Below are 57,671 nucleotides of genomic sequence, written 5' to 3'. Positions count from 1 at the left end.
CGGCACCACTGCACAGGGCAGTGATCCTCGGCCGGCGCTGTCACCGCAGCGGAGCCTGCCGACCTGCGAGTGCGACGCGGGGCGTCGGACCGGATCGGGGCTGTCCGCTCGGGACCTGTGCCGCGGCGGGATGACGGCACTGCTGCTCACAGTAGCCGCAGGCGCCCCGCGGCGCGACGCTGCGCCGTGCGGGTGTGAGATACCACCGCGCGGCAGCGCCCTCCATGGCACTCCATGGTGACCACCTCCGGGCTGCCGCATGGCAGGAACCGCGCGAATGCGATGGAATGGGGGCATCCGATCGACGTCGATCCCGAGGTGAGGAGCAGCCCGTGCCCGCTCAGACCCCCGCCCAGCCCGCTCTGCCCGCTGCGCTCTCCGCCCTGGTCGCCCGGGCCGAGGAGCTCGCCGCCGTTCTGGACGCCCCGCCGTCGGCGGCCGTCGACGTCCCGCGCCCGGAGCACCCCCGTCCCCAGCTGCAGCGCCCCACCTGGCTGAGTCTGAACGGCACCTGGCAGTTCGAGATCGACCAGGGGGACTCCGGGCGGGAGCGCGGTCTGCTCGAGCGCGAGCTCGCGCGGACGATCACCGTCCCCTTCGCCCCGGAGACCGAGGCCTCCGGGATCGGGAACCGCGATTTCCTCCATGCCGTCTGGTACCGGCGCAGGGTGAGGATCCCTGCCGACTGGGAGGGCCTGCGCCCGCTGCTGCGCTTCGAGGCGGTCGACCACGACGCGACGGTGTGGGCGGACGGGGTGGAGGTGGCCCGCCATCGCGGCGGCTTCACCCCCTTCGCCGCCGATCTCTCCACCGTGCCGGGTGCGGTCCCCGGCCGCGAGATCGAGATCGTGGTCCGCGCCCGCGACCCGCATGACGTCCCCCAGGCCCGCGGCAAGCAGTCCACCTGGTTCCACGCCACCCATGCCAGCTACCACCGCACCACCGGCATCTGGCAGAGCGTCTGGCTCGAGGGCGTCCCTGCCGACGAGATCCGCTGCCTGCGCATCATCCCGTCCTTGGCCGGGCACTCCTTCTCGATCACCGCGCCGCTGGCCCGGTCCACCCGCGGCACCCGCCTCGAGATCATCGCCTCTGTCCCCGGCGGCGAGGAGGTCGCCCGCGCCGAGGTGCGGGCCGACCTCGACCTCGCCCCGCACCTCCCGCTGGTGATCCCCGAGGACCGGGTGCGGATCTGGGGGCCCGGCGCTCCCGAGCTCTACGCCCTCACCGCCCGTCTCCGGGATGCGGACGGCGCCGTGCTCGACGAGGTCCGCTCCTATGCGGGCCTGCGCGCCGTCACCCTGCGCGATCACGAGTTCCGCCTCAACGGCGAGAAGGTCTTCCAGCGCCTCGTGCTCGACCAGGGGTACTGGGAGGAGACGTTCATGACCTCCCCGAGCGATGAGGCGATGACCACCGACATCCGTCTCGCGCTCGAGGCCGGCTTCAACGGCGCGCGCCTGCACCAGAAGGTCTTCGAGCAGCGGATGCTGTTCTGGGCCGACCTGCACGGCTACCTCGTCTGGGGCGAGTTCGGCGACTGGGGGGCCTCCGGCTTCGGACCGATGGGGGAGAACCAGCAGCCCACCGCCTCCTTCATCGGCCAGTGGATCGAGGCCGTCCAGCGGGATCTCAGCCATCCCAGCATCATCGGCTGGTGCCCGCTGAACGAGACCCACCAGGTGCGCCACGACCGCCTCACCCAGCTCGACGATGTCACCCAGGCGATGTACGACGCGACCAAGCTCGCCGACCCCTCCCGCCCCGTGCTCGACGCCTCCGGCTACTCCCACCGGGTGCGCGGCGCCGACGTCTTCGACTCCCACTCCTACGAGCAGGACCCCGGGCGCTTCCGCGACGAGCAGTCGGGGCTCGCCCAGGGGGTCCCGTTCGCGAACCGCCGCGAGCTCGCCCCTGAGGAGATGCCCTTCGCCGATGGCAGCTTCTCCCTGCCCTTCGCGGGCCAGCCCTACTTCGTCTCCGAGTACGGCGGGATCTGGTGGAACGCGCAGGAGGCCCGCGAGGCCGAAGCCGCCGAGCGAGCCGGCAGCAATGCCGCCCAGTCCTGGGGCTACGGCGAGCGGGTGCGCAGCGAGGAGGAGCTCTACGAGCGCTTCGAGGGCCTCACCCGGGTGCTGCTCGAGGACCCGCTGATGTTCGGCTACTGCTATACCCAGCTGACCGACGTGTTCCAGGAGAAGAACGGCATCGTGGACTTCGCACGCGGGCGCAAGCTGGATCTGGCCCGGCTGCGTGCGGTGCAGGAGCGGGTTGCCGACTACGAGCGCGAGGCCTGAGGCGTCGCCTCCCTACACTTGTCCGGTGACCTCCACCGACACCTCTCTCGCCGACCGCCCGCTGACCCGCACCCCGCTGACCCTCGAGGACGCCCCCGCGCTCACCGCGCTGCTGAACCGCATCGACGCGGCCGACGATCTCGGGGAGCCCGCCGAAATCCCCAGCATCCGTGAGCTGCTCACCATGCCGGGGCTCGACCTGGAGCGCGACACCCTCGCCGTCCGCGACGAGGAGGCGCTGATCGGCTTCACCGTCGTCGACGTCCACACCTCCCTGGATCGCGACGAGCGGGTGCGCTGCCAGCTGATGGGCGGCGTCGATCCCTCCCGCCGTCGCCAGGGGCTGGGTGCCTCGCTCTTCGCCTGGGCCGAGGAGCGTGCCGCGCAGCTCGCCGCCGAGCGCCACTCCGCGGAGGCCGAGGCCGTCTTCCGCGCCGCCGGCGGCCGGGACCCCGACCTGGATGCCGGAGAGGATGCCCCGCTGACCGGGGGCGCGGGCGTGCGTCCGCTGCTGGAGAGCCGCGGCTACCGCCGCGCCCGCAGCTGGCTGGTCATGCTCCGTGAGCTGCCCGGCGCCGCGCTGCCGGAGATCGAGCGCGAGCAGGTGCGGGTGAGCGCCCCTGCGGACGAGGACTCCGAGGCCACCCGCCTCGCCCACCTCGCGGCCTTCGCCGATCACTGGGGCTCGGCGCCTGTCTCCGCGGAGCGCTGGAACCGCTGGTGGTTCTCGCACACCGCGCGGCGCGAGCTCGCCAGCATCGCGCTCGACGCCGACGGGACCGTGCTCGCCTACGTCATCGCCTCGGAGGACAAGCCCGGCGTGCTGCACATCGCCCTGGTGGGCACCCGCCCCGAGGCCCGCGGCCGAGGACTCGCGCGCGCCGTCCTCGCCCGCACCCTCGCCGCCGCGGCGGAGACGGGGTACGCGAGCGCCGAGCTCGAGGTCGACGCCGAGTCCCTCACCGGCGCGACGCGGCTGTACGACGCCCTCGGCTTCGCGCGGGACGCCGTGTACGCCACCTTCGAGAAGCCCGTCGGCCGGCTGGTCTGAGGAGCGGTCGATGAGAGCCGTGCGCTTCGACGCCTTCCGGACCGTGCCGGCCCTGGTCGAGGTGCTGGCCCCTGGCTGCCCGCCCCGCGGCGCGGTGATCTCGGTGCACGCTGCCGGCGTGTGCCGCAGCGACTGGCACGCCTGGCAGGGGCACGACGACTCGGTGCAGCTCCCGCACATCCCCGGCCACGAGTTCGCGGGCGTGGTCGCGGAGGTCGGCGAGGAGGTCACGGGCTTCGCCGTGGGCGACCGGGTCACCGCCCCCTTCATCCTCGCCTGCGGCCGCTGCGAGCAGTGCCTCGCCGGCGCCCCGCAGGTGTGCCCGCAGCAGCGCCAGCCCGGCTTCGACCTGCCCGGCGCCTGGGCGGAGCAGGTGGTGGCGGTCGAGGCGGACCACAACCTCGTCGCCCTCCCGGAGGGGATCGACATGACCCTCGCGGCCGGGCTCGGCTGCCGGGTGGGCACCGCCCATCACGCCGTGCGGGCACAGGCCGCGGTCCGGCCGGGCGAGCAGGTCGTGGTGTTCGGCTGCGGCGGGCTGGGCCTGGCCTGCGTGATGATCGCGCTCGCCGCCGGCGCCGAGGTGATCGCGGTCGATCTCTCCCGGGCCGCGCTCGCCGCCGCCGAGGCGCTCGGGGCGACCGCTCTGGCCACCTCGCCCGAGATCGCCGAACGCGTCCGGGAGGTGACGGGCGGCGGAGCCCACGTCAGCCTCGACGCGCTCGGCTCCGCCGCGACCGCGCGCGCCGCGATCGAGTCGCTGCGGCCCCGCGGCCGTCACGTGCAGGTGGGGCTGCTGCTGGGGGAGGACGTCGATCCGTCCCTGCCCATGGGGCGCGTGATCGCCCAGGAGCTGCAGATCCTGGGCAGCCACGGCCTCGCGGTCGAGGAGTACGGCGAGCTCCTGGCCGATATCGCGCAGGGCCGCCTGGACCTGTCCGGTACCGTCGGGCGCATCATCGACGCCGCCGAGCTGCCCGCCGCGATGGCCGCGATGGACCGGCCGCCCACCACCGCCGGGATGACCGTGGCCCGCTGGGCGTGAACCCCGGCATGGTCCGCCTGCTCCGTCCGCTGTGGAAGCATTGAGCCCATGAGCATCACTGCAGCCGCCGACGGCTCCGCCCTCGGCAACCCCGGCCCGGCGGGCTGGGCCTGGTACATCGACGAGAACACCTGGCGCGCGGGCGGCTGGCCCCACGGCACCAACAACATGGGTGAGCTCAAGGCCGTGCTCGACCTGCTCGAGGCCACCGCCGTCGACGCCGACCAGCACCTGCACATCCTGTGCGACAGCCAGTACGTCATCAATTCGGTCACGAAGTGGATGCCGGGCTGGAAGCGCAAGGGATGGCGCAAGAAGGACGGCAAGCCGGTGATGAACGTCGAGCTGCTGAAGGACATCGACCGCGCGCTCGCCGGGCGCAGCGTCGAGTTCGAATGGGTCAAGGGCCACTCCGGCCACGCCATGAACGAGGCCGCGGACCAGCGTGCCAACGCCGCCGCCACCGCTTTCTCCAGGCAGCAGGACCCGCAGGTGGGGCCCGGGTATCGCGGCGGCGGGGGAGCGGGAGCAAGCCCCGTCGTGCCGTCGGGTGCCGCCTCCGTGCCGGCCGCCGGCTCCGCCGATGAACCGGCCGACGACCTCTTCAGCCTCTTCGACCCGTCGCCCACTGCGCCCGCGGCGAGCTGCTCCACCGCGGTCGAGGAGACCGCACTGGTGGCCGATGCTCCGGGTGCCACCGATTTTGCACAGATCACCGTGCGGGAGCAGGCACTGCTCGGCGGGCGACTGCGCGCCGACCCGCCGAGCGCCGCCGAGCTGCTGCACCCCGCATTCAGCGAGGTCGGCGCGAGCGGACGCCGCTTCGACCGCGACGAGATCCTCGCTCACCTCGCCCCGCTCACGGATGTCGATGCCGAGGAGTTCGTCGCCGACGAGATCGCCCCCGGAGTGGTGCTGCTGCGCTACCTCACCACCGGGCCCGACGGCACCGCCGAACGCACCTCCGTGTGGGTGCGGGAGAACGGCCGATGGCTGCTGCGCCACCACCAGGGGACGCCGCTCGGCAGCTGATGCCGGGTGCTCGGCCGCAGCGCCGGTGAGATCTCGCAGTGCCTACCGAGCCGGTGAGGTCCCTGGGGGTCCAGGGTCGTCGTGATCGTCCTCCTCGGGCGGAGGATCAGGCCACGGGGTGATCAGGGGTGGAGTGGGCGAGGTGCCCACGGCCCCATGCGGGCTGCTCCAGATCCAGGCGCCCGGTGGCACCGACGGGTCGGGGTGCGCCGGCCCGGAGCGGCCCGCGCCCGTCCCCGTGCGCGGATCGGGCCCGTCACTGCCGGTCTGTGAGCGGCTCAACGGGCTCAGGACCCACAGGCCATGCTCCTTGAGCAGGTTGCAGCGCGCGCACAGCCCCTGACCGTTCGCGAAGCTGGTGGGTCCTCCCCGGTGGTGGGGGACCACGTGGTCACTGTGGCGGATCTTCGCATTGCACCAGGGGGTGCGACAGGTGGTGTCGCGCCAGCGAATCATCCGGGCGAGCCCGGCGGGGAACGCGCGGGCCCGGGATTCCATCGCGACCAGTTCGCTGGTGCGAGGGCTGCGATACAGCCGACGGTAGAAGGCCGAGACCACCTCGTCAGGGTGCTCGTCCTCGCAGGATCGCACATGCCCTGGAGACCGGCCGAGCAGGGTGTCCCGCACGATATGGGCGGGAATGGTGCCGTAGCCCTCGAGCTCGGCGATCTCGGCGTCGTCCTCCCGCCCCAGCAGTGCGGTGTCGGTGATGACGATGCCGACGTCCAGGCCGGGGCGGAGGCGGGGTCGTTCCGGGCGCGTCGTCCCGGCGTCGTCCGCGGTGCGGTCGGGCCCAGTGCTGTGCTCGTCGTGCTGGGCGGTGCGGAGGGCGTCCTCGACCAGCAGGTCCGCCTCCAAGGCAGAAAGAGAGTCCTTCGTTCCCGAGGCGCGGAGCGACTCGGCGCGCGTGCGCAGGGAGTGCATCAGCCCGACCGCATCGATCCCGCGCAGCACGGCGGTCACCCGAGCCATCCCGTCCTCCAGCGGTTCCATCCTCACGTGCCGGGCCCGGGCGGCGCGCTCCGCACGCTCGCGGGACGTCTCGGGCTCCAGCTTCCGGACCAGGTCCCGGATGTCGGACTGCAGACGCTTGAAGCCCTTGCCCTGCAGGAACTCGGGGTGCTCGCGGAGATGGTCGTCGATCCTGCGACAGGTGTCCGCTCCGACACCGTCGAGCGCACCGGAGATCGCCGAGGCCTGCTGATCCGTCATGGCACCTGACCAGAGGCGATCGACGGCGCCGGGCATGTTCTGCACCAGCCGGCGCGCCTTGGCCTGGGAGAACGAGGAGGCGACCGGGGAGATGCGGCGCGCGAGCGCGATCTCCTGCCCGGCCCCGCGACCCTGCTGGGAGGCGGGCACTCCCCGCGCGGCATCATCGCGCCGGATCCGCTCCTCGGCGGCGACCTGCCATGTCGCATCGACCGCGGCGAGGGAAGCGCGCAGGTGATCGATCCCGGCGAGGACGGCGAGAGCCTCCTCGGCGCTCCCAGGAGCGGTGTCCGGCAGCGGGTCTCGCACCGCGCGGGTCCGGGTGAACGACATCAGGGCCGCGGCGAGGATCTGGGCGACCAGGGCGCGGGCCGCAGGGCCGGCCTCGATCTCGCCGAAGCGCCCCAGCACGTCCTCGAGGACATCTCCCGACGGCGCGGCCACGCCCTGGCGAGGAGCGTCCTCGCCAGGGTGGTCCCCGCTGCGCATCGGTATCGAATCCATATCGTCATCGTATGCAGGTTCGAAACGTGCCGCCACCCCTGGGGGAAATCGGTGGATAACTCTACGAAGTGTGGACAAGATTGTGGATGAAGGGGCACTGTGGAGGAATGGTCAGAGACGGACGGGTCGGGTGGAGGGTGTCCGGAATCCGCCGATGTGGCGTCGACGCGGGGCGTGCGGACTGGGGGAGTCGGTCACTCCATGCAGCTGGTGGGGCGTGAGGTGGCGAGGTCGCGCGAGTTCAGGCGGGGCCTCTGGTGCGGGTGAGGGGCTATGGGATGGGGCGAGGGGAGGTGGTGGTGGAGAAGGGGGCCGGAAATCCGGTCGAGGGATTGTGCATATTGCGCAGATGAGTTCATTCCGACGCCCACACAGAATGTCAAGACGGCCCCAGGAATGTGGAGAGAGGTGTGTGCTGACCGACTGGCCGCCCGACGAGCGGCACTGGGCCAGCTTCGATGTCCGGGAGCGCTCCGGTGCCGCGCCGCATCCGATGGGCCCGGTGGACCATCTCGTGGACATCGGGCTGTGGTCCGGAGTGCTGCTGTGGACTCACGCGCTCGTCGGAGGCAGCGCCTTCCGTCTCGGTGAGCGCGCCTCGAAGCTCCGGGCGATCGCCGCGTTCCTCGGCGTCTGCATCCTGGCCGGCCTCGTCTTCTCCGCCTCCTCGTTGCTCGTGGGCTGGGCGTCGACGCCGGCCGGCCCGGAGACGACGACGGCTCTCGAGACCATCGGTGCTGCTCGGTTCGTCCTCACCGCTCGCAGCGGTCAGGCCATCGCCCTCCTCGTGACCCTCTGCGGAGGAGCGCTCGCCCTCGTCGTCGCGCGACGACGTTGGGTCCGCCGCGCGTGACCACGCCCTGTGGGACCATGACTGCATGAGGACCACCCCCGCCGCTGGTGCGCATCCCGCCCCGGGGCGTCGGATCCGGTGACGGCTTCCGTCCCGCTCGCCCGCCGCGCCGGCGGGCCCGACCTCGCCCGCGGGGTCTCGCTGTTGGGCATCGCGCTGGCCAATATGGTGGGCTGGCTGCACGGCCGGGAGTGGACGGTGCTGCTGAAGCAGCGCGAGGGCACCGGCCCGGATCGCGTCGTCGACGTGCTGATCGCCCTGCTGGCCGACAACCGCGGCTTCCCGCTGTTCGCGATGCTGTTCGGCTACGGCATCGGGGTGCTGTACCGCCGGTCGCGGGACCGTGGGCAGAGCGTGCGCGGGTTCCTCCTGCGGATGGGGCGGCGCCACCTGGTGCTGCTGGGCATCGGCCTGGCCCACGCGATCCTGCTGTTCTCCGGGGACATCCTCATCGGCTACGCGATCGTCGGCATGTTCGTGGTGCTGCTGATCTCCCGGCACCGGGTCGTGCTGCCGCTGGCCGGGGTGCTCGCGCTGCCGGCCCTCGGGGTGTGGGGATGGATCGACGGCACGATCGGCCTGACCGGTCAGAGCGGATACGCCGCGGCGTCGGCCCCCACCTACCTCGCCTCGCTGGAGATCCGCGCGGGCGGCGCCCTGCGCGAGGTCGCCCTCGCAGTGGTCTCCGACGTGGCCCTGCTCGCCCCGATGGCGCTGGGCGCGATCGCCGCCCGCATCCACCTTCTCGAGCAGGTCGAGGCCAACCGCGACCTGCTCAGGCCGATGATGCGCTGGGGGCTGCTGATCGGCCTGCTCGGCGCGATGCCGCTGACCGCGGTGCTGGTGCTGGACCCCGCGCACGCCCAGCTCGACAGCGCCGTGGTGCTGGGGGCACTGGGAGTGGTGCACCAGTACTCCGGCCTGGCCGGGGCACTCGGCCTCGCCGCCGCTGCGGCCCTGCTGGCCGAACGGGTGCGCCGCCGCGGCGCGCAGCAGGCCGGCGGCTCGGAGCGGGGGAGCAGCACGTCGCTGACCGGGGCCGCGGTGCGCGGCATCGAGGCGCTCGGCACCGTCTCGCTCAGCGTCTACATCGCCCAGTCGGTGCTGTATCTCGCGCTGTTCCCGCCGTACACGCTCGACCTCGGCGCGCGGCTAGGCAGCGCCGGGACCGCCGGGATCGCAGTGCTGGGATGGTTGGCGATGATCCCGCTCGCGGTCATGCTGCACCGCCACGGACGCCGCGGACCGCTCGAAGTGGTGCTGCGGCGCCTGGCCGGCTCCAGCACCGGCGGCTCCAGCACCGGCGGCGCCAGCACTGCCGGCGCCAGCACTGCCGGCGCCAGCACTGCTGGCTCTGCCACGGCTGCGCCGCAGCGTGTGCGACCGGAGGCGTCCCCCTCCGAGGGAGCCGGCTCATGACCGTCTTCGCCGACACTCCGCGCTGGCCCCGTCACGGGATGCTGTGGGGGCATCTGATCTCCGACACCTCGCTCGCGGAGCTGCACGAGACCGCCGCCCGCGCCGGTCTGCCGCCGCGCTCCTTCGACCTCGACCACTACGACTGGCCCTCCGCCGCCCGGGACGCGCTGGCGGAGGCGGGGGCGCACTTCGTCGGCGACGGGGAGCTGACCCGGATCCTCATCGCCTCCGGGCTGCGGATCACGCTGCGGAACCGCCCTGCCGCGCGCGCCCGACGCAGCGCGGAGCACGCCGCCGCGCTCGGCCTGGATCCGGTGCCGCAGGACCTCATCGTCGGGACGCTCGGCCACGTGGACCCGCTGCCCGAGCGCCCCGGCGCCTTCCGCCTCACCCGCGACACCCCGGAGGGGGCGGCCCGGATCGAGGCGCACGATGAGCTCGGCCGCCGCCGCGCCGAGCAGATGCTGGCACGGCTGGAGGACCTCTCCCGCGCCAGGACCGGGAGGGGGTTCGTGGGGCAGGTGGTCCAGGGACTGACGCCGTCCCCGTGACCGGGCCGTGAGGGGCCGACACCGCCGAACCGGTCGGGTTCGGTCCGTCGGGTTCAGCCCGTCCGGTTCAGCCCGTCGGGCCCGGCTCGGGATCCTCGGGCGACGGAGAGCCCTCTCCGCGGGGGCGGTGATCGAGCGCCCGGCGCTGATCGGGCTCGATCTGCTCCTCAGGGGCGATCTCGGTGCCCTGCAGCTCGACCCAGAAGGTGGCGCCGCCGCCCGGGGTCCCGGTGACCCCGATGTCGCCTCGGTGCTGCTGCACGATCGAGGCCGCGATCGAGAGGCCGAGCCCTGCGCCGCCGCCCTGGGACGCGGCCCGCACCCGGGAGGAGTCGGTGCGGTAGAAGCGTTCGAACACCTTCTCGCGCTGGTCGTCGTCGATGCCCTCGCCGTGGTCACGGATCTCGATGCGCACCCGATCCGGCGAGGTGAAGCCCACCGCGATCTCGACGGGGGAGCCCTTGGGGGTGTGGCGGTTCGCGTTGCCCACCAGGTTCAGGATCACCTGCCGCAGGGACGCCTCGTCGCCGAGCACCCCGATCGGCAGATGCGGCTGCACCGACAGTGGCGTCCCCGACAGCGAGGTCACCATCACCTGCCGGCCCGGATCCAGGGCGCGCAGGTCCTGGGCCGCATCGAAGAGGGCATCGGTGAAGTCCACCGGCTCGAGGTCGAGCGCCGGCTTCTCGTCCAGCCGGGCCAGGCGCAGCAGGTTCTCCACCAGCGAGCCCATCCGTCGGGCCTCGTCCTCGATGCGCCGCATCGCCGAGGCGACGTCCTCGTCCGCCGGCAGGGCGCCCATCCGGTACAGCTCGCCGAAACCGCGGATCGCCGCGAGCGGGGTCCGCAGCTCATGGGAGGCGTCGCCCACGAAGCGGCGCATCCTCGCCTCGGAGATCGTGGCCTTCTCCTCCGAGGCGGACTGCGCCGCGAAGGACTGCTCGATGCGCACCAGCATCTCGTTCAGCGACAGCGCCAGGGCGTGCACCTCGAGGCTGGTGTCGGTCACGGGGACGCGGCGCGAGAGATCGCCGCCGGCGATCTGGGAGGCGGTCGCCTCGACGTCCCGCAGCGGCTCCAGCGCGCGATGGGTCACGTAGCCGCCCAGTCCCATGCCCACCAGCACCACGAGCGTGCCGACCAGCACGATGATCAGCGCCATCTCGTGCATGGTGCGGTCCACGCCGGTCAGCGGCAGGGCCACGTAGACGCTGCCCCCCTGCGGTCCTGAGTTCAGCATGGCGACCACGCGCCAGCGGCTCTCCGAGGAGTCCAGCACCGTGAAGGGCCGGCCCCCGCGCTGGAGGATCTGCTCCCTGCTCAGGTCCGGGAAGGGGAGGGTGACGTTCCCCGGCCCGTAGTGGACCACCGTCTGCTCGATCGGCCGCCCCTGCCGGTCCCGGATCTCCACCGCGTACTCGACCGGGGTGTAGGTGCTCTTCTGGACCGCGTCGTCATCCCCGGCCAGCTCGTGCCGGGCCATGGTCAGCATCTCGCCCATCCCTGCCTGCAGGTTGCTGTCGACCGACTGGATCAGGGTGCGGTTGAGCAGGAACAGCGACAGGCTCCCGGTGACGACGGTGCCGAGCACCAGCAGCAGCGAGATCAGAGCGACGATCCGCGTCCACAGGGACACGGGCCGCTCTGCGCGCAGGCTCGGCAGGGCCAACCCTCAGGAACCTTCGGGGGCGCGCAGCACGTAGCCGATGCCGCGCTTGGTGTGGATCATCGGCTCGCCGATCACATCGATCTTGCGGCGCAGGTAGGAGATGTAGGACTCGACGATCCCCACCTCGCCGGACCAGTCGTAGTCCCAGACGTGATCCAGGATCTGCGTCTTGGAGACCACCCGGCCGGCATTGAGCATCAGGTAGCGCAGCAGCTTGAACTCGGTGGGGGACAGCTCGATGTTCACGTCGGCGCGGTGGACCTCGTGGGAGTCCTCGTCCAGGCGCAGATCGCCCACCACCAGGGAGCTGTCGACCGTGGCCTCGGTGCCGCCGTGGGTGCGGCGCAGCACCGCGCGGATGCGGGCCACGACCTCCTCGAGGCTGAAGGGCTTGGTGACGTAGTCGTCGCCGCCGACGGTGAGGCCGGCGACCTTGTCCTGCGTCTCGTCCTTGGCGGTGAGGAAGAGGATCGGGTACTTCTCGCCCCGGTCGCGCAGGCGGCGGGTCACGGTGAAGCCGTCCATGTCCGGAAGCATCACGTCGAGCACCACCAGATCGGGCTGGTTCTCGGTGGCCTCCCGGATCGCCTCGTTGCCGGTCGAGGCGGTGAACACCTCGAAGCCGGCGAAGCGGAGAGAGGTCGCGAGCAGGTCGCGGATGTTGGGTTCGTCGTCGACGACGAGGAGTCGTGCCTCGTAGTCCTGGTCCTCTTGCGATGTCATGGGGCCACCGTCCTCCTTGAGGGTGGGAATCGGCTGGACGTGAGCTGGGCGGGATCAGCGGGTGGCGCGGTGGATCTTCTCCTGCTGCTTGCGCAGCTTGCGGATCGTCCAGCTCATCTGGACCATCCGCACCGACCCCACCAGCGCCATCACCAGGGCGCCGGCGATCGCCGCGAGGAGCATCGCCACCCCCAGCGGCAGGTCGAACTCCGTGCCGAAGTACTGGAACCCGGCGGTGACGTTGTTCTGGATCACGAAGATCAGCAGCAGCACCAGGATGATCGCGCCGAGGATCAGCCCGATCCACATGCCGGCGGTCTTCCCGCCGCCGGCCTGCGGCTCCTCGACGGGGCCGGGTTCGCCGGCGGGCCGGTGCTGCTGGTCGGGGCGCTTCGCGGTGGTGTGCTGGTCCTGGGTGCCGCCGGGCTCCGCGGCGGCGCGCCGCCCGGTCGCGGGGGTGTCCGGCCGTGCCGCGTCGTGCCCGCCGGTGGATGCGGTGGGGCGGGTGGGATCGTCGGGGGCGGTCATGTCGATCTCCTGGGGGACGGCCGACGGTGCGGCGGCGAGCGGGATACGCGATCCACTCTAGTCAGCCGTCGCGCCCGGACCATCGCTCCGCGCCGACGGGAGAGGGGCCGGCGCCGATGGGGTCGGGGCTCAGCGCCCGTCGACAGGGCGCTCCGGCTGCTCCAGCTCCTCGGCGTCCACGATCGTGTAGGCGTACCCCTGCTCGGCGAGGAAGCGCTGGCGGTGGGCCGCGAAGTCCTGGTCCTGGGTGTCGCGCATGACCACGGTAAAGAAGTGCGCGCTGCGCCCGTCGGCCTTCGGTCGCAGCAGCCGTCCGAGCCGCTGCGCCTCCTCCTGGCGGGAGCCGAACGCGCCGCTGACCTGCACTGCGACCGAGGCCTCGGGGAGGTCGATCGAGAAGTTCGCGACCTTCGAGACGACCAGGCGGTCGATCCGGCCGGCACGGAAGGCGTCGAACAGCTCCTGGCGGCGGCGCACCGGGGTCCTCCCGGTGATCAGGTCCGCGCCCAGGCGCTCGGCGATCTCCTCCAGCTGGTCGATGAACTGCCCGATCACGAGCATCGGCTCGCCCTGGTGGCGCTGCGCGATCCTCTGGACCACGTCGATCTTCGCCGGATGGGCGGCGCCCAGGCGGGGCCGGTCCGTGGCCTCCGCCATCGCATAGGCCATGCGGTCCGAGGCCGGCATCGTGGCCCGCACCTCGGTGCAGATCGCGGGGGCGATGTAGCCCTGGGACTCGATGTCCTTCCACGGGGCGTCGTACCGCTTGGGGCCGATCAGGGAGAACACCTCGCCCTCGCGGCCGTCCTCCCGCACCAGGGTGGCGGTCAGCCCCAGTCGGCGCCGGGCCTGCAGATCCGCGGTCATCCGGAACACCGGCGCGGGCAGCAGATGCACCTCGTCGTAGATGATCAGGCCCCAGTCGCGGGCGCTCATCAGCTCCAGGTGCGGGTGGACGCCCTTCCGCTTCATGGTGAGCACCTGGTAGGTCGCGATGGTCACCGGGCGCACCTCCTTCGACGCCCCGGAGTACTCGCCGATCTCCTCCTCCGTGAGGGAGGTGCGGGCCAGCAGCTCGCTCTTCCACTGCCGGGCCGAGACCGTCGAGGTCACCAGGATCAAGGTGGTGCGGCCCATCGCCGCCATCGCCGCGGCACCGACCAGCGTCTTGCCCGCCCCGCAGGGCAGCACCACCACGCCGCTGCCCCCGTGGCGGAAACCGTCCACCGCCTCCGCCTGGTAGGGGCGCAGCTGCCAGCCGTCCTCGGCGAGCGTGATCGGATGCGCCTCGCCGTCGACGTAGCCGGCGTGGTCCTCGGCGGGCCAGCCCAGCTTCAGCAGCGCCTGCTTCAGCGCGCCGCGCTCCGAGGGGTGCACCGCCACCGTCGAGGCATCGATCCGGGCACCGAGCATGCCCTGGATGCGCTTGGCCCGCGCCACCTCCTCGAGCACCGGGCGGTCCAGGGCGTGCAGCACCAGGCCGTGGGTGGGGTCCGAGAGCAGCTGCAGGCGGCCGTAGCGGTCCATGGTGTCCGCGACGTCGATCAGCAGCGAGTGGGGCACCGGATAGCGGGAATGGTCCACCAGCGCCGCGACCACCGTTTCCGCGTCGTAGCCGGCGGCGCGCGCGTTCCACAGCCCCAGATCGGTGATGCGGTAGGTGTGCACGTGCTCCGGGGCGCGTTCGAGCTCCGCGAAGGCGGCGATCGCGATCCGGGCGGTCTGCGCGCTGGGGTGGTCGACCTCGAGCAGGAGGGACTTGTCGCTCTGGACGATGAGGGGGCCGTCGGTCATCCGTTCAGGCTACGCCGGGAGCGGGAGCGGGAGCGGGAGCGAGAGCGGGAGCGGGAGCGAGAGCGGGAGCGGGAGCGGGAGCGGGAGCGGGACGGGGGCGCCGGCCCCCGGGGTGTCCTCGCGGCAAGCCTCGGCACTGCGGAGCACCGACGGGCGGAGATCCCTAAGATGGACGCTGAAGGACCGGACCGCCCAGCCCGCCGACCCCCCGTCGGCTGCGGGGCCCGGCCCGGCTCGACGCTCACCCGACCTGAGGAGAACCCATGGCTAGTTTCGCTCCGTCCCCCGCCGATGCCGCGGACATCGGTGTCACCGGAATGGCGGTGATGGGCTCCAACCTGGCGCGCAACCTCGCCCGCAACGGCTTCAAGGTCGCGATCCACAACCGCAGCGTCGGCAAGACCGAGGCCGTCATCGCCGAGCACGGCACCGACGGCGAGTTCTTCCCCTCGGAATCGATGGAGGACTTCGTCGGCTCGCTGCAGAAGCCGCGCGTGGCGATCATCATGGTCAAGGCCGGAGGGCCCACCGACGCCGTGATCGACGAGCTGTCCTCCCTGATGGACGAGGGCGACATCATCGTCGACGCCGGCAACGCCCTGTTCACGGACACCCGTCGTCGCGAGGCCGCGCTGCGTGAGAAGGGCCAGCACTTCGTGGGCGCCGGCGTCTCCGGCGGCGAGGAGGGCGCGCTGAACGGCCCCTCGATCATGCCCGGCGGCACCAAGGAGTCCTACGATCGCCTCGGCCCCATGTTCGAGACGATCGCCGCCAAGGCCGAGGACGGCAAGCCCTGCTGCACCCATGTGGGCGCGGACGGCGCCGGCCACTTCGTGAAGATGGTCCACAACGGCATCGAGTACGCCGACATGCAGGTCATCTCCGAGGCCTACGACATGATGTCCAAGGCCCTGGGCATGGACGCCGATGCGATCGGCGACGTGTTCGAGGAGTGGAACAAGGGCGATCTGGAGTCCTTCCTCATCGAGATCACCGCCACGGTGCTGCACCACAAGGACGCCACCACCGGCGAGCCCTTCGTCGACGTGGTCCTGGACCAGGCCGCGCAGAAGGGCACCGGCGCCTGGACCGTGAAGACGGCGCTGGACCTGGGAGTCCCGGTCACCGGCATCGCCGAGGCCACCTTCGCCCGCTCCATCTCCGGCGGCACTCCGCAGCGCGAGGCCGCCCGTGGCGTGCTCGTCGGCGAGGAGCAGCAGCTCGAGATCGCCGATCCGAAGCAGTTCATCGACGACCTCCAGAAGGCGCTGTACGCCGCGAAGCTGGTCTCGTACTCGCAGGGCTTCGACGAGATCGCCAAGGGTGCCGACGAGTACGGCTGGGACATCACGCTCGGCGACATGGCCGCGATCTGGCGCGAGGGCTGCATCATCCGTGCCCGCTTCCTCGACCGCATCACCGAGGCCTACGACCGCAACCCGGGGCTCTCGCTGCTGCTGAGCGACGAGTACTTCAGCACCGAGATCGCCAAGTGCATCCCGGCCTGGCGTCGGATCGTGGCCTTCGCGGCCTCCACCGGCTGCCCGGTGCCGGTGTTCGCCTCGACCCTGTCCTACTACGACTCGGTGCGCGCCGAGCGCCTCCCGGCCGCCCTGGTCCAGGCGCAGCGCGACTACTTCGGTGCGCACACCTACCAGCGCGTCGACGCCGAGGGCACCTTCCACGTGGAGTGGACCGAGGACCGTCGCGAGACCAAGCAGGACTGATCGACGTGCTGTGAGCGTGCGAAACGGTAGGAGATCAGTCGGACTCACGCAGGACTGATCGACGTGCTCTGAGCACGACGCAGGCCCCGGATCAGCTGATCCGGGGCCTGCGTCGTGCTGCGGCGGGGCGACCCGCCGACGGTCAGTACGTGCTGCCGCTGTTGACCATGGCGACGATGAACACGACGTAGATCACGATGAAGATGATCGCGAGGACCCACATGATCGCGAAGGCGATCCACGCCCACTTGGTGAACTTCTTCGCGGTCTCCGGCTCCTGGTCCGCCTTGAGATAGCCGAGCAGCCCGAGGACGCCCGGGATGGCGCCGCCGCAGACGAAACCGACGATGGTCGCGATGAGAGCGTTCTTCTTGAGCTTCTCGACGTCGTGGCCCGAGATGGGTGCGGTCATGGGAATCCCCTTCTTCCTGATGATCGTTCTCCGGGCGCGGTGGTGCCCCGGTCCCAGGTCGGGTGTTCGCGTACGTCCGGTCCTGGCGTGCGAAATACTACGTGGGCCAGGGGGTCCCTGCTATGGGGAGGACTCCCCATGGCGTGTCTGTCACCTGAGGTGATGTGTCAGCCGAGCGTCACCCGGTGCACCAGCACCGTGAACTCCTCGTCGCGTCCGGCGTCGCGGGCCCGCAGCCTCCCTCCCTCGAGGGAGAGCGGCCGGGCGTGCTTCACCACCACTCCGCCGCGCCCGTCGACGATGCCGAGGGGGATCTCGTCGCTGCGGGCGATGGCGTCCAGCAGGCGATCGGTGACGGAGAGGTCGACGCCGCCCTCCTCCGCCGCGCGGAGGCGGGCGACCGCCTCGGCGGCGGGGACCCGCAGCTCGGGTCCCTCGATGGTGACCAGATCAGGTTCCACGGGACCACCGCGGAGGGAATGGGTCAGCTCCTCCGCCACAGGACGGCCGTCGGGCCCCACGGCCTGCGGGGACAGGCCCGCCTGACGGGACACCTGCAGCGCGAAACCGGGATCCGAGAGGGTGACGGCGACCGTGGGGGCGAGGCGGTGCAGCCCGAGGGCGGCGGCCTCGGGCGCGACCTGCAGCAGATCGAGCACCTCCGCCTCCGCGGTGAGCACGGTGGTGGCCCGGGAGACCTGGACCCGGCCGTGGCGCCGCTGCTCATCGCGCAGCAGGTAGGTCAGCGACTGCGGGACGGGGGAGCGGGAGACCTCCGCCAGCAGCGCCAGCAGCGCCTCGCCGTCGCGGCCGTCCGCGAGCGCACGACGGACGGAGGACGTGGTGAAGCGCAGGGTGAGCGCCCCGCCGCGCGAGACCATCTCCGTCCAGTCCAGCAGCGGCAGCAGGGACTCGGCGGGCCGGCCCGGGACCACGACGGTGAGATCGGCGTCCAGCAGCACCTCCGCCACCGGCGGCGGGGCGGCCTCCCGGAGCGCGGCCGCGAGCCGGTCATCGGCGCGGGTGATCTCCTCGTCCAGGGCGAGGACCAGCTCCTGACCGAGCACGGTGAGGGCTCCGCCGTCGAGCACGCCGAGCACCTCGCCCTCGGTCAGCAGGGCAGCGGTCTCCTCCCGGATCACCTCGGCGGGGACCAGCGGGAACGCCCAGGCGAGCGCGGCGGCGAGGGAGTCCTCGGTCGCGTCGACGGTGGGGGAGGTGCGCAGCACCTGCAGCAGGCTGCCGCGCCGGGTGCGCACCCCGTCGCGGCGGGTGAGATCGGAGAGCAGGGAGCGCCCGGTGCCGGAGGAGTCCGGGGTGCCGACCACCGCGGCCAGGTGGTGGCCGCGGGCCCAGGCCAGCACCAGCTCGGCCCAGCGCTGCTCGGCGGGCAGCTGCCGGTGGGCGTCCCAGTCCGTCGTGGGATGCCATTCCTGGCCGTCGTGCCCGATCAGCCCCGCCTGCCAGGCGGACTGCAGCACGGTCGCCAGAACCGGCACGGTGGTGCCGGCCCGTTCGGCGAGACGTCGCAGATCCCGCTGCGGCAGACCGCCGCGGCGCAGCACCCCGGGCGGGTCCTCGTCGAAGCCGCGCACGGTGCTCAGCAGACGCAGCGCCTCGAAGGCGTGCTCGACGGCCTGGGCGGTGCGGGAGCCGGGGATCCGCTCGGTGCGCTCGGGGCCGGTCGGGGCGGGGCGCCGGGCGGCATGCGTGCGGCGCACCCGCCCGTCGCGCAGGGCGAGGTGGATCGGGCGGGGGAGGTGCAGCTCCTCGCCCTCGCCGACCACGATGCCGGCGGTCCGCAGATCCCGAGCGAGCCGGCCGTGACCGGTGACGGCGGCAGGCCCCCAGGCGAGTGCCTCGAGCGCCTCGGGATGCTCCGTCCGGGCCCGCTCCACGCGCAGGCGCGCCTCCTCGGCCGAGGGATCCTCGGGCGCGGGCGGCGCGAGTCCCGCGGGGCTGCGCAGTCCGTCGCGCAGCGGCCGGATCAGGGACAGCTCGTCCTCGCCCCAGACCACGGCGAGGGTGAGCAGCCGTTCGAGGGCGGGCGCGATCGTCGCCGCATCCGAGGAGACGGCGGCGGCCAGCTGCGAGGGGGAGCTGCCGTCCTCCAGGACGGCGAGGGCCTCCACCAGGTGCAGCTCGGGCAGGGTCAGCGCCTCCAGGGCGCGACGGGCGGAGGTGGCGCCCCCGGCGCGGGCGGCGAGCGGGCCGATCCCGCGGGGAAGGGGCGAGGCGAGATCCGGTCGGGCGACGAGCAGGGCCTCGAGCCGGGCGTCGCCGAACCGTCGCAGGGAGTCCGCGAGGGACCGGATCACAGCGGTCATGATGCATTCCAGCATAGGCTGACCCGCTGTGAGAAGCTGCGGTGCGTCCGCTCCGCTGCTCGCCCCCATAGCCCAATCGGCAGAGGCGGCCGACTTAAAATCGGCGCAGTGTGGGTTCGAGTCCCACTGGGGGCACTGGGGACACCCGCGCCGGCGGCTCGTCGGATAGTGGCGCAGGAGCGACCTGTATGCCATATCTGCCGTAGTCCTCGCCAGGGCGCCCGTACTCGACCAGCCCGTGCTCGACCTTCGGGGCGCGCGAGGGACGCACAGGACCGGGCCCGGATCGGCCACAATGGTGGGCATGACCTCCCCTGCCGATGACACCGCCCTGCCGGACGAGCAGCGCCAGCAGCTCGCGGCCCGCCTCGACGAGGTGCTCGCGCGGATGGACGCCGCCGCTGCCCGGGTGGGCCGCGAGGGCCGCGAGATCACCGTGCTGCTGGCCACCAAGACCCGCGCCCCCGCGGAGATCGCCGCGGCGGTCGAGCTGCTGCGCGAACGGGAGCGCCCGGTCGCGGTGGGGGAGAACCGGGCCCAGGAGATCGCCAAGCACGCCGATGCGCTGCTGGCGGACAACGGCGTGCCGCGCCACTTCATCGGCCGGCTGCAGACCAACAAGGCCCGGGACGTGGTGGCCTTCGCGGAGACGATCCACAGCGTGGACCGGGAGGGGATCGCCGATGCGCTCGAGCGCCGCGCCGAGACGGCCGGACTGCGGCGGGACGTGCTGGTGCAGGTCAACACCTCCGGGGAGGACTCCAAGGGCGGGTTCGCGCCGACCGTGGAGGCGCTCGCGCCGATCGTGGAGCGGCTGCGGGCCAGCACCGTGCTGCGGCCCGTCGGCCTGATGACCATCGGGGCCAACACCAGCGACGCCGTGGCGGTCCGCGCCTCGCTGCACCTGCTGCGGGAGCTGCGGGACACCGTGCGGGAGCAGCTCGGCGCCGAGGAGCTCACCGAGCTGTCGATGGGCATGAGCGGGGACCTCGAGATCGCGGTCGAGGAGGGCGCGACCATCGTCCGGGTCGGTTCGGCGATCTTTGGCGCGCGTCCCGCCTGAGCACGCGCCCTGCCTGAGCACCGCCCCGGCCGAGCACCGCCCCGGCCGAGCACCGGGCCGGCCGAGCACCGGGCCGCCTGAGCGCTCAGCCCGTCTCGGGCCCCACCAGCGCGGTCGGCAGCCCGTACTCGTGCTCGAGCACCTGGCAGGCGGCGCCGGCGGCGATCAGGTCGATGCCGCGGGTGGACAGCAGCACCTCGACATGGAGCCTGGCCTCGGCGCGCAGCCCCTCGTCGAGCGCGGCGCGGACCGCCTCCATCGTCACCCGGTGGTGCGCGTAGACGGCGCGGCCGCCGAGCACCACCCGGTCCACATCCACCAGCCGCACCAGATCCAGCACCACGGTGGCGAGCACCCGGGCGGCGAGCTCCTGATCGCCGGCCTCGAGGGCGGCGAGGTACTCGGCCTGGGCGCAGCCGCGGCGCCCGCAGGGACAGGGCAGCCCGTCCATCCGCACCACCGTGTGCCCGACCTCCCCGGCCTGCGAGTGGGCACCGCGCACGATCGCACCGTCCAGGCGCAGGCTTGCCCCCAGCCCCTCCTCGGCGAGCACCAGGGCGGCGTTGTCCAGCAGGCCGGGCTGGGACCAGCTCTCACCGACCAGCGCCGCCCGTGAGTCGTGGTCGAGATGGACCGGCAGCGCGAGCTCCTCGAGCAGCAGGGCGCGGATCGGCGCGCCCCGCCAGCCGTCGGCGGAGGAGGCCGAGCCGCCGTAGACGCCCTCGACGGGATCGACCGGCCCCGGCATCCCGACCCCCACCCCGAGCAGCTCCCCGCGGCCGTGGCGGGCGAGCTCCCGGGCCATCTCGGCGAGGTCCGCGATCAGTGCGGGCACCGGCCGGGCGGGGTCGATCCCGACGCTGCGGCGGTCCAGCACCTGCCCGGTGAGGTCCGCCACCACCCCGTGCAGCCGGGACCTGGTCAGGTGCAGACCGATCGCCCGACGGGACTCGGCGACGATCCGGTACAGGGTGGTGGGCTTGCCCGGCCCGGAGGAGAAGGAGCCGCTCTCGGCCATCAGCCCACGATCGATCAGCCGGGTGAGGATCTTCGAGATCGCCTGCGGCGTGACCTGCAGGGCGTCGGCCAGACCGGCGCGGGCGACGGGTTCGCCGCGCCGCGCGACGGCGAGCACGGCGGCGTCATGGGCGCCTGCCACGCGGTCCAGCGGTCCGGTCGGTCTCACGGCGCTCATCCTCGCACGTCACCGGGTCCTGGGGCCGCGCGGCGGGTTCCGGGCGGCACGGCCCGGAGCCCGTGTGACGAGGAACTGCTCCCGCACCCCCTTGACGTAACGCAACAGCGTTGGCTTATTGTGGCACCTCGGTCGACGACGCCCTCCTGACCCTGCACCTCCGATCGTCGAGGACCTCCCATGACGCTCCATGCCGCTTCCCGCCCGGCCCCGCCGCCCGAGTCGACCCCGACCGCCGCCCGGACCGCGCAGCCCGCCCCGCACGAGCTCTCCGCTCGTCGCCGCACCCTCGCCCTGCTCGCCCTCGCCCTCGGCGGGGTGGGCATCGGGGCCTCCGAGTTCGCCACCATGGGCCTGCTGCCCGGGATCGCGGAGGGGCTGCTGAGCCCCCAGATGTCCACCGACCCCGAGGCGGGCATCGCCCGGGCCGGCGGGCTGATCACCGCCTACGCCCTCGGCGTGGTCGTGGGCGCGCCGGTGCTCGCGCTGCTGTCGGTGCGCTGGAGCCGGACCTCGATGATCACCGCGCTCGCCGTCGCGCTCGCCGCCGGGACCGTGCTGTCCGCACTGATGCCCACCTTCGAGCTCACGCTGGCCGCCCGCTTCCTCGCGGGACTGCCGCACGGCGCCTACTTCGGGGTCGCCTCGCTGCTGGCCGCCTCCCTGATGGGGCCCGGCAGCCAGGGCAAGGGGGTGGCCGTGGCACTGTCCGGGCTGACCGTCGCGAACCTCATCGGGGTCCCGCTGATGACCGCCCTGGGCCAGGTCGCCGGCTGGCGCACCGTCTACCTGGTGATCGCCGGGATCTTCCTGGCCACCGTGCTGGCTCTGCGCTGGGCCCTGCCGCCGCAGCCCGCCGTCCCGGGGCGTCGCGCGGTCGACGAGCTGCTCGCCCTGCGCCGCGTGCAGCTCTGGATCGTCATGGCCATCGCGGCGGTCGGCTTCGCCGGCGGCTTCGCCGTGTTCAGCTACGTCGCCGACATCGCCACCCAGGTCTCCGGCGCCTCGGCGAGCGTGGTGCCGTGGGTGCTCGCCGCGGCCGGGCTGGGCATGACGCTCGGCAACATCCTCGGCGGGATCACCACCGACCGCTCCCTGCGGGGCACCCTGCTGCTGGGCTTCCCGCTCTACATCGCCGCGCTGGTGGGGCTGTTCCTCGCGGCTCCCGGCTCGCTGCCCGGCCTGCTGATCGGCTTCTTCGCCGTCAACACGGCCAGCTCGGCGCTGAGCCCCGCGCTGCAGACCTGGCTGATCCGGGTGGCGCACCGCTCCGAGGTGCTCGGTGCCTCCCTGAACCATGCCGCCTTCAACGTCGCCAATGCGCTCGGTGCCGCCCTCGGCGGCGCGGTGATCGCCGGCGGCCTCGGCTTCCGGGCTCCGATGGTGGTCGCGATCGTGCTGGCGAGCACCGGCTTCGTCCTGGTCGGCGCGACCCTGGTGGCGCTGCAGCTGCGGTCCCGGCGCACCCTGGCCGTGCTGCGCGAGCACGAGGACACCTTCACCGACTCGATCCCGGTCCTCGCACCGGAGTCCAGGGACGAGCTCGAGCCCGCCCCCACCACCACCGGCATGCTCCCGGTGATGGCCACGTCCTGAGCCCCGCCGCACGGCCGCACCGTCGTCACAAACGGTCACGGACCCCCGGAGATCCGCGCCGGGGAGCCCTACTGTGGCGGGGAGAGGCCGAACCGAGGAACGAGGAGCCGCCGTGCACATCCAGACCGCCGCCGTGCATACCCTGAAGGACTTCGAGCACGGAGCCGTGGTCCCGCCGGTCCACCTCTCCTCGACCTTCGAGCTCGACCGGGCCAGCGAGGAGGGTGCCTTCGCCTACCAGCGCGGCGCCAACCCCACCCGGGCCCAGCTCGAGACGGTGCTGGCCGCCCTCGACGGCGCCGAGCACGGCTTCGCCTTCACCTCGGGGATGGCCGCGACCGCGGCGGCGCTGTCGACCCTGGTCGTCGGCGACGAGGTGCTGCTGCCCGCGAGCGTCTACGGCGGCACCTACCGCTTCGTGGACCTGGTGCTGCCCGGACGCGGCATCACCGGTCGCTTCGTCGATGACCTCGGCGCTCTCACCGCTGCGGACTTCACGCCCGCGACCCGGGCGATCTTCGTCGAGACCCCCGCCAACCCCACGCTGCGGATCACCGATCTGCGTCGCATCGTCGAGCTCGCGCATCGCCACGGGGCGCTGGTGATCGTCGACAACACCTTCATGTCGCCGGTGCTGCAGCGTCCCCTCGAGCTGGGGGCCGATGTGGTCGTGCAGTCCGCCACCAAGTACCTCGCCGGGCACTCGGACCTGCTGGCCGGTGCCCTCACCACGAACGACGCCGCGCTCGCCGAGGCCTTCGCGCTCGCGCAGAAGGCGCAGGGCGGGGTGCTCGCCCCGCAGGACTCCTTCCGACTGATCCAGTCGATCAAGACCCTCCCGCTGCGGATCGAGCGGCAGCAGGCCAATGCCGAGGCGATCGTCGCGCATCTGCGCGGCCGCGCCGACATCGCCCGAGTCTGGTATCCCGGCTCCCACAGCGAGGAGGAGGCCCGCATCCACGCCTCCCAGGCCTCCGGCACGGGCGCGGTGCTCTCCTTCGAGCTGGCAGCGGGACTGGACCGGATCGCCTTCCTCGAGGCGCTGCGCTATCCCGCCTATGCGGTGAGCCTCGGCGGGGTCGAGACCCTGATCTGCCGCCCCGCCACCATGACGCATGAGGCCATGACGGACCAGGCGCGGCAGGCCGCGGGGATCTCCGAGGAGCTGCTGCGGCTGAGCGTCGGGATCGAGGACATCGGGGACCTCCTGGGAGATCTCGACCAGGCCCTCGCCGCCGCTGCGCGCTGAGCTCCGCCCGCCGTGCGCCTCGCCCGCTGCGCGCTTCGCCCAGAGCGGAGCGCACACCCAGCGGGGTCTCGGGATCCGACGATAGGATGCCCGGGTCGGTCCGCGGTCGCCCCACGGCGTCCGTCCCGGGCCCCCGATCCCACGTGAGGAGCCACATGGCACGCCACAACATCGTGTTCGGCCGCGATCAGTCCGTGCGAGGCGGCGCGAACCACCACGCCCCCCAGTTCGGTCAGACCGCCCGGACCGCCCCCGCCCCGGACACCCAGTGGTCCTCGGGCTTCGCCGCGCAGGGGGCGCAGCAGGGCGACTCGCTCGAGGCGCTCTACGCCCGCCCCTCCGCGACGGGTCACGACACCGGCCGGATGACGATGCGCGATGCGCTGAACGCGATCACCGCGACCCTCGGCATCATCGTCGTGGTCGGCTTCGCGGTCGCCATCCTCCCCTACGCGCTGTCCCTCGTGGCCGGCGAGGCCGGTGCCCAGGCAGGCCTGGCGATCACCGGTGTCGCCACGGTGGTCGGTGTGATCGGCGGCCTGGTCGCCGCCCTGGTCAACATCTTCAAGAAGCAGCCCTCGCCGATCGCGGTGATCGCCTACGCCGTCTTCGAGGGCCTGTTCCTCGGCGGGATCAGCGGTTCCCTGGAGTACTTCTTCCCCGGGATCGCGCTGCAGGCCGTGGTGGGCACCCTCGCCGTCGCCGGCACCGTGCTGGTCCTGTTCCGCATGGGGGTGCTGCGCACCTCGCCGCGCCTGAACAAGATCTTCTTCGTCGCGATGATCGCGTACATGCTGTTCGGTCTGGTCAACATCGGGATGATGCTGATGACCGGCACGAACCTGCGTGACGGCATGCTGGGCCTGGCCATCGGCGGGCTCGCCGTCGTGATGGCCTCCTACTCGCTGGTGATGGACTTCGAGGACGTCCAGCACGCCGCCGAGGCCGGGGTCCCGCGCAAGTACGCCTGGCGCGTCGCCTTCGGGCTCGCGGTCACCATGGTGTGGATGTACATCGAGATCCTGCGGATCCTCGCGATCCTGCGCGGCGGCGACTGAGCAGGACACGGAGGGCGCGCTCCGCGCCCGTATGCTGAGCGGCGGGTCTCCTCGGGGGCCCGCCGTTCTGCTTCCCCGCGAGAGGATGACCGATGACCGACGCCTGGACGTGGGTGGTGGACCATGGGGCCCTCTGGCTCCCGTACGTCTACTTCGCCGTGGATATCGTGCTGCGCCTGGTGAGCCTGATCATCGTGCCGCGGAACCGTCGCCCCGGCTCGGCGATCGCCTGGCTGCTCGCGATCATGGTGCTGCCGCTGATCGGCTTTCCGCTGTACCTGCTGCTGGGCAAGGCCCGGCTGCCGCGCGCGCGTCGCGAGAAGCAGCAGGTCGTCAACCGGCTGATGCGGGTGCGGGCGCAGAACATCCCCGACAGCGAGCTCGACGAGGACGTGCCCAGCTGGATGCAGTCCGCGGTGCGGCTGAACCGGGAGCTGGGCGCCTTCCCGCTGACGGGCAACAACTCCGCGGATCTCGAGATCGACTACGAGACCTCGATCGCCGCGATGGCGGCCGACGTGCGCTCCGCGCGCGAGCACGTGCACGTGCTCTTCTACATCATGGGCCTCGACGAGACCACCGAGGACTTCTTCGCGGCGCTCGCGGAGCGGGCGGACGCCGGAGTCACGGTGCGGGTCCTGTACGACCACTGGGGTGCTCTCAGCCATGGCCCGCAGTACCGGGCGATGCGCCGCATGCTCGACGCCCACGGCATCGAGCACTTCCCGATGAACCCGATCCAGCCCATCCGCGACGGCGCCTTCCAACGCCCGGATCTGCGCAACCACCGCAAGATGGTGATCGTGGACGGCGAGATCGGCTGGATGGGCAGCCAGAACCTCATCGCCTCCCACTACGACAAGCCCGCGAACATCCGCCGGGGCCTGCACTGGCAGGAGACCATGGCCCGCTTCCGCGGCCCGATCGTCTCCGAGCTGAACCTGCTGTTCGCCACCGACTGGTACTACGAGTCCGAGCAGATGCTCCCGGAGGAGACGGTGGTGCGGCGCTCCCCGGACACCTCGGGCACCTACGAGTGCCAGCTGGTGCCCAGCGGACCCGGCTTCGTCTCCGAGAACAACCTGGCCCTGTTCAACCAGCTGTTCTATTCCGCCACGCGGCGGATCGTCGCGGTCTCCCCCTATTTCGTGCCCGACGAATCGATGCTCGCGGCCCTGGTCACCGCCGCGCGGCGCGGGGTGGAGGTCGAACTGTTCGTCTCCGAGATCGGGGACCAGTTCCTGGTCTTCCACGCCCAGCGCTCCTACTACTCGGTGCTGCTGGAGGCCGGGGTGAAGATCTGGCTCTACCGCGCCCCCACGATCCTCCACGCCAAGCACGTGACCATCGACGACTCCGTCGCGGTGATCGGCTCCTCGAACATGGACATCCGCTCGTTCCTGCTGCAGATGGAGTGCTCGCTGATGATCGGCGGCACCGACGCGATGGAGAAGATGCGGTCGGTGGAGGGGACCTACCGGTCCCGCAGCCGCGAGCTCACCCTCGAGGAGTGGACGCAGCGACCTCGCACCATGCAGGTGCTCGACAACCTCTGCCGCCTGGCCTCCGCCGTGGTCTGAGGAATGCTCAGGAGACCCCGGTGAGGGAGGCATAGGCCGCCTCGGCAGCCTCCTCGTGCTCGGTGACGCCGATCGACGTCTCGGTCCCGAAGACGCTGGGCCCCTCGTCCGTCTCCAGCACCACGACGTCCAGCGCGCTCGCGTCGGTCTTCTCCAGGGGATCGGAGGCGAAGTTCACGGTGGCGGTGGTCCGGTACCCGGGGATCCCGGCGATCGTCACCGGTTCGGTGATCTCGTCGTCCAGCGTGCGGCCCTGCGCCTCGCCCCAGATGTTCGCGTAGAAGAGGCAGTCGACGATGGTCTTCGAGGCGGCCTCCGCCCCCGGGTACTCGATGCCGGGCTGCCACTGGACCGCCCCGACGAAGGTGGTCGAGTACCAGGAGTCCTCGACCAGCGCCTGCGCTCCCTGGAGATCGTTCGCATAGGCGATCCCGCGCGGGGTGACGCGCTGTGCATAGACGGCCGGCGGGATGTACTGCAGGCCACCGCCGCGCAGCTTGCCCGAGGGGTTCTCGGAGCTCCGCTCGGGCTCCGGCGTCCAGCAGCGCTCCGCCACGACATCGGTCGGGGTGGGGGAGCCCGCCTCCGCCTCTGCGGTGGGCGCCGCCGCGGTCGCGGTCGAGGACCCCGTGACCGGTGGGCCGTCGGCCTCCTGACCACCGCCGGGACGGAGCACCAGATAGCTGACGGTGACCCCCACGACCAGCAGGAACACGACGGCGAAGGCGATCCCGCCGACGAGCAGCGCAGTGCCGCGGCCGCCGGGACCGGGCACCTGCTGCGGGGTCGTGGGGAACTGCGGTCCGGTGTGCACGGGGGCTCCTTCGACGGGGCGTCTCGGTCTCGAGCGGGGGTCTGGTCCGCCGGTCATTCGATGACGTCGAGGCTGGCGATGATGCTCTCGAGGTCCTGGACGTGCTCGGGCCGATCGGCGGCGACGTCGCTGGCCAGTGCGCTGGGCCCGTTCGGCGTCTCGACGACGATCGAGGTGACGATCGAGGCGCTCGAGGTCTCCAGCTTCTCGGGGTCCTCGAAATGGTAGGTGGCCTGGACGATCCAGGCGTGCTCGCCGTCCACGGTGAGGGCCTCGGAACGGTAGTCGGTCACCTCCGGGGTCTCGCCGAAGAACTCGATGACGCCCGAGGTGGTGGCGTAGCACTGGAAGATCGCGACGGCGGCGTTCTCGCGCCCCGGGTAGCCGCCCTCCTCCTCGCCGAAGGTGACGCGGCCCAGGTTGACCACGCTGTACCAGTTGCCCTCGACGTTCCTGGCGTCGGCGCCGATCTCCGTGAGATAGGGCAGAGTTCCCGTAGGCCAGCCGTGGCCCCAGGTCTGCGGGGAGGTGTACTCGAGATCGCCGCCGCGGACCTTCCCGGGAGCGGAGGGCGGGGCGGCCGGCTGGTGCTCCGGAACGGTGCATTCGGTGGTCGGCGCCTGGGTGAAGATGGGCGGGGGCGGCGCGATCTCCGGCTCCTGCGGGTCCGGCACGTACTCGGAGCGGCCTCCGGCCGAGCGCTCATCGGTCGGGAATGCCGTGGGATCGGGATCGTCCAGGGCCGAGCGGAAGACGGTCTGGGACAGGATCAGCGCGATCACGGCGAGCAGCACCACCGAGCCGCCGATGACGGCGAGCATGGTGGTGCGGGAGCGACGCAGCGCGCGTTCGCTCGGTGCGCCGAGGGTGGTCGGGCCGTGGTCGGGATCGACGCCGGGGAGGGCGTCGGAGGACGACCCGGAGAAATCGGGCAGCCCGGATCCCGGCGGTCGCTGCTCGCCACCTGGCTCCTGCCTCATCATCACCTCCCCGACCCCGAGGGCGCCGCTGACACCACCCGTGCCTGTGCCCCCGAGTGATTCTCGCACGCGGGCCCCTGCTGCAGGGATCAGGATAGTGCGAGGAGCGGGGTCGGCCGCCGCCAGGAGGGAAGAGCCAGGCGCGGTTGGTACTCTCCGCTCACGGAGCAGGCCCCGCGCCGCGCTCTGCCCGGCTCCGCATCCCCGTCGGAGTTCGGGACCCCGAGAGATGGAGACTGCATGCGCCCGCCCCTCGTCCTGACGATCGCCGCCTCGGAATCCGACGGGGCCGCGGGCCTCCAGGCGGACCTCAAGACGTTCACCGCCCTCGGTGCGTACGGGGCGAGCGCCGTCAGCATGGTCACCACGGTGACCGCTCACCAGGTCCACGACACCCACCCGCTGCCGGCGGACGTCGTGCGCGAGCAGATCGACGCGGTGGCCGAGGATCTCCGGATCGATGCGACCAAGATCGGGGCGCTCGGCAGCGCCGCAGTGGTGGAGGCCGTCGCCGGAGCGGTCCGGGAGCATCGGGCCCGACTGGGGCGGATCGTCCTGGATCCCGTGATGGTCAGCGCTCACGGCACACCGCTGATCTCCGCCGAAGGGGCGAGCGCGCTGGGACAGCAGCTGCTGCCGCTGGTGGACGTGCTCACCCCGAACATGGCGGAGGCGGCGCAGCTGCTGGGTCGGCCGCTGGCCACCTCGATCGAAGAGATCCGGGAGCAGGCGCTCGCGCTGCAGGCGCTGGGGCCGGGCGCCGTGCTGATCACCGGGGGCCGCCTGGAGGGTGAGGACGTGGTCGACGTGCTGGTCCACGCCGGCGGCACCGACCTGCTGCGCGCCCGACGGGATCCCCGCCGCCGGATCCGGGGAGCCGGCTCGACGCTGTCGGCCGCGATCGCGGCGCAGCTCGCCCGCATCGCCGGCTTCGACCGGGCCGGTCAGCTGGGGGAGATCGGGAAGGCCGGGGCGGACGACGACCTCGTCACCATCGTCGCCTCCGCCCGCGAGTTCGTCGCCAGCGCCACCGAGAACGCCCAGGACTGGACGCTCTCGCGCCGGGGCGGCGGCTACGGCCCGCTCAACCACCTGATCACCCTGGATACCTGAGCGCGGGAGCGACCGATCCCTCCGCGCCGCCGTAGGGTGGCCCCATGACCATCCCTCCGCAGGAGCACCCCCATGCCGCCCGGATCGGGGCCGCCACCGGGGTGCCGCTGGCCGAGTGGACCCAGCGGCTCGACGAGGCCGGTGGCCGCGACCTCGACCACGCCTCGATCGCCCGGATGCTGCCGCAGCAGTGGGAGATCAGCGACTGGTGGGCGCAGGGCGTGACCGTGGCCTACGAGCAGATCATCGGGCGCCGTGTGGTGGGTCAGAGCTGCGAGGGGGACTTCGCCGCCTCCGCCTCCCGCACCGTGCCCGGCGATCCGGATTCCGTGCGGGCCCGCTGGGTGGCATTCATGACACCGGGGCGCCGCGAGGAGCTCGGTCTCGCCGAGCCCGCCCTCACCGACACCGCGAGCTGGCGCTACTGGCGCGCAGCGGTGGATGACGGGACGCGACTCTCGGTGAACATCACCGCCAAGGACGAGGGACGCTGCACCCTGGGTCTCGAGCACAAGGGCATCGAGACCGCGGAGGGCCGGGAGGTCTGGAAGACCGCCTGGAAGCGCGTCCTTGCCGACTTCACCGCCTTCGACCAGGAGAACCGATGACAGAGCCAGCTCCGCACTCCGGCACCGCCCGGCAGACCCACCCGCAGCTTCCCGCCGCCGACGGCAGCACCGATCCCCATCAGTGGCTCGAGGAGGTCACCGGCGAGGACGCACTGGCCTGGGTCAAGGAGCGCAATGCCGGCGCCGAGACCGAGCTCGACGCGGTCGCCGATCCGCAGCACCCCTCCGGCGCGCCGCTGGCCGCGACGCTGCAGGACCAGATCCTGGAGATCCTCGACGCGAAGGACCGCATCCCCGGCGTCACCAAGCGCGGGGACCACCTCTACAACTTCTGGACCGATGCCGAGCACGAGCGGGGGCTGTGGCGCCGCACCACCCTGGACTCCTACCGCACGGACGATCCCGAATGGGACGTGCTGCTGGACGTCGATGCGCTGAACGAGGCCGAGGGCGAGGACTGGGTGTGGCACGGAGCCCGCCTGCTGCGCCCCGCCGGACAGGACCCCGCCGGACAGGACTCCGACGAGCCCTACCGCCATGCCCTGATCGACCTCTCCCACGGCGGGGCGGACGCCGACGTCACCCGCGAGTTCGACCTCGAGACCCGCCGGTTCGTGCCGGCCGCCGAGGGCGGCTTCGAGCGCCCCGAGGCCAAGGGCTCCCTGAGCTGGATCGACGCCGACACCGTGTGGGTCGCGACCGATTTCGGTGAGGGCACCATGACCAGCTCCGGCTACGCCCGGCAGGCCCGGATCTGGCATCGCGGCACCACGCTCCAGGAGGCGGAGCTGGTCCACGAGGTGCCCGAGTCGGACATGGCCGTCTTCGCCGCCCACGACTCGACCCCCGGCTGGGAGCGGGACTGGGTGATCGAGGCGCACGCCTTCTACGACATGACGGTGCACGTGGTGGACCGTTCGCAGCAGCCGCCCCTGCTGCAGCAGGTCGACGTCCCCGCCGACCTCGAGGCCAACGCCCACCGGGACCTGGGCATCTTCTGTCCGCGGAGCGACTGGGAGGTCGGGGAGTCGACCTATCCGGCCGGCTCCCTGGTGGTCGGTGACTTCGCCCGCTTCCAGGACGGCGAGCCCGAGCTGCACATGCTGTTCGAGCCCACCGCGACCACCTCGCTGGCGGACATGACGATCACCCGCACCACGGTGGTGCTCTCGATCCTCGAGGACGTCGTCCACCGCCTCGAGGTCCACACCCGTGACGAGCACGGCACCTGGGTGCAGCGGGACCTGTACCCCGAGCTGCGCGGCGCGCTCGGGGTCGCCGCGGTCGACGCCGACGAGAGCGACGAGGTGTGGGTGACGGTCACCGACTTCATCGAGCCCACCCGGCTGCTGCTGGGTGATCTCTCCGCGGTCCCCGGCGACGGCGAGGCCGGAGAGCTCGCCCTGATCAAGTCCGCCCCGGCACGCTTCGACGCCGAAGGCCTCGATGTCAGCCAGCATTTCGCGACCAGCGACGACGGCACCCGCATCCCCTACTTCGAGATCTCGCGGCTCGACGCCGCGGGGGAGGACGGCGAGGCAGCGGACGCCGACGCTCCGCGGCCCACGCTGCTGTACGGCTACGGCGGCTTCGAGATCTCCCTGACCCCGTCCTACCTCGGCGGGATCGGCAAGGCCTGGCTGGAACGGGGCGGCACCTACGTGCTGGCCAACATCCGCGGCGGCGGCGAGTACGGCCCCCGCTGGCACCAGGCCGCGCTCAAGGAGCACCGCCACCGCGCCTTCGAGGACTTCTCCTCGGTGGCGAAGGACCTGCTGGAGCGCGGGGTGACCGATCGCGATCACCTCGCCGTGCGCGGCGGCTCCAACGGCGGTCTGCTCACCGGCAACATGCTCACCCAGTACCCGGAGCTGTTCGGGGCGGTGATCATCCAGGTGCCGCTGCTGGACATGAAGCGTTACAGCCACCTGCTCGCCGGGGCCTCCTGGATGGCGGAGTACGGGGACCCGGACACCGAGGACTGGGAGTACCTGCGCACCGTCAGCCCGTACCACCTGCTCGCGGAGGACCGCGCAGAGGAGTACCCGCCCACCTTCGTGCTGACCTCCACCCGCGACGACCGCGTCCACCCCGGGCACGCCCGGAAGTTCACCGCCGCGATGGAGTCCCTCTCGGCCGATGTGCGCTACTGGGAGAACATCGAGGGCGGTCACGGGGGAGCGGCCACCAACGAGCAGGCTGCCAGGATGAACGCCCTGCTGTACACCTTCCTGTGGGCCACGATCGGAGCGGACTCGTGAGCGATCCCGCCTCGCTCCGCGGCGCGGTCGAGGACCTGGACACGCTCGTGGACCGGCTCGCCGCGGAGCAGGACGCCCCCGGGGCCCCGGGAGCGGAGCCCGTCGGCACCGATGCCACGGCCGACGGACGACCGGAGCCGCCGCTGCTGGCGGGGGAGCAGGAGACGCTGGAGGGCTTCCTGGACTTCCTGCGCGCCACGGTGCTGCGGAAGGCCGCCCCTCTGAGCGACGAGCAGGCCGCGCGGCACCTGGTCGGCTCCGACACCACCGTCACCGGGATGCTCCGTCATCTGGCGGACACCGAGCGGTACTGGTTCCGGGAGGTCCTCGGCGGGGTCCCGCTCGAGGACGTCGGCTACCGCTGGTCCGACGGCCACGACACCGAGAGCGAGTGGGTGCTTGCGGCCGGGGCCTCGCTGGAGGAGGCCCTCGGCGACTACCGCGGCGCGACCGAGCAGTCCCGGTCCCAGCTCAGCGGTCGAGAGCCCGCGGAGGAGCTCCATGGCGGGAACGAGGTGCGGACGGTGCGCTGGGTGCTGACCCATATGGTCGAGGAGACCGCGCGCCATGCCGGGCAGCTCGACATCCTGGTGGAGCTGCTGGACGGCCGGACCGGAGAGTGAGCGCCGCCCCCGTGTCACCCGCCTCCGCGCTGTCCCTGACGCCCGATTTCTTCGACCGGGCGGCACAGGACGACCTGCTGCAGCTGCGCAACGACCTGATGACCGTCTACCGGGAGTTCTCGGCCGACGATCCGCGGCTGTTCCCGCTGCGCTATGCCCGCACCGTCCCGCGTCGTACGCGCGCCGGGTCGTCGCGTCCGCTCGCGAGCGGGCCCGCCCGGGTGCGGCCGCCCTCGGGCATCGCCCGGCCGCAGGTGCCGGTGCTGCTGATCCCCGACGGGCCCGCGCGGGCCTCGGTGCTGCCCTACGACGTGCTGCGCCGCAGCCTGGCCGGCCGCGGACTGGACGTGCTGATGATGGAGCACCGCGGGGTGGGCCTGTCCCGGCTGGATGCGACCGGCGAGGACCTGCCGGCGCAGGTGATGACCCTGCGCGAGGTGATCGGGGATCTGCTCGCCGTGCTCGATCATGCGCGCATCGAGCAGGCCGCGGTGGTGGGCAGCGGCTACGGCGCCTACCTCGCCCAGATGCTCGCGATCCTCCACCCGCAGCGGGTGCACTCCCTGGTGCTCGACTCCCCGCTGACCAGTGCCGGGGACGAGGCCATCGCCCAGCAGGCCCTGCGGGACCGGTACTGGGTCGGGGCCGAGCCGGCCACCGCCACCACCGCCCGGACCCTGCGCCGGCTGGCGCAGGAGGGCACGATCGACGCCCAGCGGGCGGGCCCGGTGGTGCTGGCCGTCCACGAGCACGGGGGGCCGGAGGCGGTGCGCGAGCTGGTCGATCTGCTGGCCGTGGGCCGCGGGAGCCTGACCTGGACCAGCGTGCGCCAGGTGCTGAACCAGTCCTGGCTGCAGTCCACTCCCTACGTCGTCGAGCACGATCTGACCGCCCGGATCTCGCATACCGAGCTCGGTGGCGGCCACCACGCCGACGGCGGTCCGCTGGATCCGCTGCTGCTCGAGGCGGAGCAGGCCCGGGCCGTGCCGCCGTTCCGGGGAGAGCAGCTGGACCTCCATGAGCTGGCCCCGGCGATCACTGCTCCGACCCTGGTGCTCACCGGCACCCAGGACCTGGTCTCGCCGCCGCAGATCGCCCGTGACCTCGCAGCCAGGATCCCCTCGGCGCGACTGCTCGAGGTCCCCGGAGCCCGCCACTCGATCCTCGACACCCGCAGCCGGATCCTCCAGGTGGCTGCCCGCTGGAGCGCCTGCGGGACGGCGCAGCTGCTGCCCGAGCGTGCCGCGGAGCTGGCCGCACTGCCCGTCTCGGCCGCGGATCTGGCGCTGTCTCGCGGCCTGCAGATCGCACTGGCCGCGGAACGGCTCTCCCCCTGGCGGCTGCGCCTGGCCTCGGCCCGGGCCGAGCGTGAACGGAACCTGCGCGCGAAGGCCCAGATCGACCCCCGCTCGCACCTCGGTCGCCGGGGCGGCATCGACCGCGCGGACCCGGTGTGAGAACCGCCCCCGGGTATGGGGAAGTGGGCGCGGGAACAGTACGCTGACCTCTGACGACATGAAGCGGGGCAGAGGGGGCACAGATGCGGGGCAGCAGGGGACGACGCCGGGCCACCGGGATCCGCGCCGCGGTGCCGCTGACCTCGCAGCAGAGCCTGCTGCGGGCCCTGGCCGTCGCCAGCATCGTCGGGGTCGGCACGGTCACCGGCTTCGGCGCGGCCGGGCTGGGGCCTCTCGCCGCCCTCGCCGGTGATGCCCCCGAGCACCCGGCGGAGTCGGACCCGCTGACGCCCGCCCCCTCCGACGGCGGCGGGACCGCGGCGACGACCGGGACCCCGACCCCCGCGCACACCCCCGAGGAGGAACCGACGGAGGACGAGTCCCTCCCGACCGGGACGCCGTCGGAGACCGAGGGCGCAGCGACCGCGGAACCGTCGGCGCCCGCCACCGACCCGGCCCCCACCGAGGCCGACCAGGAGCGTCGGAGCGACCGTCACCGCGGCTCCTCCGACAGCGGACGCCGCGGAGGAGGCTCCGGCACCTCCGGGCACGGGAACGGCCGCGGCGATGCGCCGACCGGGAACGGGTCCGGTGGGCAGACCACTCCCACGGCGCCGGAGTCCGCGCCCGTGGAGCAGCCGTCGAGCACGCCCGATGCGACGGGCACGCCGACCGCGGAGGAGAGTGAGACACCGACCGAGGAGTCGACCGAGGAACCGACCGTGACGCCGCCTGCGGAGCCGACCGACGAGACCGGACCGGAGGAGCCGACCGGGCAGACCGACCCCGTGGATCCCGGCACGACGAGCCCCTCGGAGGGCTCGGAGGAGAGCTCGGGCGAGGGGGCCGGCGAGACCGGTGACGGGGCAGCCGGGGGAACCGTCGACTCGTCGACGACCCCGTAGCCGCGCCCGGCCGCCATGGCCGGCGGCTTCCGCCGCTATCTCCGGCACACCACCGTGAACCCGCCGTCCGCATACACCTGCTGATAGGCGACGCCCCACTCCTGCTCCGCCCAGACCGCGGTATCCGCCGGCGGGGTGCCTGACCAGGAGAAGGCGTAGTCGTCGCTGAGCACGCAGTCGGGAACGCGCTGATTGGGGCCGTGCAACCACTGCACGTCATGGTCCGGGACGGCGTGGGCCATGAGCGTGATGTCCACGGCGAGCACCGCGCCGTCGGGCACCGCCTCCAGCGCCTCGGCCGCGCTCGGTGCCCGCCAGGTCGGCTCCCACGTCGAGGGCCGCAGCACCTCCAGCACCGGCATCGCCGGACCCAGCGCGAGGGTCACCGCCGCGGAGGCCGTGACCGCGGTGACGCGGACCCACCGCACCGGCCGCGGTGCATCCCGACGCCACCCGGCCGTGGCGCGTCCCGTGCGCCGGTCCCCGAGCGCGTCGAGCAGCGCGGCCAGCGCGATCGGCATCAGCACGGCGTTGTAGTGCCAGTACCAGTCCCAGTAGAACTCGACCGTCCCGGTGAAGCGCCATGCGAGGGTGGGGAGCATCAGCGCGATCAGCGGAGAACGACCCCCGATCAGTCCCGCCACCAGCAGCAGCATCAGCACCGTCAGCCACTTCATCGGCGGCCAGAACACCTCCAGCGCCGAGCCCAGGTTGTCGGTGTAGTCGTACTGCCCGGCGGTGTTCAGCCACGGCAGGATCACGAAGGTCGACAGCACGAACCAGCCGGTGCCCCAGCAGGCCAGCGCGATGCCCTCCGCGCGGTGGGGGCGGTGCCGCAGCGCGATGAGCCCTCCGAGCAGCGCGACGGTCAGGCCCAGATCCTCCTTGACGAAGACCAGCGGCGCCGCCCAGAGCACGGCTGCGGAGACCCTCCCGCGCAGCAGCGCCGTCAGCGACAGCGCCAGCAGCGGGACCGCGAAGGCGATCTCGTGGAACTGCACCGAGACCGCGGACTGCAGCCCGAAGGAGAACACATAGGCACCGCCGGCGAGGGTGCCGAGACCGGGCCCCAGCCGGTCGATCGCCAGGCGCGTCAGCGGGATCGCGGAGAGTCCGAACAGCAGCGCCTGCGTCCACAGCAGCGCTTCCCCCGAGGGCCACACCCACCACACGGGCGCCAGCAGCACCAGCAGCGGGTGGAAATGATCGCCCAGCAGGTTCACGCCGTCGCCCTTGATCGGCACGATCGGGGCGCGCAGCTCGCCGTAGGCCCGGGCGAGCTGGGTGAAGATCCCCAGGTCCCAGGACCGGGCGACCAGGTGGCGGTACTGCAGGGAGCCCAGCAGGCCGTAGGCGAGGGTCGCCACCAGCGCGAGCGCGACCGGCGCGAGGCGACGGGTCCGCTGCACCGCGCGCTCTGCGGCGTGCACCGGGGGCTGCTGTGCGGCGGGCGCCGCGACCGCCCCGGCACCGGGCACGGCGCCACCGGCCGGCTCGCCGGCCGATGGGGCTGAGGGGTCGTTCGGGCGGTCCACCCCGCGAGCGTATACGGGAGGATCCGGTGCCGCTCCGAGGACGGTGCCGGGATCGGCGCCGGCGATCCCTCGGTACCGATTTCGCCGTTCGCCCGCACGATCGGGTGCTCCATGATGGAATGCTGGGCGGTGGTGCGACCGGGATCTCCGGGCGCGAGGACGCGCAGCACCCCCACTCCCATCCCATCCCCGGAGGAATGCGACGATGCACTTCACCCGCCCAGATCTGCCCAGACCCCGCGGTGCGCTCGCGGCCGGCGCCGGCGCCGCCCTCGTGGCCGGCCTGCTGGTGGCCCCGCCCGCCCTGGCCGAGGGGGACTCTCCCGAGCTCCTCGGCACCGCCTCCGAACTCGGCGTCGACGTCCCCACGCCCGATGACGTCCTGGATGCGGCCGAGACCGCGATCCCGGGCCGCTGGCTCGTCGAGGTCTCGGGCGATCCCGTGCTCCGCGGCGGCAAGGCCTCGGTGAACTCGCGCGCACAGGAGAAGGTCCACGAGCGGGCCGAGGCCGCCGAGATCCCGATGGACGTCCAGGAGACCTTCGTCTCCGGCTGGAACGGCATGTCCGTCGCGATGGACGACACGGACGTCGCCGAGCTCCGCACGGTGCCCGGCGTGACGGCGGTCTATCCCGTGCTCGAGGTCGAGATGCCCGAGCCGGTCGACGCCGCTCCGGAGGACGTCTACGGCAACGCCATGACCGGCGTGGATCAGGTCCAGCAGGTCGACGGCCTGAGCGGTGAGGGCGTGACGGTCGCCGTCATCGACTCCGGCATCGACTACAACCACCCCGATCTCGGCGGCTCCGGCGTCGAGGACCAGGCGGAGGACTTCCCGAACGACCGGGTGATCGGCGGCTTCGACTTCGTGGGCGATGCCTACGACTCCGCCGAGGGGACCCCCGTCTCCCCGGACGAGTATCCCGATGACTGCGGCGGTCACGGCTCCCACGTCGCCGGCATCATCGGCGCCGGCGGCGACCCCTCCACCGGCGGCGTGCTCGGCGTGGCCCCCGGCGCCGATCTGCTCTCCTACCGGGTGTTCGGCTGCGAAGGCTCCAGCAGCACCGAGGTGATCCTCGAGGCGATGGAGCAGGCGATGGAGGACGGCGCCGACGTGGTCAACATGTCCCTCGGCGCGAGCTTCGTGACCTGGCAGGACTACCCCACCGCGCAGATGTCCGACGTGATGACCGACAACGGGATCACCATGGTGATCTCCGCGGGCAACGAAGGAAGGGCCGGGACCTTCTCGAGCGGCGCCCCCGGCGTCGCCTCCGACGCGATCACGGTCGCCTCGGTGGACAACACCGACCGCCGCGCGCCCTACGCCGTCGCAGCGGGCCAGGAGATCGCCTACGGCCCGGCGACCGGCAGCACGGCCGCCGTCCCGACCGCCGGAGAGCTCGCGCTGGTCTCGGCCGGCGCCCCGGGCACCGAGGCCGCGCAGGCCTGCGACGCCTCCGTGGTCCCACCGGCCACCGGTGCGGGCCAGGCCCTGCTCATCGAGCGCGGCGTCTGCTCCTTCCACCTCAAGGCGCTCGCGGGCCAGGAGGCCGGATACGACGCCGTGATCCTCTACAACAACGCCCCCGGTGTCGTGAACCCGACCGTCGAGGGCGACCCGGCGATCACGATCCCCGTGGTCATGATCGGCCAGGACGACGGCCTCGCCCTGCAGGAGCAGCTCACCTCCGGCGATGTGACCTGGGCCTGGCAGCAGGGGGCGGCGGTCTTCGAGAACCCCACCGGGGGCCTCGTCTCGGACTTCTCGTCCTACGGCCTGACCGCTGAGCTGCAGCTCAAGCCCGACGTCTCCGCCCCGGGCGGTTCGATCTGGTCCACGATCCCGCTCGAGCAGGGCGGGCACGGCTCCATGTCCGGCACCTCGATGGCGGCACCGCACGTCGCCGGCGCGGCGGCCCTGCTGCTGGAGTCGGCGCCGGATCTCGCACCCGCCGGGGTCAAGACCGCGATGATGAACACCGCGGACCCGCTGACCTGGTCGCTGATGCCGGATGTGGGCTACCTCGAGCCGGTCCACCGCCAGGGCGCGGGCCTGCTCGACATGGTCGGCGCAGTGCACACCGCGACCCGGGTCCAGGAGGCCTCGGTGTCCCTCGGCGAGGGCGAGGACGGTCCGCAGACCGTCACGCTCACCGTCAGCAACGACTCAGAGGCAGAGCAGACCTACACCGTCGGCGTCCAGCACGGCATCGCCACCAGCCACCCGACCTTCGACCCCGGCTTCTATGACGCTGCGGCCACCGTCGAGCCAGGCTCGGACGCTGTCACGGTCGCCGCGCACAGCAGCACCGAGCTCACCGTCACCCTCGGCGAGGACTTCGGCGAGGACGGCATCATCTTCGGCGGCTGGATCACCCTGACCGGCGCGGAGGACGACCTCGTCGTCCCCTTCGCCGGACTCTCCGGTGACTACCAGGCGCTGCCGGTGCTGGACGACCAGGGGATGGGCCTGCCCGTCCTCGGGGTGAGCGACGGGGCCGGCAGCGTGCTGCTGGATCCCGACGGCGGCCACACCTACACGATGCAGGACGGGGACATCCCCTACATCGCGTACTACTTCGGCTACCCCGTCGAGCGCCTGGAGATCCAGGCGTACAGGATCAACGGGGGCGGGAAGGCCAAGCCGGTCAACCCCTCCGTCGGCCTGATCGATGCCGCCGACCACCTGGGCCGCTCCGCGGCACCCGAGGTCTACGGCTGGGACGGCAGCTACGCGCTGAAGAACCAGAAGACCAAGACCGTGAAGAACGGGACGTACCTCCTCGAGATGCGGGTGCTGAAGCCCCTCGGTGACCCGGACAACCCGTACCACTGGGAGACCTTCACCTCCCCGCAGTTCACGATCGACAACCCGAAGCCGGGCAAGCCCGGGGCGCGCTGAGCTGAGCAGCGGCCCGGGGACCCGCTGTGCTGACCCGCAGTCGGCGGACTCCCGGGAGCGGACCTCTCACGAGGGCGGGGACGGCATCCGATGGATGCCGCCCCCGCCCTCTGCTGTGGCCTGCGATGAGCGTGCAGAGGTCAGCCGGTGGGCAGATCCTCCGCCTCGATCCGGGCGAAGCGGATCTCCCGCGCCTCGACCTCCCAGAGGATGCCGAGCGCTCCGTCGTCCAGGGCCTGGACCACGGAGTAGTCCAGCGGTCCGGGCTCGAACACGAGCGCCTCCCGCCAGGTCTCCCCGTCGTCGTGCGAGGTGCTCACTGTGCCGCGGACCCGTGCGAAACGGTCGTGGGCGCCCGTGAACAGCAGCTCCCGCGCCCGCGGATCCTCGCTGCCGAGCTCTGGGAACCGTCCGGCCAGCTGGGCGTTGTTGCCGGGATCGACGAACTGCGGATCGATCCCGCGGTCCTCCCAGCTCACGCCGCCATCGGCGGAGACGGCGACGCGCCGATGCCCGCCGCGGGCGTGGTCGCGCGAGTTCAGCAGCACCCGGCCGTCGGAGAGCTCCACGATCGTGGTCTCGTCCATGTCCTCGCCCACGGGGGCGCAGCGGTGCCAGGTCTCGCCGTGGTCGTCGGAGTAGAGCACGTAGGAGCGCACCACCTCGCCGTCGGTCGGCCCCTCACCCGCGCGGCCGCCGTCGCGGAACCACCCGCAGTACGGCTGCAGCAGCCGTCCCGCATTCGGACCGCGTCGCAGCACGATGCCCGCCCCGGAGGTGGGGAAGGCGGTGCGGATCAGCGCCGGGGGAGCGGCGACCTCGGTCACCGACCGGAACTCCCAGCTGCGGCCCTGGTCCTCGGAGATGCCGACGGCGGAGCCCATCACGTCCCGGTCCGCGTCATCGGTGCCGGCGACCGCGTCCCACACCCCGCGATCCTTCGCATGGGTGTGGAAGACCAGCACCCGCCCCGAGGCGGGGTCGTGGAGATAGCTGGGGTCGCAGTACCAGTGCCGGCCGGTGCGGTCCGCATCCCGGAGGCTCTCGAAGGGGCCCCAGGTGCGGCCGCCGTCCAGTGATCGCCGCTGCACCAGACCCGTCGGGTCGGGGACGTCCTGGCCGGTCTCCCGGCCGTCGAAGCCCGCGAGCAGGTGCCCGTCCCCGAGGTGGACGAGACCCACGATGCGGTACCGGGGCCAGGGCCCCTGGCCGGCGCGGGCGAGCACGGTGTGGGGCACGGGGGCGTCGGGCACCGGTGCCGGGGACGCGCCGAGGGAGATCATCGGGACAGGATCCACGCCATGTCCAGACGCGCGATCATGATGGTCTCCTGGTCACCCTCGTAGGCGAGGAGGAACTCGTCACGGCCCACGGGGATGATCACAGAATACTGGCAGGCGCCCGGTGCGAACACCCGCTTGCGCGCCCAGCCGGCACCGTCGTCGGTCGAGATCTCGATCGTGCCGTTCAGGCGCGCATCGGGGACGTGGTCCGCGTGGGAGAACAGCAGCACCTTCGCCTTCGCGGAGCCCTGCGGCGCCTCGGGGTAGGCGCGGGTGAGCTGTGCGTTGTTGCCCGGATCGACCAGGCTCGGATCCCGGTGCAGATCCTGGTAGGTCTCGCCGCCGTCGTGGCTGAGCGCCACCCAGCGGTGCCCGGTGCGCACGTGCTCGCGGGAGTTCAGCATGACCGTGCCGTCGGAGAGCTCGGCGACCTTGTTCTCGTCCATCTGGGTGCCCACGGGCGTGCCCATGGTCCAGGTCTCCCCGTGGTCGTCGGAGTAGACCGAGTACGCCGAGACGTCCTCGCCGCCGGCATCGTTGCGGAACCAGCCCGCGTACTGCTGGATCAGGCGGCCCTGATGCTTCCCGTAGCGCAGCTGGATGCCGGCGCCGGAGGAGGCGAACATGGCCCGGCAGTTCTCGGGCTTGACGACCTCGGTGACCGAGCGGTGCTCCCAGGTCTCGCCCGAGTCGTGGCTGACGCTGAGGTTCGCGCTCATCACGCGACGATCCGCGTCGTCGTTGCCGTACTCGCTGTTCCACACACCGGTGTCCTTGGAGAACACGCAGAACAGGAAGATCGTCCCGGTCTCGGTGTCCACCACATAGGAGGGATCGGAGTAGCCGAGCTTCTCCCCGGGGACCTCGGACTCCAGGCCAGCACGCACCACCGTGGGCTCCTCCCAGGTGAGCCCACCATCGCGCGAGCGACGCTGCCAGATCGAGTTCGGGGCGGGGGAGTCGCCGTGCACGGGACGCTTGTCGAAGGCGGCCAGCAGGTCGCCGTTCGGGGCCACGGCCAGGGCCGGGATGCGGAAGTTCAGCACTCCCCAGTCGCCGGGCGCGGCGAGCACCTGCTCCTGGTAGGTGCCCTGACGGCGGCCGTGGTCCTTCACGGGAGGCAGGGCGGCGGATCCGGCAGGAGAGCGGGTGCCATCGGCGGTCGCGGCGGTGGCACCGGTGCCCAGAGCGGTCACAGCGGCGGCCGTGCCGAGCAGGCCGCGGCGGGTCATACGTGCATCCATCGGGGATTCTCCTTCATCGGGGGTTTCCTTCTGGGGCTCGCTCCCCGCGATCAGGGCGCGAGAGCGTCGGGCACGCCGTCGAGGCCTCAGGCGTCCGCGACGGCGGTGCGGAACCAGCGGGTGATGCTGGTCGGGTGGGTGATCGCGGTGCCGACCACGACCGCGAATGCTCCGGTGGCGCGGGCGTCGGCCGCCTGCAGGGGGGTGTGCACCCGGCCCTCGGCGACCAGCACCGAGGTCGGGGGCAGCTGCCGGGCGAGCTCGCCGAGCAGTTCGAGGTCGGGACCCTCGGTCCGCGGACGGGCCGGGGTGTAGCCGGCCAGGGTGGTGCCGATGATCTCGATCCCGAGCTCCGCGGCGGCCAGGGCGGAGTCGAGGCTGTCGCAGTCCGCCATCAGCGGTCCGTCGAAGTGCTCCCGCACCGCGGAGACGGTCTGGGCGAGGGTCCGGCCATCGGGTCGGGGACGGGTGGTGCCGTCCAGGGCGAGGATGTCGGCGCCCGCCTCGATCACCGCCAGGCAGTGCTCGAGGGTGGGGGTGATGAAGACCCCGTCCACGCCGTCCTTCCAGATCCCGATCACCGGGACGTCCACGGCGGACGTCACCTGAGCGATCTCCTCGAGCCCCTGGGCGCGCACCGCGGAGGCCCCGCCCTGCTGCACCGCGGAGGCGACCTGCGCCATGGTGCGCGGATCCTGCATCGGCTCACCGGGATAGGCCTGGCAGGAGACGATCAGGGAGCCCTCGAGGGCGGAGACCAGAGGATGCATGGGAGTGAGTCCTTCAGCAGTCGGGGAGGAGCGTGATGTGGGGAGCGGGATGTGGGGAGCCGGGATCTCAGGCGGGCATCTCGTCGAGGGCGCGGGCGGCGGCGCCGAGCAGCGCGGCATGGCTGCCGGCGGTCGCGGAGAGCACGGGGGTGTCGGCGACGACGTCCATCGCCTCCTGCGCGATGCCGCACCTCACGGCCTCGTGCCAGGCTCCTCCGACCTCGGCGACACCGCCGGTGAGGGCCACGACCTCGGGATCCAGCACGTTCAGCAGACCACCGATCACCCGGCCCGTGGCGAGACCGGCGGTACGGTACGCCGTCAGCGCCGGGCTCGCACCGGCCGCGGCCGCGGCGGCGAGGGAGTGCCCGTCGTGCACGGAGGCGTCGGCCCCGAGCCGACGAGCGAGCCGCACGATCCCGGGACCCGAGGCGAGCCCCTCGAGGTGCCCGGTCCGTCCGCAGGGGCAGGGGACGCCCTCGGCCTCCGGCACCGGGACGTGGCCGACGTGACCGGCGGCGCCGTGGGCGCCGAGCACGGCCCGACCCGCGATCACCTGAGCGCCGCCGATCCCGGTGCCCACCGCGATCAGCAGCATCGAGGCGCGGTCGCGGCCGGTGCCGAAACGGGCCTCGCCCAGCCCGTGGGCGTGGACGTCGTTGAGCACGCTGACCGGTACCCCGAAGCGATCCTCCAGCGGGGTGCGCACATCGGTGCCGGCCCAGCCGGCGAGGGAGGCGGTGGCGTGGGTGACGCGCCCGCGACCGCTGTCGATGACCCCGGCGGAGGACAGCCCCACCGCGCTCACGCGGGCCCCGGAGCAGATCTGCTCGGCCAGCTGCGTGGCGGCCCCGAGGATCGCCTCCGGACCGGCGGTCGCGGGAGTGGCCACCTCGGCCACCCGCTCGAGGTGCGGTGCCGCGCCGGGGCCCGGCGTCCCTGCGCCGTGCACCAGCGCGCCGCGGATCTTGGTGCCCCCGAGGTCGAGGGCGAGGACCGGATCAGGCACCCGCGACCCCGGCCGCCGTCCCGCTGCCGCCCTCGGCGCCGCTGAGCAGACCCGTCTGCTCGAGGATCGCGCGGATACGGCCCACGGCATCCCCCTCGATCGGGGACATGGGCCGGGCCATCGTGTTGGTGGAGAAGATCCCCAGCTCCCGCAGCGCGGTCTTGAAGGCGCCGACGCCGGCCGCGGGACCGACCTTGCCGGTGGGCTGGAAGACGATCTCGAACAGCTGCGCGAGCCGGTCCTGCTCGGCGCGCACCTGCTCCCAGTCGCCGGCCTGAGCGGCCCTGTGCATGCGCGCGTACCCGGCCGGATCCACGTTGCCCAGTCCCGGCACGGAGCCGTCGGCCCCCGAGAGGTAGGCGCCGTCCACGACCACCTCGTGGCCGGACAGCAGCTTCAGCGGCGAGCCGGCGGCCCGGTTCGCCCCGGCCAGCAGGCGGAAGGCGACGTCGTCCCCGCTGGAGTCCTTGACCCCGGCGATCACGCCGTCGGTCCCCAGGCGCAGCAGCTGGGCGGGGGCCAGCTTCGTGTGCACGCACACCGGGAGGTCGTAGGCCCACAGCGGGCGGTCGGTCGCAGCGGCGATGGCGCGGAAGTGGGTGTCGATCTCCTCCGGACCGGTGATCGCGTAGAACGGTGCGGTCGCGACGTAGCCGGCCAGGTCGAAGCGCTCGGCCGCGCGCACGTGCTGGATGACGCGGTCGGTCTGCATGTCGATCACGCCGGCGATCACCGGCACCTGCCCGGCGACGGTCCCGGTGACCGCCTCCAGCACGTCGGCGCGGCGCTGGTCGTCCCAGAAGGCGATCTCACCGCTGGAGCCGAGGGCGAAGATGCCGTCGACGCCGCCCTCGAGGAGGTGGCCCACCAGACGCTCGAGCGAGGGCAGATCGATGTCCCCCTCAGCGGTCAGCGGGGTCAGCAGCGGGGGGACGACGCCGGTCAGCGGGGCGGAGGTGGTGGTCATGGCGGTGGTGCTCCTTCGGGAAGACGGTGAGGGGGGTGCGGCGCTCACAGCAGTGACGGCGCCGCGGCCAGCAGGCTGCGGGTGTACTCGTCCTTCGCCTCGGTGAAGATCTGCGCGGCCGAGTCGTGCTCGATCACCTTCCCGTGGTTCATGACGATGATCGAGTCGGAGATGAAGCGGACGGTGCTCATGTCGTGGGAGATGAACACCAGACCCAGCCCCAGCTCCTGCTTGAGATCGGTGAGCAGGTTCAGCACCTGAGCGCGGACGGAGACGTCCAGGGCGCTGGTGGGTTCGTCGGCGACGATTATCTGCGGCTCCAGGGCCAGGGCGCGGGCGATCGCCACGCGCTGGCGCTGCCCGCCGGAGATCTGCCGCGGCAGCACCTCGATCGCGGACTGGGGCAGCCCGACCAGGTGCAGCAGATCCTTGACCCGGGACAGCCGCTCCCGCTCGGTGCCGATGCCGTGCACGCGCAGCGGGTCCATGAGCGTCTCCCGCACCGGCAGGCGCGGGTTCAGAGCGGTGGACGGGTCCTGGAACACCACCGAGACGGTGCGTCCCAGCTCCTTGCGATGCGAGCGGTGCTGTCCCATCGGCGTGCCGTTGAACAGGACCGCGCCGCTGGTGACGGGCTGCAGACCGGTCATCACCCGGGCCAGGGTCGACTTCCCGGACCCGGACTCGCCGACGATGCCGAGCACCTCGCCGCGGCGCACGGCGACGCTCACGCCGTCCACCGCCCGGATGGTGTCCGGACGCAGCAGCCCGCCGGTGCGGAGCTTGTGCACCACGTGCACGTCCTGCAGCTCGAGAGTGGGGGCGGTGGTCTCCGCGGCCGGCGCGGGGCTCGAGGCGGGGGTGGTCATCGCGGGTCTCCTTCCAGTGCGGCCGGGACGTCCCCGGTGGTGGCGACCCGGTGATCGCCCTCGCCGACGACGACCAGCCTGGGGCGGGCGGTGGGATCGGCCGAGGGGTCCAGCGAGCGCGGGGCGAAGCGGTCACCGGTGGCGAAGTCGCGCGGGGAGGGGACGGTGCCGGCCACCTGGTGGAGCCGGTCGGCGCCCGCCTCGATCGACAGCACCGAGCCCAGCAGGCCGCGGGTGTACTCGTGACGCGGATCGATCAGCAGCTCATGGGTGCTGGCCTGCTCCATCACCTGACCGGCGTACATCACGGTGATGCGGTCGGCCAGCTGGGAGATCAGCGCCAGGTCGTGGCTGACGAAGATCATCGCGAAGCCCAGCTCCTCGCGCAGCTCGTTGAGCAGGTCCACGACCTGCTTCTGCACGGTGACGTCCAGCGCGGTGGTGGGCTCGTCGGCGATCACCAGCTTCGGATCGCGGGTCAGGGCCATCGCGATCAGCACGCGCTGGCGCTGGCCGCCGGAGAGCTCGTGCGGATACGCGGACAGGGTGCGCTGCGCATCCAGGCCCACCAGGTCCAGCAGCTCCTCGGCGCTGCGGGTGCCGCCGCGCCGGGTCAGCTGCGCCATCTGGGAACGGATCAGCATCGAGGGGTTCAGCGAGCTCAGCGCGTCCTGGTAGATCATCGCGATCTCGTGGCCGCGCAGGGCGTTGAGCTGCTTCGGCGCGAGCGTGAGCAGATCGGTCCCGTTCATCTCCACGCTGCCGCTGATCCGCGCGGTGGCCGGCAGCAGCCCCATGACGGCCAGGCTCGCCACCGACTTGCCGGAGCCGGACTCGCCGACCAGACCCATGGTCTCGCCGGGGCGGACCTCGAAGGAGACGCCGTCGAGGATGTCGACCTCGCCGTGCGCGTCCGGGAAGGAGACGCGCAGATCGGTGACCTTCAGCAGCGGGGGACGGGTGCCGTCCAGGCCCGGACGCTCGGGACGCTCCAGCTCGGCCCGGCGCAGCGCGGCCAGCGAGCGGCTCAGCTGCTGCTGCGAGGTCTCCGCATCGATCATGCCGAAGGTGCGGTGCTGCTCCGTCGTCGCGGACGGGTCGGTCCCGGCCGTCGGGTGCTCGGCCCCGCCGATGTGGGCGGAGCCCTCGGCCTCGAGCAGCGCCTGCTCATCGGCCTCGACGTCGACGGTGGCGCGCACCCGCGGGCTGGCCATCGCGTCCGTCAGTCCCTCGGACAGGACGTTCAGCGACAGCACCGTCAGCAGGATCGAAAGGCCCGGGAAGAAGGTGGGCCACCAGTAGCCGGACAGCAGCAGCTGCTTGCCGTCGGCCAGGATGTTGCCCCAGGAGGGATTCGGCGGCTGGACGCCCGCGTTGATGAAGGACAGCGAGGCCTCCAGCACGATCGCGTCGGCGACCAGCACGGTCGCGAACACCATGATGGGGGCGATGCAGTTGCGGGCCACGTGCTTGGCGAGGATCCACGGGGTGGAGGCGCCCATCACCCGGGATGCGGCGACGTAGTCCTCGCCGAACTGGGAGAGCACGTTGGCGCGCACCACGCGGGCCAGCTGCGGCACGTACAGGAAGCCGATCGCGAAGATCAGCACCGGCAGCGAGGTGCCGAACACGGCGACGAACACCGCGGCCAGGGCGATGCCGGGGAAGGACATCACCACGTCCAGGGCGCGCATCAGGATCTCGGAGGGCAGCTTCGCGGCGGTGGCGGCGAAGGAGCCCAGCACCATCGCGGCGATCAGCGCCGCGCCGGTCGCGCACAGGCCGATCAGCAGCGAGGCGCGCGAGCCGTGCAGGACGCGGGAGAGGATGTCGCGCCCGATGGCGTCCGTGCCCAGCCAGTGCTCGGCGCTGGGCGGCAGCACGGGAGTGCCGGTGGCCAGCGGGTCGTAGGGGGCCACGAACGGGGCGAACAGCGAGACCAGCGCCAGCAGCGACAGGAAGGCCAGGGCGATGCGGCTGGTCCAGGGCAGGGCGGTCAGGGGCGCCAGCGGGCTGCCGCTGACGGACTGGAGACGGGATCCGAGCTTCGGTCGCATGTCAGACGCTCCTGATGCGGGGATTGATGAGGACATACAGCACGTCCACGGCGATGTTCACGACGATGAAGGCGATGGCCACCACGAGCGTGACGCCCTGGACCAGGAACACGTCGTTGCGGGTCACGCCGTCGAGGATCAGCTGGCCCATGGCCTGGATGTTGAAGATGATCTCGATGATCACCGCGCCGCCCATCAGGTAGCCGACCCGCAGGCCCAGCACGGTCACCGGGGTGATCAGGGCGTTGCGCAGCACGTTGCGGCTGACCACGATCGGGTAGGGGACGCCGGCGCCCAGGGCGGTGCGCACGTAGTCGCGGTCCAGCTCCTCGACCATCGCGGTGCGGACCACGCGGATCAGCGAGCCGGCCACCGGGACGCCCAGCGCCAGCGCCGGCAGTGCGACGTTGCGCAGATAGGTCGCGGGATCCTCGGCCAGCGGTACCCAGCGGGTCACCAGGGCGGGGAACATGCCCCAGCCGCCCGGGACCTCGCCCAGCCACTGGATCATCAGGATCGCGAGCCAGAAGGACGGGGTGGCCAGCGCCGCGATGGACAGCACGCGGATGACCTGGTCGACCCAGCCGTCGCGGAACAGGGCGGCGAGGACACCGAGCACGGCGGAGATCACGATCGCGACCAGCAGGCCCAGGAAGGTGAGCTGCAGGGTGATGGGGAAGGCCTGCGTGACCACGTCGAGGACCGGCACGTTGCCGCTGGTGGTGCCCAGGTCACCGCGGACCAGTCCGGCGACGAAGGTGAAGTAGCGCAGCCATAGGGGGTCGTTGAGGCCGTTGGCCTCGCGGTAGTTCTCCAGCGCCTCCAGGGAGGCGGCGTTGCCCAGGGCCAGCCGTGCGGGGTCCGAGGGCGAGAACGACATGATGACGAACACCAGCAGTGCGACGCCGAGGATCATGACGGGCAGCGCGACAAGACGCCGTCCGATCAGTCGGACGAGGTGGGACACGAGGTTCTCCGAAGGGTGGGGTGCTGCGGATCAGTGGGGCGGGACGCCCCCGAGGACCGGGGCCGAAGGGCACCGGGGCGCCGGGGCCGGCGCAGGGCCGGCCCCGGTGCGGCGGGACTCAGGCGGACTTCGTGGTGCCGACGCCGACGAAGCTCAGCCCCGTCAGCGAGATCGGCTCGAAGTCGACCAGTGTGGAGCCGTCCCAGGCGGTGGGGGACTTGCGATGGAACAGCGGGTACAGCGGGACGTCCTCGGAGAGCAGATCGAACAGCTGCCCCCAGAGCTCCTCCTGCTTGGCGGTGTCCGCGGTCGACAGCGCCTCGTCGAGCATCTGCTGGACCTCGTCGTAGCTGCCGGTGCCCTTCCAGTGCATGCGGACATCGGTCCAGAGGTCGCCGCCGTACCACCAGCGCATCAGCAGGTCGGGATCATTGCCGAACACCGAGGGATCGCCGGGGGCGATCATCACGTCGTAGGCGTCGGGGTTCGTGTCGATCGTGTTGTACACGTCGGCCGACTGCTTCTGCTCGAAGGAGACGTCCAGGCCCAGGGCCGTCAGCGACTCCAGGATGATCGGGGTGCACTGCTGGACCCAGCCGTGATCGGTCACCAGCATCCGGAAGGAGGTCAGGCCGGTCTCGGCGAACAGCGCCTTGGCCTTCTCCGTGTCCAGGGAGTAGACCGTCGAGGCCTCCTTGTAGTTCGGGTGCTCGGGCTGGACGAAGCAGCTCGCCGCGGTGGCCTGGCCGCTGAGACCGGTGGAGATGACCTTCTCCATGTCGATCGCGTACAGGAACGCCTGGCGATTGCGGACGTCGTTGAAAGGGTTGTCGGGAGCGTTGTTGAACATGGCGAACAGCAGCCCGAAGCCACCCACCGATTCGACGTCGCTGGTGGCCTTCATCTGATCGATCGACAGGTAGGGCACGGAGTCCATCGCCTGGACCGATCCCGACTGCAGCGCATTGGTGCGGGTCGCCGCATCGGGGATGATCTGCCAGGCCATGGTGGCGGCCTGTGCGGGCATCTCGCCGGTGTAGTCCTCGAAGCGCTCGAACTCGACGATCTTGGAGGCCGCGCCGTTGTCGGTCATCTTCCAGGGGCCGGTGCCGATGGGGTGGGAGTCGAAGGCCTTCGGATCCGCCTCGACGGCCGCCCGGGGCACGATCTTCACCGTCGACAGGCGCTCGCCGAACACGCCGGTGGGGTAGGCGAGGGTGAAGGTGACGGTGGTGTCGTCCTTCGCCTCGACCTTCTCGATGAAGGGGATGAACTGCGAGTACAGCGAGGCGTTGTCCGGGTTCAGCACGCGCTCGAAGGAGAAGACGACGTCCTCGGTGGTCACCGGGGAGCCGTCGTGGAAGACGGCGCCGTCGCGCAGGGTCACGTCGACGCTGGTGCCGTCCGCGCTGGGGACCTCCGTGGCCAGGGCCGCGTAGGCCTCGCGGGTGACCGGGTGCAGCTCGGTCAGACCCTCGAGGGTGTGCCAGTTGACCGCGATCGTCAGGGCGGCCGTCGTGGTCATTGGGTCGTAGCCGTTGGTCCCCAGCTCGTAGCTGATGGCGGCGGCGATGTGGCCGTCGGGGTCCGCCGCGCCGGCGGGCTCGCTGCCGCCGCCGTCGGAGCCGCCGGAGCCGGCGCCGCCGTCGCTGGGGGCGCAGGCGCCGATGCCGGCGACGACGCCGGCTGCGCCTGCGATGGCGGCGGTGCCGCGGAGGAAGCCGCGCCGTCCGAGCCGATCTGTGGATGTGGTGATCACCGTTGATCCGTCCCTTCTCTGGGTGGTCCCGGCAGGTGTGGTGCCGGGGTCGTGGGGAGTCCGTCCTCGTGAGTCAGCGGACCATCGCCGCCATGCGAAGATAAGACGTATGATGTCTGATGACTAGGCAGAGTACATCATGGATCGTGCGGCCGTCGCCACCGACGAGCGGAGGTCGTGACCGATCGGTGACCTGGCCGCAGACGGCCGCGCCGGAGGCGCAGGACCGTCCCCGCGGCTCGCAGTCGGGACGCGGGCACGGCAGGGCAGGGCAGGGCACGGCAGGACAGGGCACGGCAGAACAGGACTGGTCGCAGGTCGCGGCTCGGGTCCGGGAGGAGGGGCGTGATGCGCAGCAAGGGGACCGGGAGCGGAGCAGTCGACCGCATCCAGGAGCTGATCCTGGTGGAAGGGCTGCGGCCGGGCGAGCCGATGCCCACCGAGAGCGCGCTGTGCGAGCGGCTCCGGATCTCCCGCTCGTCGGTCCGCGAGGCGATGCGCACGCTCGCCTCGCTGGACATCGTCGAGGTGCGGCACGGCCACGGCACCTTCGTGGGGCAGCTCTCGCTCTCCCCGCTGGTGGAGGGGCTGCTGTTCCGCGCCCGCCTGGACGACGGCAATGATCTGCGAGCCCTGCGCGAGGTGGTGGAGCTGAGGATCGCGATCGACCTGTCCGTCGCCGAGCAGCTGGCGGAGATCTATCGTGATTCCGCCAACCCCGATCTCGAGCGTCTGGTCGAGCAGATGCGGGAGCTGGCCTCCACCGGCCGGCCCTTCCCCGAGGCCGATGCCGCCTTCCACACCGCACTGTTCTCACGACTGGACAATCGGCTGCTGCGCCAGCTCGCGCAGGCCTTCTGGGAGATCCACACCGCCGCGCTGCCGCTCCTCGAGCTGCCCCCGGCCGAGGACATCCTGGACACCGTCGATGCGCACCAGGCCATGCTGAGTGCGCTGGAGGCCGGGGACGTGATCGCCTACCGCCGGGCCGTCCTCGAGCACTACCGCCCGCTGGGCCGGGTGCTGGATGCTGCGGCGTCGGCGGAGCTGCCTGCCGGGTGAAGGCCGAGCGCCCCGGGGCGCTACCGTGGTGTGCATGACCGACGCCGACGCCGACGAGACCGCGACGCTCGCAGGACTGGACATCTTCCTGCCCTCCCCGCCGCCCGATCACGAGCAGCAGGAGGCGTTCCTCGACGAGGCCGCCGCGCTCGCCCTGGACGGTCAGCCGATCACCGTCTACCTGCAGGACGAGGACGCCTGGGCCTTCCAGGAGTGCGAGCCGGTGCGGGCGCTGCTCGACTCCGCGGGGGAGGGCGCGCTGCCGATCACGCTGCTGGGCCTGGACATCGTCGTCACCGCGGTCTATCCGAGCACGGAGCAGATGATCCGGTTCGCCAGGGAGGGCGGCGCGCCCCGCACCCGGACGTCGGCCGCGGCGGCGGCCTGCGGGCCGAGCGGCATGCCGACCGGCGGGGCGCCGCTGCCGCGCGAGGCGGGCGGCTTCGCGGCGCAGCTGATGGGCGGGGCTCCGGCACCGGCGCGACCGGCCGGCGGCCCGGACATGGGCGGCCGACGCAACCTCATGGGCGGTGACCACGGCGACGGACTGCCCGGGGCCGGGACCGCGAGGCGCTGAGGCCCGCCCGGCGCGGGCGACGGCGAGCGCCTCAGAGCGAGCAGGCCACCCCGTTGAACCCGTGGTTGCAGTAGCCGGCGGGGTTCCGCGCCAGGAACTGCTGCTGCTCGGCCTCGGCCGTGTAGTACACGCCGTCTCCGGCCTCGGCCAGCGGGAGCAGCTCGGTGCTGATGGTGCCGCGGCCGGCCTCGTCCAGTGCCTGCTGGTAGCGCTGCGCGGAGTCGCGCACCACCTCACCCTGGGCGGGGGTGGTCCAGTACACGGCGCTGCGGTACTCGGTGCCCACGTCGTTGCCCTGCCGGTTCGCGGTGGTGGGATCGTGCTGCTCCCAGAACTGGGTGAGCAGGCGGCGCAGGGTCCTCTCGCCGCCGGAGTAGATGACGCGCACGGCCTCGGTGTGGCCGGTGCGGGCGGAGAACACCTCCTCGTAGGTGGGGTGCGGCGTGAATCCGCCGGCATAGCCCGAGGAGGTGGTGTGCACGCCCGGGACCTGCCAGGCGATCCGTTCGATGCCCCAGAAGCATCCTCCGGCCAGGATGATCTCCTCGCTGCCGGCGGGCCAGGGCCGCGGGTCGACGGGGGCGTCGGGGCCGAGCATGTCGGTGCCCAGCACGAGGTGCTCGCGCGCGAGCGGGTACGGGCAGCGGTCCCGGCCGGGGAGCGCGTCCGCGGGCGCGACCCTCTCCTTCTTGTGCCCGTACAGGAGATCCATCAGCTGCCACATGGGACCCACGGTAGTCCTGTGGGGGACCTCGGCGGCAGGGGCGGGGCGGCGAGGCTCGTCACGGCGCTCGCCGCACGGCCCGGCTCACGCCTGCTCGTGGCGCAGCAGCTGTCCGGTCGGAGCATCGAACTCCACCCGCTGCCCGCGCAGGTAGGTCGCGCGGACCCGGCCCTGGAGCGTCTTGCCCTGGTACGGGGTGATCGGGTGGCGATGGTGCAGCTGCCCGGCGTCCACCACGAAGGTCTCCTCGGCGGCGAACACGGCGAGGTCGGCATCGAACCCGATCGCGAGCTGTCCCTTCGAGGTCAGCCCCACCCGCTCTGCGGGGGCGCTGGACATCCAGCGGACCACGCGCTCCAGCTCGATCCCGCGGCGGCGCGCCTCGGTCCAGATCAGCGACAGACCGAGCTGCAGGGAGGAGACCCCGCCCCAGGCGACGGCGAAATCACCGTCGCTGGGGTTCTTGAGCTCGAGCGTGGAGGGGGAGTGGTCCGAGACGATGAAGTCGATCGTCCCCTCGAGCAGGCCCTGCCAGAGCTGCTCGCGGTTGTCCTCCTCGCGCACGGGCGGGCAGCACTTGAAGGCCGTCGCCCCGTCCGGGATCTCCTCAGCGCTCAGGGTGAGGTAGTGGGGGCAGGTCTCGACGGTGAGGTCGAGCCCCTCGCGCTTCGCGCCGGCGATCATGTCCAGGGCGTCCGAGCTGGACAGGTGCAGGATGTGGGTGCGGCCACCGGTGGCGCGGGTGCGCTCGATGACCGAGGAGATCGCCAGGTTCTCGGCATCGCGGGGACGGGACTGCAGGAAGCTTCCGTACGTGTTCCCCGCGGCCTGCGGGGCGCTGTCGATCGTCTCGGCGTCCTCGGCGTGCACGATCATCAGCGAACCGAAGGAGGAGGTCTCCGTCAGGGCCTCGCCGAGCTCCTCGGCGGTCAGCGGCGGGAACTCGTCGACCCCGGAGTGCAGCAGGAAGCACTTGAACCCGAAGACGCCGGCGTCATGCAGCGGCCGCAGCTGCGGGAGGTTGCCGGGGATCGCCCCGCCCCAGAACCCGATGTCCACGAAGGCGCCCTGCTGCGCGAAGAGCTGCTTGTACTCGAGCGCCGGGGGGTTGACCGTCGAGGGGATGGAGTTCAGCGGCATGTCCAGCACGGTGGTCACCCCGCCGGCGGCCGCGGCGCGCGTGGCGGTGGCGAAGCCCTCCCACTCGGTGCGCCCGGGCTCGTTGATGTGCACATGGGTGTCCACGAGACCCGGCAGCAGCGTCTCGTCGTCGGCCAGCTCGACGACCTCGCGGGCCTGCAGAGCGGCGCCGAGCGGCTCGATCGCGGCGATCCTGCCGTCGCGGATGCCGATCTCGCGCGCGGCGAAGCCGCCCTCGCCCGCCACCCGTCGTCCCTTCACCACCAGGTCGAACGGCGTCCCCTCAGCGTGCGGGGACGCCTCGGCGCTGCCCCGGGGCTCCGCGGCGGCGGGGGCCTCGCCGTGCTCGCGGTGGTAGTCGGCGATGAGGCGCCGCACACGATCGGGGTCGTTCAGGGCGACCCCGGTCACGGGGGCGTCGGTGCCCTGGCCTCGGGAGTCCTGTGTCGTCATCGTCCTGTCCTTCTGCTGGTGCGTGCCGACCGCTGGTCACGGTCGGTGCTGGGCATGCGCCGACCTCAGCCGCCGGCGACCTGGTGGGGGTCAGTCTGCCGGGCGTGGCCCGGACTGCGGGAGGCGAGCAGCTGCCGCCCGATCTCGGCACCCACCTCCTGCAGCAGCCGAGGGGCGTCGGCCATGCTGGTGCGGGCGTCCTCCGCGCGCTCGAGCAGCGTATGCACGGCGGCGAAGCCCGCCTCCCGCAGCTGCTGCGCGGGCAGCAGGCTGCGGCCGCAGACCACGACGGTGGGGATCGAGGCCCGCTGCGCCGTGCGCAGCACGCCCATCGGCGCCTTGCCGCCCAGGGACTGCGCGTCGAGGCTGCCCTCGCCCGTGATCACGAGCGAGGCGCCGAGGATCCGCTCGGCGAGGCCGACCAGCTCCAGCACCACGTCGATACCCGGTCGGCGGCGGGCGCCGAGGACGGCGAGCGCCGCGAATCCCAGCCCTCCGGCCGCCCCGGCGCCGGGGGCGAGTGCCACTTCGCCGGCCACGGAGCCGAGCGCCTCCTCGGCGCGGTCCCGCCAGCGGGTCAGGCCCTCCTCGAGCGCGGCGACCTGGGTGGGGTCCGCGCCCTTCTGGGGGCCGAAGACGGCCGCGGCGCCCTCGGGGCCGAGCAGGGGGTTGTCCACGTCGGCGGCGAGCACGAAGTCCGCACCCGCCACCGCCGCAGACATGCCGGAGAGATCGACCCGGGCGAGGTCCCGCAGGGCTCCGCCCCCGCCCGCCAGCTCCTGGCCGGCGGCGTCGAGGAACCGGGCACCGAGAGCGGTGAGCATCCCGGTCCCGCCGTCGGTGCAGGCGCTGCCGCCGACGCCGAGGATGATCCGCCGTGCGCCGTGCTCCAGCGCATGCGCGATCAGCTCGCCGGTGCCGCGGCTGCCGGCCCCGAGGGCATCCAGCAGCGGGTCCCCGTCCTCGCCGCGGGGCAGCGCGTCCAGGCCCGAGGCCTGGGACATCTCGATCACCGCGGTGCCGTCGAGAGCGGCATAGGCCGCCTCGACCGGCAGTCCCACCGGTCCGGTGACCGACAGCGACCGGGAGGAGTACCCGGCGCCGAGGGCCGCCTGGACCGTGCCCTCGCCACCGTCGGCCACGGGGATCCTGACGATGTCGAGGGCGTCCGGCTCCGCCGAGGCGGAGCGCAGCCCCTTCTCCAGGGCGGCGGCCACCTCCTGCGCGTCGGCCGAGCCCTTGAACTTGTCCGGTGCGAGGATGATGCGCACTGCTGCCTCCTGTCCGCGGGTCGGCACGGTGGGACTACTTGCTCGCGAGGGCCGGGGCGGGCTCGGCGTCCTCGGTGAGCTCGGACAGGGGGGTGAGCGCGGTCGGGGCATCGGCCGCGGTCAGCGCCAGATCCTCGAACTCGTTCACGGAGTCGAGGCCGGCACCCATGGAGATGTTGGTGACGCGCTCGAGGATGACCTCGACCACCACGGGGACGCGGTGCTCATCGGCCAGGCGGTTCGCCTCGGAGAAGCCCGCGGCCAGGTCCGCCGGATCCTCGATCCGCACCGCCTTGCAGCCGAGCCCCTCGGCGACCTTGACGTGGTCGACGCCGTATCCCTTGGTCTCGGGGGAGTTGATGTTGTCGAAGGCCAGGGAGACGTGGTAGTCCATGTCGAAGCCGCGCTGGGACTGACGGATCAGGCCCAGGTAGGAGTTGTTGACGACCACGTGGATGTACGGGAGGTGGAACTGCGCACCGACGGCGAGCTCCTCGATCATGAACTGGAAGTCGTAGTCGCCCGAGAGCGCGACGACCTTCTCGTCCGGGTTGGCGCGCACGACGCCGAGCGCCGCCGGTCCGGTCCAGCCCAGCGGCCCGGCCTGGCCCGCGTTGATCCACTTCCGGGGCCCGTACACGTGCAGCATCTGGGCGCCGGCGATCTGGGAGAGCCCGATCGTGGAGACGTAGGTGGTGTCCCGGCCGAAGGCCGCGTTCATCTCCTGGTACACCCGCTGCGGCTTGATCGGGATGTTGTCGAAGTTGGTCTTGCGGTGCAGGGTGCCCTTGCGGGCGGTGCAGGCGTCGGCCCACTGCGACCAGTCCGGCAGTGAGGCCTTGCGCTCCCGGGCGACGGTCAGCAGCTGGTCCAGGGCGGCACCGGCGTCGGAGACGATGCCGAGATCGGGGCTGAAGACCCGGCCGATCTGGGTGGCCTCGATGTCGATGTGCACGAAGGTGCGATCGCCGCGGTAGGTGGCGAGGTCCCCGGTGTGGCGGTTGGCCCAGCGGTTGCCGATCCCGAGCACGACGTCCGACTCCAGGAAGGACTTGTTGCCGTAGCGGGTGTGGGTCTGGATGCCCACCATGCCCGCCTGCAGGCGATGGTCGTCCGGGATGCTGCCCCAGGCCATCAGGGTGGGGGAGACCGGGATGTTCAGCAGCTCGGCGAGCTCGACCAGCTGCGCGGAGGCGTTGGCGTTGATGACGCCGCCACCGGCGATGATGAGCGGCTTCTCCGCGCCGGCGAGCAGGTCGAGGACCTTCTCGATCTGGACCCTGCTGGCGGCCGGCTTGTCCGCCGGCAGCGGCTCGTAGGCGTCGATGTCGAACTCGATCTCCGCCATCTGCACGTTGATGGGGAGGTCCAGCAGCACCGGGCCGGGGCGGGCCGAGCGCATGATCTGGAACGCCTTGGCGAAGGTGCCGGGGACCAGACCGGGCTCGAGGATGGTCGAGGCGTACTTC

General features: G+C 72.3%; 46 protein-coding genes and 1 tRNA gene (1 of these 47 running past the window's edge). 23 read left to right on the top strand and 24 right to left on the bottom strand.

Annotated elements, in window-relative coordinates:
• Positions 1 to 332: 332 nt before the first annotated feature.
• The 4 genes from CFK38_RS15590 to CFK38_RS15575 are packed head-to-tail and all read left to right on the top strand — an operon-like array spanning position 333 to position 5,425.
• Positions 333 to 2,297 (top strand): glycoside hydrolase family 2 protein, encoded by a 1,965-nt coding sequence (locus CFK38_RS15590; RefSeq protein ID WP_245851126.1) that lies wholly within the window; start codon positions 333 to 335, stop codon positions 2,295 to 2,297.
• Between the two features lie 25 nt (positions 2,298 to 2,322).
• Positions 2,323 to 3,348, top strand: coding sequence for a GNAT family N-acetyltransferase (locus CFK38_RS15585; protein ID WP_245851124.1), 1,026 nt, complete (start codon positions 2,323 to 2,325; stop codon positions 3,346 to 3,348).
• Between the two features lie 10 nt (positions 3,349 to 3,358).
• The gene (locus CFK38_RS15580; protein ID WP_096803898.1) at positions 3,359 to 4,393 is read left to right on the top strand and encodes an alcohol dehydrogenase catalytic domain-containing protein; all 1,035 of its coding nucleotides are present in this window, start codon (positions 3,359 to 3,361) and stop codon (positions 4,391 to 4,393) included.
• 48 nt (positions 4,394 to 4,441) lie between these two features.
• Positions 4,442 to 5,425, top strand: a complete 984-nt coding sequence (locus tag CFK38_RS15575) for a ribonuclease HI family protein (protein WP_096803897.1) — start codon at positions 4,442 to 4,444, stop codon at positions 5,423 to 5,425.
• 42 nt (positions 5,426 to 5,467) lie between these two features.
• Here CFK38_RS15575 and CFK38_RS15570 read toward each other — a convergent pair whose 3' ends face one another.
• A complete protein-coding gene (locus CFK38_RS15570) occupies positions 5,468 to 7,141 on the bottom strand; it encodes an HNH endonuclease (RefSeq protein ID WP_096803896.1) in 1,674 nt (557 codons plus the stop codon).
• 412 nt (positions 7,142 to 7,553) lie between these two features.
• Between CFK38_RS15570 and CFK38_RS15565 the strand changes: the two genes are divergently transcribed.
• The 3 genes from CFK38_RS15565 to CFK38_RS15555 all read left to right on the top strand — a co-directional run bounded on the left by CFK38_RS15565 (position 7,554) and on the right by CFK38_RS15555 (position 9,964).
• Positions 7,554 to 7,994 (top strand): hypothetical protein, encoded by a 441-nt coding sequence (locus CFK38_RS15565; RefSeq protein ID WP_096803895.1) that lies wholly within the window; start codon positions 7,554 to 7,556, stop codon positions 7,992 to 7,994.
• A gap of 78 nt (positions 7,995 to 8,072) precedes the next feature.
• Positions 8,073 to 9,413, top strand: a complete 1,341-nt coding sequence (locus CFK38_RS15560; protein WP_096803894.1) for a DUF418 domain-containing protein — start codon at positions 8,073 to 8,075, stop codon at positions 9,411 to 9,413.
• Positions 9,410 to 9,964 carry a DUF4031 domain-containing protein gene (locus CFK38_RS15555; protein WP_096803893.1) on the top strand — a complete coding sequence of 185 codons (555 nt, stop codon included), beginning with the start codon at positions 9,410 to 9,412 and terminating at the stop codon, positions 9,962 to 9,964. Before CFK38_RS15560 ends, CFK38_RS15555 begins: the two co-directional genes overlap by 4 nt.
• Positions 9,965 to 10,031: 67 nt before the next feature.
• Here CFK38_RS15555 and CFK38_RS15550 read toward each other — a convergent pair whose 3' ends face one another.
• The 4 genes from CFK38_RS15550 to CFK38_RS15535 form a co-directional block, all read right to left on the bottom strand.
• Positions 10,032 to 11,633: a sensor histidine kinase gene (locus CFK38_RS15550; RefSeq protein ID WP_096803892.1), complete on the bottom strand. Its 1,602-nt coding sequence runs from the start codon at positions 11,631 to 11,633 to the stop codon at positions 10,032 to 10,034.
• 3 nt (positions 11,634 to 11,636) lie between these two features.
• The gene (locus tag CFK38_RS15545; RefSeq protein WP_096803891.1) at positions 11,637 to 12,356 is read right to left on the bottom strand and encodes a response regulator transcription factor; all 720 of its coding nucleotides are present in this window, start codon (positions 12,354 to 12,356) and stop codon (positions 11,637 to 11,639) included.
• A 54-nt stretch (positions 12,357 to 12,410) separates the two neighbouring features.
• A complete protein-coding gene (locus tag CFK38_RS15540; RefSeq protein ID WP_096803890.1) occupies positions 12,411 to 12,884 on the bottom strand; it encodes a LapA family protein in 474 nt (157 codons plus the stop codon).
• Positions 12,885 to 13,013: 129 nt separating this feature from the next.
• Positions 13,014 to 14,678: a DNA repair helicase XPB gene (locus CFK38_RS15535; RefSeq protein WP_096803889.1), complete on the bottom strand. Its 1,665-nt coding sequence runs from the start codon at positions 14,676 to 14,678 to the stop codon at positions 13,014 to 13,016.
• Positions 14,679 to 14,941: 263 nt separating this feature from the next.
• Between CFK38_RS15535 and gndA the strand changes: the two genes are divergently transcribed.
• A complete protein-coding gene (gene gndA, locus CFK38_RS15525; protein WP_096803888.1) occupies positions 14,942 to 16,405 on the top strand; it encodes an NADP-dependent phosphogluconate dehydrogenase in 1,464 nt (487 codons plus the stop codon).
• A gap of 142 nt (positions 16,406 to 16,547) precedes the next feature.
• On the opposite strand, the gene CFK38_RS15520 is transcribed toward gndA, so the two are convergent.
• Positions 16,548 to 16,817, bottom strand: coding sequence for a hypothetical protein (locus CFK38_RS15520; protein WP_096803887.1), 270 nt, complete (start codon positions 16,815 to 16,817; stop codon positions 16,548 to 16,550).
• A 167-nt stretch (positions 16,818 to 16,984) separates the two neighbouring features.
• Entirely contained in the window at positions 16,985 to 19,144 is a 2,160-nt protein-coding gene (locus CFK38_RS15515) for a helicase-associated domain-containing protein (protein WP_096804405.1), read from the bottom strand.
• 61 nt (positions 19,145 to 19,205) lie between these two features.
• Here CFK38_RS15515 and CFK38_RS15510 point away from each other — a divergent pair.
• Positions 19,206 to 19,279 (top strand) — tRNA-Leu (locus CFK38_RS15510).
• A 169-nt stretch (positions 19,280 to 19,448) separates the two neighbouring features.
• On the top strand, positions 19,449 to 20,207 hold the full coding sequence (locus CFK38_RS15505; protein ID WP_096804404.1) for a YggS family pyridoxal phosphate-dependent enzyme: 759 nt from the start codon (positions 19,449 to 19,451) through the stop codon (positions 20,205 to 20,207).
• Between the two features lie 85 nt (positions 20,208 to 20,292).
• Here the strand turns inward: CFK38_RS15505 and CFK38_RS15500 are convergent, their stop codons facing one another.
• Positions 20,293 to 21,402 carry an ROK family transcriptional regulator gene (locus tag CFK38_RS15500; protein WP_096803886.1) on the bottom strand — a complete coding sequence of 370 codons (1,110 nt, stop codon included), beginning with the start codon at positions 21,400 to 21,402 and terminating at the stop codon, positions 20,293 to 20,295.
• A gap of 180 nt (positions 21,403 to 21,582) precedes the next feature.
• Here CFK38_RS15500 and CFK38_RS15495 point away from each other — a divergent pair, with 180 nt between their 5' ends.
• The 4 genes from CFK38_RS15495 to cls all read left to right on the top strand — a co-directional run bounded on the left by CFK38_RS15495 (position 21,583) and on the right by cls (position 26,885).
• Positions 21,583 to 22,998 carry an MFS transporter gene (locus CFK38_RS15495; protein WP_096803885.1) on the top strand — a complete coding sequence of 472 codons (1,416 nt, stop codon included), beginning with the start codon at positions 21,583 to 21,585 and terminating at the stop codon, positions 22,996 to 22,998.
• A 112-nt stretch (positions 22,999 to 23,110) separates the two neighbouring features.
• Entirely contained in the window at positions 23,111 to 24,247 is a 1,137-nt protein-coding gene (locus tag CFK38_RS15490; RefSeq protein ID WP_096803884.1) for a trans-sulfuration enzyme family protein, read from the top strand.
• 155 nt (positions 24,248 to 24,402) lie between these two features.
• Complete coding sequence (locus CFK38_RS15485) at positions 24,403 to 25,305, top strand: Bax inhibitor-1/YccA family protein (protein ID WP_096803883.1); 903 nt, start codon at positions 24,403 to 24,405, stop codon at positions 25,303 to 25,305.
• A gap of 92 nt (positions 25,306 to 25,397) precedes the next feature.
• On the top strand, positions 25,398 to 26,885 hold the full coding sequence (gene cls / locus CFK38_RS15480) for a cardiolipin synthase (RefSeq protein WP_096803882.1): 1,488 nt from the start codon (positions 25,398 to 25,400) through the stop codon (positions 26,883 to 26,885).
• 7 nt (positions 26,886 to 26,892) lie between these two features.
• On the opposite strand, the gene CFK38_RS15475 is transcribed toward cls, so the two are convergent.
• Both CFK38_RS15475 and CFK38_RS15470 read right to left on the bottom strand, forming a co-directional pair.
• Entirely contained in the window at positions 26,893 to 27,699 is an 807-nt protein-coding gene (locus CFK38_RS15475) for a hypothetical protein (RefSeq protein ID WP_096803881.1), read from the bottom strand.
• A gap of 53 nt (positions 27,700 to 27,752) precedes the next feature.
• The gene (locus CFK38_RS15470) at positions 27,753 to 28,679 is read right to left on the bottom strand and encodes a hypothetical protein (RefSeq protein ID WP_096804403.1); all 927 of its coding nucleotides are present in this window, start codon (positions 28,677 to 28,679) and stop codon (positions 27,753 to 27,755) included.
• Between the two features lie 240 nt (positions 28,680 to 28,919).
• Between CFK38_RS15470 and thiD the strand changes: the two genes are divergently transcribed.
• The 6 genes from thiD to CFK38_RS15440 all read left to right on the top strand — a co-directional run bounded on the left by thiD (position 28,920) and on the right by CFK38_RS15440 (position 35,607).
• Entirely contained in the window at positions 28,920 to 29,792 is an 873-nt protein-coding gene (thiD, locus tag CFK38_RS15465) for a bifunctional hydroxymethylpyrimidine kinase/phosphomethylpyrimidine kinase (RefSeq protein WP_096803880.1), read from the top strand.
• Between the two features lie 44 nt (positions 29,793 to 29,836).
• A complete protein-coding gene (locus tag CFK38_RS15460; protein ID WP_096803879.1) occupies positions 29,837 to 30,400 on the top strand; it encodes a hypothetical protein in 564 nt (187 codons plus the stop codon).
• Entirely contained in the window at positions 30,397 to 32,622 is a 2,226-nt protein-coding gene (locus CFK38_RS15455) for a prolyl oligopeptidase family serine peptidase (RefSeq protein ID WP_096803878.1), read from the top strand. Before CFK38_RS15460 ends, CFK38_RS15455 begins: the two co-directional genes overlap by 4 nt.
• A complete protein-coding gene (locus CFK38_RS15450; protein WP_218192316.1) occupies positions 32,619 to 33,245 on the top strand; it encodes a DinB family protein in 627 nt (208 codons plus the stop codon). Before CFK38_RS15455 ends, CFK38_RS15450 begins: the two co-directional genes overlap by 4 nt.
• A gap of 11 nt (positions 33,246 to 33,256) precedes the next feature.
• Positions 33,257 to 34,702 carry an alpha/beta fold hydrolase gene (locus tag CFK38_RS15445; protein WP_096804401.1) on the top strand — a complete coding sequence of 482 codons (1,446 nt, stop codon included), beginning with the start codon at positions 33,257 to 33,259 and terminating at the stop codon, positions 34,700 to 34,702.
• A gap of 83 nt (positions 34,703 to 34,785) precedes the next feature.
• On the top strand, positions 34,786 to 35,607 hold the full coding sequence (locus tag CFK38_RS15440; RefSeq protein WP_096803877.1) for a hypothetical protein: 822 nt from the start codon (positions 34,786 to 34,788) through the stop codon (positions 35,605 to 35,607).
• Positions 35,608 to 35,642: 35 nt separating this feature from the next.
• On the opposite strand, the gene CFK38_RS15435 is transcribed toward CFK38_RS15440, so the two are convergent.
• The gene (locus CFK38_RS15435; protein ID WP_245851122.1) at positions 35,643 to 37,142 is read right to left on the bottom strand and encodes a DUF2079 domain-containing protein; all 1,500 of its coding nucleotides are present in this window, start codon (positions 37,140 to 37,142) and stop codon (positions 35,643 to 35,645) included.
• A gap of 205 nt (positions 37,143 to 37,347) precedes the next feature.
• On the opposite strand from CFK38_RS15435, the gene CFK38_RS17805 reads away from it, so the two are divergent.
• Complete coding sequence (locus CFK38_RS17805; protein WP_096803876.1) at positions 37,348 to 40,050, top strand: S8 family serine peptidase; 2,703 nt, start codon at positions 37,348 to 37,350, stop codon at positions 40,048 to 40,050.
• 140 nt (positions 40,051 to 40,190) lie between these two features.
• On the opposite strand, the gene CFK38_RS15425 is transcribed toward CFK38_RS17805, so the two are convergent.
• The 9 genes from CFK38_RS15425 to CFK38_RS15385 all read right to left on the bottom strand — a co-directional run bounded on the left by CFK38_RS15425 (position 40,191) and on the right by CFK38_RS15385 (position 50,975).
• Positions 40,191 to 41,333: a sialidase family protein gene (locus CFK38_RS15425; RefSeq protein ID WP_096803875.1), complete on the bottom strand. Its 1,143-nt coding sequence runs from the start codon at positions 41,331 to 41,333 to the stop codon at positions 40,191 to 40,193.
• Entirely contained in the window at positions 41,330 to 42,577 is a 1,248-nt protein-coding gene (locus CFK38_RS15420) for a sialidase family protein (protein WP_096803874.1), read from the bottom strand. The genes CFK38_RS15425 and CFK38_RS15420 overlap by 4 nt, the downstream gene beginning before the upstream one ends.
• A gap of 86 nt (positions 42,578 to 42,663) precedes the next feature.
• The gene (locus tag CFK38_RS15415) at positions 42,664 to 43,347 is read right to left on the bottom strand and encodes an N-acetylmannosamine-6-phosphate 2-epimerase (protein WP_096803873.1); all 684 of its coding nucleotides are present in this window, start codon (positions 43,345 to 43,347) and stop codon (positions 42,664 to 42,666) included.
• 67 nt (positions 43,348 to 43,414) lie between these two features.
• Positions 43,415 to 44,356, bottom strand: coding sequence for an ROK family protein (locus tag CFK38_RS15410; protein WP_096803872.1), 942 nt, complete (start codon positions 44,354 to 44,356; stop codon positions 43,415 to 43,417).
• On the bottom strand, positions 44,349 to 45,323 hold the full coding sequence (locus tag CFK38_RS15405) for a dihydrodipicolinate synthase family protein (RefSeq protein ID WP_096803871.1): 975 nt from the start codon (positions 45,321 to 45,323) through the stop codon (positions 44,349 to 44,351). Before CFK38_RS15405 ends, CFK38_RS15410 begins: the two co-directional genes overlap by 8 nt.
• 44 nt (positions 45,324 to 45,367) lie before the next feature.
• Complete coding sequence (locus CFK38_RS15400; protein ID WP_096803870.1) at positions 45,368 to 46,192, bottom strand: ABC transporter ATP-binding protein; 825 nt, start codon at positions 46,190 to 46,192, stop codon at positions 45,368 to 45,370.
• Positions 46,189 to 48,249: a dipeptide/oligopeptide/nickel ABC transporter permease/ATP-binding protein gene (locus tag CFK38_RS15395; protein WP_096803869.1), complete on the bottom strand. Its 2,061-nt coding sequence runs from the start codon at positions 48,247 to 48,249 to the stop codon at positions 46,189 to 46,191. The genes CFK38_RS15400 and CFK38_RS15395 overlap by 4 nt, the downstream gene beginning before the upstream one ends.
• Before the next feature lies 1 nt (position 48,250).
• Positions 48,251 to 49,216: an ABC transporter permease gene (locus CFK38_RS15390; RefSeq protein WP_096803868.1), complete on the bottom strand. Its 966-nt coding sequence runs from the start codon at positions 49,214 to 49,216 to the stop codon at positions 48,251 to 48,253.
• Between the two features lie 118 nt (positions 49,217 to 49,334).
• Positions 49,335 to 50,975, bottom strand: coding sequence for an ABC transporter substrate-binding protein (locus CFK38_RS15385; protein ID WP_096803867.1), 1,641 nt, complete (start codon positions 50,973 to 50,975; stop codon positions 49,335 to 49,337).
• 348 nt (positions 50,976 to 51,323) lie between these two features.
• On the opposite strand from CFK38_RS15385, the gene CFK38_RS15380 reads away from it, so the two are divergent.
• Positions 51,324 to 52,037 carry a FadR/GntR family transcriptional regulator gene (locus tag CFK38_RS15380; protein WP_172895814.1) on the top strand — a complete coding sequence of 238 codons (714 nt, stop codon included), beginning with the start codon at positions 51,324 to 51,326 and terminating at the stop codon, positions 52,035 to 52,037.
• Positions 52,038 to 52,071: 34 nt separating this feature from the next.
• Positions 52,072 to 52,614 (top strand): arsenic metallochaperone ArsD family protein, encoded by a 543-nt coding sequence (locus CFK38_RS15375; protein WP_096803865.1) that lies wholly within the window; start codon positions 52,072 to 52,074, stop codon positions 52,612 to 52,614.
• 31 nt (positions 52,615 to 52,645) lie between these two features.
• Here the strand turns inward: CFK38_RS15375 and msrA are convergent, their stop codons facing one another.
• From msrA to gcl, 4 genes are all read right to left on the bottom strand, one after another.
• The gene (msrA, locus tag CFK38_RS15370; RefSeq protein ID WP_096803864.1) at positions 52,646 to 53,338 is read right to left on the bottom strand and encodes a peptide-methionine (S)-S-oxide reductase MsrA; all 693 of its coding nucleotides are present in this window, start codon (positions 53,336 to 53,338) and stop codon (positions 52,646 to 52,648) included.
• A gap of 84 nt (positions 53,339 to 53,422) precedes the next feature.
• On the bottom strand, positions 53,423 to 54,931 hold the full coding sequence (gene allB / locus CFK38_RS15365; RefSeq protein WP_096803863.1) for an allantoinase AllB: 1,509 nt from the start codon (positions 54,929 to 54,931) through the stop codon (positions 53,423 to 53,425).
• 65 nt (positions 54,932 to 54,996) lie between these two features.
• On the bottom strand, positions 54,997 to 56,202 hold the full coding sequence (locus CFK38_RS15360) for a glycerate kinase (protein ID WP_096803862.1): 1,206 nt from the start codon (positions 56,200 to 56,202) through the stop codon (positions 54,997 to 54,999).
• 34 nt (positions 56,203 to 56,236) lie between these two features.
• Positions 56,237 to 57,671, bottom strand: the 3' portion of a protein-coding gene (gcl, locus tag CFK38_RS15355) for a glyoxylate carboligase (RefSeq protein WP_096803861.1). 377 nt of this gene lie beyond the right edge of the window; only the last 1,435 of its 1,812 coding nucleotides appear in the window; the start codon falls outside the window, past its right edge; the stop codon is at positions 56,237 to 56,239.

Origin of the sequence: Brachybacterium vulturis (genome assembly GCF_002407185.1) — a bacterium.
Lineage (GTDB): Bacteria > Actinomycetota > Actinomycetes > Actinomycetales > Dermabacteraceae > Brachybacterium > Brachybacterium vulturis.
Note: the sequence above shows the minus strand (reverse complement) of the source record. Positions and strands in the feature narration are given on the sequence as shown.

Bases quoted from the DNA above. Each gene is read 5' to 3' on its own strand.
- CFK38_RS15580 (WP_096803898.1), top strand. From the start codon at position 3,359: ATGAGAGCCGTGCGCTTCGACGCCTTCCGGACCGTGCCGGCCCTGGTC.
- CFK38_RS15575 (WP_096803897.1), top strand. From the start codon at position 4,442: ATGAGCATCACTGCAGCCGCCGACGGCTCCGCCCTCGGCAACCCCGGC.
- CFK38_RS15570 (WP_096803896.1), bottom strand. From the start codon at position 7,141: ATGGATTCGATACCGATGCGCAGCGGGGACCACCCTGGCGAGGACGCT.
- CFK38_RS15555 (WP_096803893.1), top strand. From the start codon at position 9,410: ATGACCGTCTTCGCCGACACTCCGCGCTGGCCCCGTCACGGGATGCTG.
- CFK38_RS15545 (WP_096803891.1), bottom strand. From the start codon at position 12,356: ATGACATCGCAAGAGGACCAGGACTACGAGGCACGACTCCTCGTCGTC.
- CFK38_RS15540 (WP_096803890.1), bottom strand. From the start codon at position 12,884: ATGACCGCCCCCGACGATCCCACCCGCCCCACCGCATCCACCGGCGGG.
- CFK38_RS15535 (WP_096803889.1), bottom strand. From the start codon at position 14,678: ATGACCGACGGCCCCCTCATCGTCCAGAGCGACAAGTCCCTCCTGCTC.
- gndA (WP_096803888.1), top strand. From the start codon at position 14,942: ATGGCTAGTTTCGCTCCGTCCCCCGCCGATGCCGCGGACATCGGTGTC.
- CFK38_RS15520 (WP_096803887.1), bottom strand. From the start codon at position 16,817: ATGACCGCACCCATCTCGGGCCACGACGTCGAGAAGCTCAAGAAGAAC.
- CFK38_RS15515 (WP_096804405.1), bottom strand. From the start codon at position 19,144: ATGACCGCTGTGATCCGGTCCCTCGCGGACTCCCTGCGACGGTTCGGC.
- CFK38_RS15505 (WP_096804404.1), top strand. From the start codon at position 19,449: ATGACCTCCCCTGCCGATGACACCGCCCTGCCGGACGAGCAGCGCCAG.
- CFK38_RS15500 (WP_096803886.1), bottom strand. From the start codon at position 21,402: ATGAGCGCCGTGAGACCGACCGGACCGCTGGACCGCGTGGCAGGCGCC.
- CFK38_RS15495 (WP_096803885.1), top strand. From the start codon at position 21,583: ATGACGCTCCATGCCGCTTCCCGCCCGGCCCCGCCGCCCGAGTCGACC.
- CFK38_RS15485 (WP_096803883.1), top strand. From the start codon at position 24,403: ATGGCACGCCACAACATCGTGTTCGGCCGCGATCAGTCCGTGCGAGGC.
- cls (WP_096803882.1), top strand. From the start codon at position 25,398: ATGACCGACGCCTGGACGTGGGTGGTGGACCATGGGGCCCTCTGGCTC.
- CFK38_RS15470 (WP_096804403.1), bottom strand. From the start codon at position 28,679: ATGAGGCAGGAGCCAGGTGGCGAGCAGCGACCGCCGGGATCCGGGCTG.
- thiD (WP_096803880.1), top strand. From the start codon at position 28,920: ATGCGCCCGCCCCTCGTCCTGACGATCGCCGCCTCGGAATCCGACGGG.
- CFK38_RS15460 (WP_096803879.1), top strand. From the start codon at position 29,837: ATGACCATCCCTCCGCAGGAGCACCCCCATGCCGCCCGGATCGGGGCC.
- CFK38_RS15455 (WP_096803878.1), top strand. From the start codon at position 30,397: ATGACAGAGCCAGCTCCGCACTCCGGCACCGCCCGGCAGACCCACCCG.
- CFK38_RS15440 (WP_096803877.1), top strand. From the start codon at position 34,786: ATGCGGGGCAGCAGGGGACGACGCCGGGCCACCGGGATCCGCGCCGCG.
- CFK38_RS17805 (WP_096803876.1), top strand. From the start codon at position 37,348: ATGCACTTCACCCGCCCAGATCTGCCCAGACCCCGCGGTGCGCTCGCG.
- CFK38_RS15425 (WP_096803875.1), bottom strand. From the start codon at position 41,333: ATGATCTCCCTCGGCGCGTCCCCGGCACCGGTGCCCGACGCCCCCGTG.
- CFK38_RS15420 (WP_096803874.1), bottom strand. From the start codon at position 42,577: ATGGATGCACGTATGACCCGCCGCGGCCTGCTCGGCACGGCCGCCGCT.
- CFK38_RS15415 (WP_096803873.1), bottom strand. From the start codon at position 43,347: ATGCATCCTCTGGTCTCCGCCCTCGAGGGCTCCCTGATCGTCTCCTGC.
- CFK38_RS15405 (WP_096803871.1), bottom strand. From the start codon at position 45,323: ATGACCACCACCTCCGCCCCGCTGACCGGCGTCGTCCCCCCGCTGCTG.
- CFK38_RS15400 (WP_096803870.1), bottom strand. From the start codon at position 46,192: ATGACCACCCCCGCCTCGAGCCCCGCGCCGGCCGCGGAGACCACCGCC.
- CFK38_RS15395 (WP_096803869.1), bottom strand. From the start codon at position 48,249: ATGCGACCGAAGCTCGGATCCCGTCTCCAGTCCGTCAGCGGCAGCCCG.
- CFK38_RS15380 (WP_172895814.1), top strand. From the start codon at position 51,324: ATGCGCAGCAAGGGGACCGGGAGCGGAGCAGTCGACCGCATCCAGGAG.
- CFK38_RS15375 (WP_096803865.1), top strand. From the start codon at position 52,072: ATGACCGACGCCGACGCCGACGAGACCGCGACGCTCGCAGGACTGGAC.
- msrA (WP_096803864.1), bottom strand. From the start codon at position 53,338: ATGTGGCAGCTGATGGATCTCCTGTACGGGCACAAGAAGGAGAGGGTC.
- allB (WP_096803863.1), bottom strand. From the start codon at position 54,931: ATGACGACACAGGACTCCCGAGGCCAGGGCACCGACGCCCCCGTGACC.